The sequence below is a fragment of the Bacillus pacificus genome (assembly GCF_020861345.1).
In the GTDB taxonomy this organism is placed as follows: domain Bacteria; phylum Bacillota; class Bacilli; order Bacillales; family Bacillaceae_G; genus Bacillus_A; species Bacillus_A pacificus.
Genome location: NZ_CP086328.1, coordinates 2,531,088 through 2,588,758 on the forward strand (window position 1 = coordinate 2,531,088; position 57,671 = coordinate 2,588,758).

61 protein-coding genes and 5 pseudogenes (1 of these 66 only partly in view) are annotated in these 57,671 nt (G+C 32.4%); 39 read left to right on the forward strand and 27 right to left on the reverse strand.

All coding sequences use genetic code 11. The features are described 5' to 3' along the window. The 7 genes from sleB to LMD38_RS13330 all read left to right on the forward strand — a co-directional run. Positions 1–389 carry the 3' portion of a spore cortex-lytic enzyme gene (gene sleB, locus LMD38_RS13300; protein WP_001249040.1) on the forward strand. 391 nt of this gene lie to the left of the window's left edge, so 389 of the gene's 780 nt are visible here — the last part of the coding sequence; the start codon falls outside the window, past its left edge; its stop codon occupies positions 387–389. 15 nt (positions 390–404) lie between these two features. After that, positions 405–1,745: a germination protein YpeB gene (gene ypeB / locus LMD38_RS13305; protein ID WP_000943716.1), complete on the forward strand. Its 1,341-nt coding sequence runs from the start codon at positions 405–407 to the stop codon at positions 1,743–1,745. A 26-nt stretch (positions 1,746–1,771) separates the two neighbouring features. Continuing rightward, on the forward strand, positions 1,772–2,368 hold the full coding sequence (locus tag LMD38_RS13310) for a YhcN/YlaJ family sporulation lipoprotein (protein WP_000697993.1): 597 nt from the start codon (positions 1,772–1,774) through the stop codon (positions 2,366–2,368). 112 nt (positions 2,369–2,480) lie between these two features. Beyond that, positions 2,481–2,837, forward strand: coding sequence for a lipoprotein (locus LMD38_RS13315; RefSeq protein WP_000976539.1), 357 nt, complete (start codon positions 2,481–2,483; stop codon positions 2,835–2,837). A 25-nt stretch (positions 2,838–2,862) separates the two neighbouring features. Further along, the gene (locus LMD38_RS13320) at positions 2,863–3,360 is read left to right on the forward strand and encodes a GNAT family N-acetyltransferase (protein WP_016717654.1); all 498 of its coding nucleotides are present in this window, start codon (positions 2,863–2,865) and stop codon (positions 3,358–3,360) included. Positions 3,361–3,457: 97 nt separating this feature from the next. Beyond that, positions 3,458–4,525, forward strand: coding sequence for an aromatic acid exporter family protein (locus LMD38_RS13325; protein WP_062821647.1), 1,068 nt, complete (start codon positions 3,458–3,460; stop codon positions 4,523–4,525). A 16-nt stretch (positions 4,526–4,541) separates the two neighbouring features. Next, a complete protein-coding gene (locus tag LMD38_RS13330; RefSeq protein WP_062821648.1) occupies positions 4,542–5,078 on the forward strand; it encodes a DUF1697 domain-containing protein in 537 nt (178 codons plus the stop codon). Between the two features lie 44 nt (positions 5,079–5,122). Here LMD38_RS13330 and LMD38_RS13335 read toward each other — a convergent pair whose 3' ends face one another. After that, the gene (locus tag LMD38_RS13335; RefSeq protein WP_062821649.1) at positions 5,123–5,527 is read right to left on the reverse strand and encodes a DUF2178 domain-containing protein; all 405 of its coding nucleotides are present in this window, start codon (positions 5,525–5,527) and stop codon (positions 5,123–5,125) included. Positions 5,528–5,737: 210 nt separating this feature from the next. On the opposite strand from LMD38_RS13335, the gene LMD38_RS13340 reads away from it, so the two are divergent. Both LMD38_RS13340 and LMD38_RS13345 read left to right on the forward strand, forming a co-directional pair. After that, positions 5,738–6,907, forward strand: coding sequence for a ParM/StbA family protein (locus LMD38_RS13340; protein ID WP_000025611.1), 1,170 nt, complete (start codon positions 5,738–5,740; stop codon positions 6,905–6,907). A gap of 11 nt (positions 6,908–6,918) precedes the next feature. Continuing rightward, positions 6,919–7,254: a hypothetical protein gene (locus tag LMD38_RS13345; RefSeq protein WP_029438566.1), complete on the forward strand. Its 336-nt coding sequence runs from the start codon at positions 6,919–6,921 to the stop codon at positions 7,252–7,254. Positions 7,255–7,370: 116 nt separating this feature from the next. On the opposite strand, the gene LMD38_RS13350 is transcribed toward LMD38_RS13345, so the two are convergent. Continuing rightward, on the reverse strand, positions 7,371–8,234 hold the full coding sequence (locus LMD38_RS13350) for a BCA family alpha/beta fold macrolide esterase (protein ID WP_016717650.1): 864 nt from the start codon (positions 8,232–8,234) through the stop codon (positions 7,371–7,373). A gap of 183 nt (positions 8,235–8,417) precedes the next feature. Between LMD38_RS13350 and LMD38_RS13355 the strand changes: the two genes are divergently transcribed. Next, a complete protein-coding gene (locus LMD38_RS13355) occupies positions 8,418–9,344 on the forward strand; it encodes an NADP-dependent oxidoreductase (RefSeq protein ID WP_016717649.1) in 927 nt (308 codons plus the stop codon). A gap of 77 nt (positions 9,345–9,421) precedes the next feature. Here LMD38_RS13355 and pdxR read toward each other — a convergent pair whose 3' ends face one another. Beyond that, positions 9,422–10,855 (reverse strand): MocR-like pyridoxine biosynthesis transcription factor PdxR, encoded by a 1,434-nt coding sequence (gene pdxR, locus LMD38_RS13360; RefSeq protein ID WP_016717648.1) that lies wholly within the window; start codon positions 10,853–10,855, stop codon positions 9,422–9,424. A 146-nt stretch (positions 10,856–11,001) separates the two neighbouring features. Between pdxR and LMD38_RS13365 the strand changes: the two genes are divergently transcribed. Together LMD38_RS13365 and LMD38_RS13370 are read left to right on the forward strand one after the other, a co-directional pair. Next, positions 11,002–11,919, forward strand: coding sequence for a DMT family transporter (locus LMD38_RS13365; protein WP_062821650.1), 918 nt, complete (start codon positions 11,002–11,004; stop codon positions 11,917–11,919). A 134-nt stretch (positions 11,920–12,053) separates the two neighbouring features. Continuing rightward, a complete protein-coding gene (locus LMD38_RS13370) occupies positions 12,054–13,085 on the forward strand; it encodes a DnaA N-terminal domain-containing protein (protein WP_016717646.1) in 1,032 nt (343 codons plus the stop codon). Between the two features lie 18 nt (positions 13,086–13,103). Here LMD38_RS13370 and secY read toward each other — a convergent pair whose 3' ends face one another. Both secY and LMD38_RS13380 read right to left on the reverse strand, forming a co-directional pair. Beyond that, positions 13,104–14,408: a preprotein translocase subunit SecY gene (gene secY, locus LMD38_RS13375; protein WP_016717645.1), complete on the reverse strand. Its 1,305-nt coding sequence runs from the start codon at positions 14,406–14,408 to the stop codon at positions 13,104–13,106. A 388-nt stretch (positions 14,409–14,796) separates the two neighbouring features. Further along, positions 14,797–15,015: pseudogene (locus LMD38_RS13380) on the reverse strand (spore coat protein GerQ); the annotation flags it as partial. 322 nt (positions 15,016–15,337) lie between these two features. Between LMD38_RS13380 and LMD38_RS13385 the strand changes: the two are divergent. The 4 genes from LMD38_RS13385 to LMD38_RS13400 all read left to right on the forward strand — a co-directional run bounded on the left by LMD38_RS13385 (position 15,338) and on the right by LMD38_RS13400 (position 21,883). Continuing rightward, positions 15,338–15,838 (forward strand): AraC family transcriptional regulator, encoded by a 501-nt coding sequence (locus LMD38_RS13385; RefSeq protein WP_048554717.1) that lies wholly within the window; start codon positions 15,338–15,340, stop codon positions 15,836–15,838. 382 nt (positions 15,839–16,220) lie between these two features. Further along, positions 16,221–17,924 carry a M4 family metallopeptidase gene (locus LMD38_RS13390; RefSeq protein ID WP_062821651.1) on the forward strand — a complete coding sequence of 568 codons (1,704 nt, stop codon included), beginning with the start codon at positions 16,221–16,223 and terminating at the stop codon, positions 17,922–17,924. 485 nt (positions 17,925–18,409) lie between these two features. Then, on the forward strand, positions 18,410–20,968 hold the full coding sequence (pulA, locus tag LMD38_RS13395) for a type I pullulanase (protein ID WP_062821652.1): 2,559 nt from the start codon (positions 18,410–18,412) through the stop codon (positions 20,966–20,968). A 315-nt stretch (positions 20,969–21,283) separates the two neighbouring features. Continuing rightward, a complete protein-coding gene (locus LMD38_RS13400; RefSeq protein WP_062821653.1) occupies positions 21,284–21,883 on the forward strand; it encodes an undecaprenyl-diphosphatase in 600 nt (199 codons plus the stop codon). Positions 21,884–22,052: 169 nt separating this feature from the next. On the opposite strand, the gene LMD38_RS13405 is transcribed toward LMD38_RS13400, so the two are convergent. Further along, positions 22,053–22,235: a hypothetical protein gene (locus tag LMD38_RS13405; protein ID WP_014893663.1), complete on the reverse strand. Its 183-nt coding sequence runs from the start codon at positions 22,233–22,235 to the stop codon at positions 22,053–22,055. Positions 22,236–22,570: 335 nt separating this feature from the next. On the opposite strand from LMD38_RS13405, the gene LMD38_RS13410 reads away from it, so the two are divergent. Further along, a complete protein-coding gene (locus tag LMD38_RS13410) occupies positions 22,571–23,263 on the forward strand; it encodes an HAD family hydrolase (RefSeq protein WP_029141127.1) in 693 nt (230 codons plus the stop codon). Positions 23,264–23,452: 189 nt separating this feature from the next. On the opposite strand, the gene LMD38_RS13415 is transcribed toward LMD38_RS13410, so the two are convergent. After that, complete coding sequence (locus LMD38_RS13415) at positions 23,453–23,608, reverse strand: hypothetical protein (protein WP_001199986.1); 156 nt, start codon at positions 23,606–23,608, stop codon at positions 23,453–23,455. Between the two features lie 193 nt (positions 23,609–23,801). On the opposite strand from LMD38_RS13415, the gene LMD38_RS13420 reads away from it, so the two are divergent. The 6 genes and pseudogenes from LMD38_RS13420 (at position 23,802) to LMD38_RS13445 (ending at position 28,811) form a co-directional block, all read left to right on the forward strand. After that, the gene (locus LMD38_RS13420; protein ID WP_073531024.1) at positions 23,802–24,326 is read left to right on the forward strand and encodes a MepB family protein; all 525 of its coding nucleotides are present in this window, start codon (positions 23,802–23,804) and stop codon (positions 24,324–24,326) included. Positions 24,327–24,464: 138 nt separating this feature from the next. Beyond that, positions 24,465–25,232, forward strand: a complete 768-nt coding sequence (locus LMD38_RS13425) for an arylamine N-acetyltransferase family protein (protein ID WP_062821654.1) — start codon at positions 24,465–24,467, stop codon at positions 25,230–25,232. A 148-nt stretch (positions 25,233–25,380) separates the two neighbouring features. Beyond that, a complete protein-coding gene (locus tag LMD38_RS13430) occupies positions 25,381–26,034 on the forward strand; it encodes a YdeI/OmpD-associated family protein (RefSeq protein WP_016717636.1) in 654 nt (217 codons plus the stop codon). A 125-nt stretch (positions 26,035–26,159) separates the two neighbouring features. Further along, complete coding sequence (locus tag LMD38_RS13435; RefSeq protein WP_000844363.1) at positions 26,160–27,275, forward strand: NAD(P)/FAD-dependent oxidoreductase; 1,116 nt, start codon at positions 26,160–26,162, stop codon at positions 27,273–27,275. 151 nt (positions 27,276–27,426) lie between these two features. Beyond that, positions 27,427–27,868: pseudogene (locus LMD38_RS13440) on the forward strand (NUDIX hydrolase). Between the two features lie 283 nt (positions 27,869–28,151). Beyond that, positions 28,152–28,811 carry a protein kinase family protein gene (locus LMD38_RS13445; RefSeq protein ID WP_227585341.1) on the forward strand — a complete coding sequence of 220 codons (660 nt, stop codon included), beginning with the start codon at positions 28,152–28,154 and terminating at the stop codon, positions 28,809–28,811. 113 nt (positions 28,812–28,924) lie between these two features. Here the strand turns inward: LMD38_RS13445 and LMD38_RS13450 are convergent, their stop codons facing one another. Beyond that, positions 28,925–29,104, reverse strand: coding sequence for a hypothetical protein (locus tag LMD38_RS13450; protein ID WP_016717634.1), 180 nt, complete (start codon positions 29,102–29,104; stop codon positions 28,925–28,927). 89 nt (positions 29,105–29,193) lie between these two features. Then, positions 29,194–29,451: a hypothetical protein gene (locus LMD38_RS13455; RefSeq protein WP_061182517.1), complete on the reverse strand. Its 258-nt coding sequence runs from the start codon at positions 29,449–29,451 to the stop codon at positions 29,194–29,196. Positions 29,452–29,587: 136 nt separating this feature from the next. Between LMD38_RS13455 and LMD38_RS13460 the strand changes: the two genes are divergently transcribed. From LMD38_RS13460 to LMD38_RS13475, 4 genes are all read left to right on the forward strand, one after another. Then, the gene (locus LMD38_RS13460) at positions 29,588–31,018 is read left to right on the forward strand and encodes a PQQ-dependent sugar dehydrogenase (protein ID WP_016717633.1); all 1,431 of its coding nucleotides are present in this window, start codon (positions 29,588–29,590) and stop codon (positions 31,016–31,018) included. 151 nt (positions 31,019–31,169) lie between these two features. After that, entirely contained in the window at positions 31,170–31,742 is a 573-nt protein-coding gene (locus LMD38_RS13465; protein ID WP_061182518.1) for a YybS family protein, read from the forward strand. A gap of 27 nt (positions 31,743–31,769) precedes the next feature. Next, positions 31,770–32,333: a GNAT family N-acetyltransferase gene (locus tag LMD38_RS13470; protein ID WP_000282922.1), complete on the forward strand. Its 564-nt coding sequence runs from the start codon at positions 31,770–31,772 to the stop codon at positions 32,331–32,333. Positions 32,334–32,410: 77 nt separating this feature from the next. Beyond that, entirely contained in the window at positions 32,411–32,791 is a 381-nt protein-coding gene (locus LMD38_RS13475) for a nucleotide excision repair endonuclease (RefSeq protein WP_016717632.1), read from the forward strand. Between the two features lie 53 nt (positions 32,792–32,844). Here LMD38_RS13475 and LMD38_RS13480 read toward each other — a convergent pair whose 3' ends face one another. After that, on the reverse strand, positions 32,845–33,051 hold the full coding sequence (locus LMD38_RS13480) for a hypothetical protein (protein WP_016717631.1): 207 nt from the start codon (positions 33,049–33,051) through the stop codon (positions 32,845–32,847). 132 nt (positions 33,052–33,183) lie between these two features. Here LMD38_RS13480 and LMD38_RS13485 point away from each other — a divergent pair, with 132 nt between their 5' ends. From LMD38_RS13485 to LMD38_RS13505, 5 genes and pseudogenes are all read left to right on the forward strand, one after another. Further along, positions 33,184–33,963, forward strand: a complete 780-nt coding sequence (locus LMD38_RS13485) for an undecaprenyl-diphosphate phosphatase (RefSeq protein ID WP_061182519.1) — start codon at positions 33,184–33,186, stop codon at positions 33,961–33,963. Positions 33,964–34,045: 82 nt separating this feature from the next. Beyond that, positions 34,046–35,368 carry an FAD-dependent oxidoreductase gene (locus LMD38_RS13490; RefSeq protein ID WP_061182520.1) on the forward strand — a complete coding sequence of 441 codons (1,323 nt, stop codon included), beginning with the start codon at positions 34,046–34,048 and terminating at the stop codon, positions 35,366–35,368. A gap of 63 nt (positions 35,369–35,431) precedes the next feature. Beyond that, positions 35,432–35,959 carry a GNAT family N-acetyltransferase gene (locus tag LMD38_RS13495; protein WP_061182521.1) on the forward strand — a complete coding sequence of 176 codons (528 nt, stop codon included), beginning with the start codon at positions 35,432–35,434 and terminating at the stop codon, positions 35,957–35,959. A 16-nt stretch (positions 35,960–35,975) separates the two neighbouring features. Then, complete coding sequence (locus tag LMD38_RS13500; protein WP_061182522.1) at positions 35,976–36,497, forward strand: YfiT family bacillithiol transferase; 522 nt, start codon at positions 35,976–35,978, stop codon at positions 36,495–36,497. Between the two features lie 4 nt (positions 36,498–36,501). Next, positions 36,502–36,992: pseudogene (locus tag LMD38_RS13505) on the forward strand (GNAT family N-acetyltransferase); the annotation flags it as partial. 120 nt (positions 36,993–37,112) lie between these two features. On the opposite strand, the gene LMD38_RS13510 reads toward LMD38_RS13505, so the two are convergent. Continuing rightward, positions 37,113–37,490 (reverse strand): PH domain-containing protein, encoded by a 378-nt coding sequence (locus tag LMD38_RS13510; protein ID WP_062822576.1) that lies wholly within the window; start codon positions 37,488–37,490, stop codon positions 37,113–37,115. Positions 37,491–37,669: 179 nt separating this feature from the next. Between LMD38_RS13510 and LMD38_RS13515 the strand changes: the two genes are divergently transcribed. The 5 genes and pseudogenes from LMD38_RS13515 to LMD38_RS13540 all read left to right on the forward strand — a co-directional run bounded on the left by LMD38_RS13515 (position 37,670) and on the right by LMD38_RS13540 (position 41,876). Further along, on the forward strand, positions 37,670–38,521 hold the full coding sequence (locus tag LMD38_RS13515; protein WP_016717626.1) for a patatin-like phospholipase family protein: 852 nt from the start codon (positions 37,670–37,672) through the stop codon (positions 38,519–38,521). Between the two features lie 12 nt (positions 38,522–38,533). Continuing rightward, positions 38,534–38,899, forward strand: a complete 366-nt coding sequence (locus LMD38_RS13520) for a YxiJ-like family protein (protein ID WP_016717625.1) — start codon at positions 38,534–38,536, stop codon at positions 38,897–38,899. Between the two features lie 259 nt (positions 38,900–39,158). Next, entirely contained in the window at positions 39,159–39,524 is a 366-nt protein-coding gene (locus LMD38_RS13525; RefSeq protein WP_016717624.1) for a hypothetical protein, read from the forward strand. A gap of 18 nt (positions 39,525–39,542) precedes the next feature. After that, positions 39,543–40,982: pseudogene (locus LMD38_RS13530) on the forward strand (DnaJ family domain-containing protein); the annotation flags it as partial. A gap of 78 nt (positions 40,983–41,060) precedes the next feature. After that, complete coding sequence (locus LMD38_RS13540) at positions 41,061–41,876, forward strand: YwqG family protein (RefSeq protein ID WP_000799817.1); 816 nt, start codon at positions 41,061–41,063, stop codon at positions 41,874–41,876. A 787-nt stretch (positions 41,877–42,663) separates the two neighbouring features. Here LMD38_RS13540 and LMD38_RS13545 read toward each other — a convergent pair. Next, positions 42,664–43,449 carry an LAGLIDADG family homing endonuclease gene (locus tag LMD38_RS13545; protein ID WP_062822574.1) on the reverse strand — a complete coding sequence of 262 codons (786 nt, stop codon included), beginning with the start codon at positions 43,447–43,449 and terminating at the stop codon, positions 42,664–42,666. A 296-nt stretch (positions 43,450–43,745) separates the two neighbouring features. On the opposite strand from LMD38_RS13545, the gene LMD38_RS13550 reads away from it, so the two are divergent. After that, entirely contained in the window at positions 43,746–44,708 is a 963-nt protein-coding gene (locus LMD38_RS13550) for an MBL fold metallo-hydrolase (protein WP_016717620.1), read from the forward strand. A gap of 54 nt (positions 44,709–44,762) precedes the next feature. Here the strand turns inward: LMD38_RS13550 and LMD38_RS13555 are convergent, their stop codons facing one another. The 14 genes and pseudogenes from LMD38_RS13555 to LMD38_RS13620 form a co-directional block, all read right to left on the reverse strand. Beyond that, entirely contained in the window at positions 44,763–45,596 is an 834-nt protein-coding gene (locus LMD38_RS13555) for an alpha/beta fold hydrolase (RefSeq protein WP_062822573.1), read from the reverse strand. Positions 45,597–45,766: 170 nt separating this feature from the next. Continuing rightward, positions 45,767–46,279 (reverse strand): NUDIX hydrolase, encoded by a 513-nt coding sequence (locus tag LMD38_RS13560; protein ID WP_062822572.1) that lies wholly within the window; start codon positions 46,277–46,279, stop codon positions 45,767–45,769. 22 nt (positions 46,280–46,301) lie between these two features. Then, on the reverse strand, positions 46,302–47,432 hold the full coding sequence (gene dnaN / locus LMD38_RS13565) for a DNA polymerase III subunit beta (protein ID WP_062822571.1): 1,131 nt from the start codon (positions 47,430–47,432) through the stop codon (positions 46,302–46,304). Between the two features lie 30 nt (positions 47,433–47,462). Further along, on the reverse strand, positions 47,463–47,906 hold the full coding sequence (locus tag LMD38_RS13570; protein ID WP_062822570.1) for an NUDIX hydrolase: 444 nt from the start codon (positions 47,904–47,906) through the stop codon (positions 47,463–47,465). A 157-nt stretch (positions 47,907–48,063) separates the two neighbouring features. Next, positions 48,064–49,272 (reverse strand): L-lactate MFS transporter, encoded by a 1,209-nt coding sequence (locus LMD38_RS13575; RefSeq protein WP_062822569.1) that lies wholly within the window; start codon positions 49,270–49,272, stop codon positions 48,064–48,066. 284 nt (positions 49,273–49,556) lie between these two features. Further along, positions 49,557–49,700: a hypothetical protein gene (locus LMD38_RS13580; RefSeq protein ID WP_016717614.1), complete on the reverse strand. Its 144-nt coding sequence runs from the start codon at positions 49,698–49,700 to the stop codon at positions 49,557–49,559. A gap of 31 nt (positions 49,701–49,731) precedes the next feature. Further along, the gene (locus tag LMD38_RS13585) at positions 49,732–50,748 is read right to left on the reverse strand and encodes a serine hydrolase domain-containing protein (RefSeq protein WP_016717613.1); all 1,017 of its coding nucleotides are present in this window, start codon (positions 50,746–50,748) and stop codon (positions 49,732–49,734) included. 102 nt (positions 50,749–50,850) lie between these two features. After that, on the reverse strand, positions 50,851–51,096 hold the full coding sequence (locus LMD38_RS13590) for a heterocycloanthracin/sonorensin family bacteriocin (protein WP_001071372.1): 246 nt from the start codon (positions 51,094–51,096) through the stop codon (positions 50,851–50,853). 199 nt (positions 51,097–51,295) lie between these two features. Beyond that, positions 51,296–51,742 carry an NUDIX domain-containing protein gene (locus LMD38_RS13595; protein WP_016717612.1) on the reverse strand — a complete coding sequence of 149 codons (447 nt, stop codon included), beginning with the start codon at positions 51,740–51,742 and terminating at the stop codon, positions 51,296–51,298. 25 nt (positions 51,743–51,767) lie between these two features. Further along, positions 51,768–52,106 (reverse strand): divalent cation tolerance protein CutA, encoded by a 339-nt coding sequence (gene cutA, locus LMD38_RS13600; protein ID WP_016717611.1) that lies wholly within the window; start codon positions 52,104–52,106, stop codon positions 51,768–51,770. Between the two features lie 30 nt (positions 52,107–52,136). Continuing rightward, positions 52,137–52,595, reverse strand: coding sequence for a GNAT family N-acetyltransferase (locus tag LMD38_RS13605; RefSeq protein ID WP_062822568.1), 459 nt, complete (start codon positions 52,593–52,595; stop codon positions 52,137–52,139). Positions 52,596–52,671: 76 nt separating this feature from the next. After that, positions 52,672–53,595 carry a nucleoside hydrolase gene (locus LMD38_RS13610; RefSeq protein WP_073531015.1) on the reverse strand — a complete coding sequence of 308 codons (924 nt, stop codon included), beginning with the start codon at positions 53,593–53,595 and terminating at the stop codon, positions 52,672–52,674. Between the two features lie 163 nt (positions 53,596–53,758). Continuing rightward, positions 53,759–54,361: pseudogene (locus tag LMD38_RS13615) on the reverse strand (glycosyl hydrolase family 8); the annotation flags it as partial. A gap of 137 nt (positions 54,362–54,498) precedes the next feature. Continuing rightward, positions 54,499–55,413: a DMT family transporter gene (locus tag LMD38_RS13620; RefSeq protein WP_062822566.1), complete on the reverse strand. Its 915-nt coding sequence runs from the start codon at positions 55,411–55,413 to the stop codon at positions 54,499–54,501. 152 nt (positions 55,414–55,565) lie between these two features. Between LMD38_RS13620 and norG the strand changes: the two genes are divergently transcribed. Then, a complete protein-coding gene (norG, locus tag LMD38_RS13625; protein ID WP_016717606.1) occupies positions 55,566–56,999 on the forward strand; it encodes an efflux pump transcription regulator NorG in 1,434 nt (477 codons plus the stop codon). 44 nt (positions 57,000–57,043) lie between these two features. On the opposite strand, the gene LMD38_RS13630 is transcribed toward norG, so the two are convergent. Further along, on the reverse strand, positions 57,044–57,574 hold the full coding sequence (locus LMD38_RS13630) for a DUF4269 domain-containing protein (RefSeq protein ID WP_000495174.1): 531 nt from the start codon (positions 57,572–57,574) through the stop codon (positions 57,044–57,046). Positions 57,575–57,671: the final 97 nt, after the last annotated feature.

Sequence of the window (57,671 nt, forward strand, 5' to 3'; positions counted from 1 at the left end):
CTCAAAATAAAGGGACAAATGTTCCAAATGGTTATTCCCAAAATGACATTCAGCTTATGGCAAACGCAGTATATGGAGAATCTCGTGGTGAGCCGTACTTAGGACAAGTTGCAGTCGCTGCAGTTATTTTAAATCGTGTTACAAGTGCATCATTTCCAAATACTGTTTCGGGTGTGATTTTTGAGCCAAGAGCATTTACAGCGGTAGCAGACGGACAAATATATTTAACGCCAAATGAAACAGCGAAGAAAGCTGTATTAGATGCAATTAATGGATGGGATCCAACAGGAAACGCATTGTATTATTTCAATCCAGATACTGCAACAAGTAAATGGATTTGGACTCGTCCACAAATTAAAAAGATCGGGAAACATATTTTCTGTAAATAGAGCGGAGGTGGAACTATGTTACGAGGTATTATAATCGTATTATTAACAGTTGGTGTAGTCGGGACAGGATACTGGGGCTATAAAGAGCATCAAGAGAAGAATGCAGTATTAATTCGGGCAGAAAATAGCTATCAACGTGCGTTTCATGATTTAGCGTATGAGGTTGATTTATTGCACGATAAAATTGGAACAACGCTTGCGATGAATTCGCGCGCATCTTTATCGCCTGCATTAGCAGATGTATGGAGATTAACATCGGAAGCTCGTTCGGATGTAGGACAACTTCCTTTAACATTAATGCCTTTTAATAAAACGGAAGAATTTTTAGCGAATATCGGTGATTTTAGTTACCGTGCAGCCATTCGTGATTTAGAAAAAGAGCCGTTAAATGATCAAGAATACAAAACGTTGCAAACTTTATATTCCAATGCAGGAAATATACAAGATGAACTAAGAAAAGTGCAACATCTTGTTTTGAAAAACAATTTACGCTGGATGGATGTCGAGATGGCACTCGCATCAAATCGTGATCCTGCAGACAATACAATTATTGACGGATTAAAGACAGTAGAAAAAAATGTAACATCGTATTCTTCTACAAACTTCGGACCTACCTTTACAAGTGCACAAAAAAATAAAAAAGGTGGATTTGAAGCAGGAGGAAAAGCAATTTCAAAAGATGAAGCGGCGAAAATTGCAAAATCGTTTTTAAATTTAAAAGGAAATGAAAAGGTAGAAGTCGAGAAAAGCGGAAAAGGTGCGAAAGAATCTTTCTATAGTGTGAAAATTAAAGATGAGGCAACGAATAATGAGTTTTATATGGATATTACCGGGAAAGGCGGATATCCAATTTGGGTTATGAATAATCGAGAAATTAAAGAACAGAAAATTAGTTTAAACGATGCGGGAAGTAAAGGTTTGAAATTTTTAAAGGACCATAAGTTTCATAATATGGAGCTTTATGATAGCTCACAATATGATAATGTTGGTGTATTTACGTATGTAGTAAATGAGAATGGCGTACGAATTTATCCAGAAGCAATTCAAATGAAAATTGCTTTAGATGACGGTTCTATCGTCGGATTTTCGGCGAAAGAATATTTAGCATCACACCAAAAACGAACAATCCCTTCGGCAAAGCTAACTGCAGCAGAAGCAAGAAAGAAAATAAACCCTGATGTAAAGGTAATGGAAGAGCGAAAAGCAATGGTAGTAAACGATTTGCATAACGAAGTACTTTGCTATGAATTTGTAGGTACTTTAGGGAAAGATACGTACCAAATTTTCATTAATGCAAATAGCGGAGCAGAAGAAAAAGTGAAGAAAATGCAAGCTGTTGAAAAAATTTATGATTAAACTTGAATGGTAAAGTGGTGAGAATAATGAAGATTTTAATATACCTATTGATGGTTTGTTTATTAATAACTGGATGCAGTATTGGAAAAAAGGATAATCCAAACGAAAAGCCCGAGCAAAAAAATGTTTCAATGAAAAATGTTAATTATACAAATAAGTCAAATAAGCCAAATGAAAAAGCAGCGGACCATTTAGCATCTTTAGCGGCAAGTGTGCCAGGTGTAAATGATGCGACAGCGGTAGTAGTTGGGAAATATGCTATTGTAGGAATTGATGTAAAAGCGAAACTAGATCGAACACGTGTTGAGTCCATAAAATACTCTGTTGCAGAAAGCTTAAAAAACGATCCTGATGGTGCTAATGCAGTCGTTGTAGCAGATGTTGATACGTATGAAAGACTGAAACAAATTGGAAAGCAAATTAAAAAAGGAAAAACAGGTGAAGGTATACTGGATGAGTTAGCAGCAATTGTTGGCCGAGTAATGCCACAAGTTCCAAATGACATGATTGAAAATCGAGAAACGAATCCAATAAAAGATAATGATAAACAATTACCAAAAGATGAAGAACAAGAACTGAGAAAAGAACAGAATGACCAATCAAATAATCATTTAAATAAATAAATTTAACCGTAACCCTGTACTAAATTGTACAGGGTTTTTCGATATAATATTAAATATTCAGTTTATTTTCAAGGGAATATATGGTTTAATTATTATGGGAGGGACAACTGTTATGATGAAAAAAAGCACATTAATATTATGTAGTTTATGCTTAGGTTTCAGTATGACAGCGTGTGAACAGAAGAAAGAAGTAAAAAAGCAAACAGCGACTTCTTCTACTGTGATGGAAAATCAAAAGAAAGAATCTATCAATATAAATCATTTCTCCAATATAAATGAAGGAATGACTTATAAAGAAGTGAAAGATTTAATTGGTTTTGAGGGGGATTTACTCATAGAAGAAGGGGTGGAACATTCTACACAAATTAAGCAAATCTTTGCTTGGAAGGGAAGCAATCCAACTGCATTAGTTGAAATTACATTTTTAGATGGCAAAGTACATTCTAAAGTGCAGCAAGGTTTAAGTTAATAAGTAAAAAATGGGAGAGTTTATCATGAACATACATACAGGGGAAATTCAATTAGTTCCGTATAAAGAGGAATTTAAGGAAGTTATACAAACATTTACTTTACCAAGTGAACAAGTTCAATTTACATCGGACCCAGTTGAATTATTGAAAAAAGCAAAAAATGATCGTACAAAAAATGTGATTGTTATTTTAGATTACAATGGGGTACCTGTTGGTCTTTTTGCATTGCAAACAGGAGATAGAGTGCAGGAGTTCACAAAAAATGAGAACGCTTTACTTTTAACTTCATTTTCTATAAATCACAATAGACAAAGGAAGGGATACGCTAAAAAATCACTGGCACTATTACAAGAGTTTGTACAATGTTATTTTCCGATGAAAAATGAAGTTGTACTTGCTGTGAATGAAAAAAATATTCCTGCACAAAATTTATATGAAAAAGTTGGCTTCCAAGACAAAGGTTTTAGAAGAATGGGACCAATTGGTCAACAAATCATAATGCATTTACCTATCATAAAATAACGAGAAAAAACTTACTCTTGTACAAAAGTAGTAAGTTTTTTATTTAGAAAGATATATAATATATAAATAATTGAAATAGAAATGAAGGAAATACAAAATGAATCAAGTTAGAAAATGGAATATTATTGGTGGAAGGGTGATAAAAACAGGAATTGCGGTTTTTCTTACAGTTCTAGTTTGTGAATTTTTCAATATTCCAACTATATTTGCTGTTATCACCGCAATTGTAACGATTGAGCCAACTGCAACGGATTCTATAAAAAAAGGACTGATTCGTTTTCCAGCTTCAACAATTGGATCAGCATATGCAATGACTTTCACATTTTTCCTAGGTCATCAGGCGCTTTCTTATGCGTTAGCAGCGATGTTTACAATCGTTACATGTCAAAAACTAAAGTTACATGCGGGAACGTTAGTTGCAACATTAACTGCTGTTGCAATGATCCCAATTACGGCAGATCACTATTTTACTGCATTTTTAATTCGATTAGCTACTACATCTACTGGTATTATAGTGTCTACTTTAGTGAATTTTTTCATCTTACCACCACATTATGTTAAAACAATTTCGGGATGTACAGAGGAGCTATTTGTTAAAACGGCACATATTATGGAGGAATGGCTTAATGCATTAATTGAAGGGAAAGTGATAACCAAAGAGACAGCTCATAATCTATCTAAAGTGAATTTATTATTACATAAAGCGGTACAATTTGTTCAATATGAGCAAAAAGATTGGAAATATCATCGACATACAAAAAAAGAAATGAGAAGTTTTTTACTTGTACAAAAGCAACTTCATTTATTACAGCAAATTATTTATCATATAGATAATTTAGCTCGAACACCAATTGAAACATGTGACTGGTCGCAAAATGAAAAAGAGATTTTACGACGAACAATTCATTCTATAATTTCAATATTAAGAAATAATTGTAATAAAATAGATGAGGAACATTTTAAACTGATTGATGAATTAGACAAGCAATTTTGGAATTATAAAAATGATTTAGCACATTGTAAACCGAATCAATATCATCATCATTTTTCCAGTGAATCTATCATTTTATTTGAGGTATTATCTATACATGATATGTTAGAGGAATTAAAACAAATATTTGAGAAATATGAGGGGGAAAATCAATTCAATTGTTCAGTTCATTAAAATGTGGAGGATTGCTATGACAATTTATATTGCACTACTAAGAGGAATCAATGTAGGCGGTCATAAGATAATTAAAATGGCTGATTTAAAACAAACGTTTGAATCAATAGGGCTAAAACAAGTAAAAACATATATTCAAAGTGGTAATATCGTGTTCGAATCTGAAAGAGATATTGATTTTTTAAACAAACGAATACAATCTGAAATTAAAAACGTTTTTGGTTTTGATGTTCCGGTTATGTTAAGAACACATGAGGAATTTATAAACATTACCAAAAGATGCCCCTATGAAGTCAATTCATTGCGAGAAGGCGAAAGTATACATGTTGCCTTCTTAGCAAATGAACTTTCTGAATTAGAAAAAGATCAGCTACTTATGCAAAAAAATGAGACTGAAGATTGTTATATACATGAAAAAGTTGTGTATTTATTTTTCCAAAATAGCATTCGAAATTCAAAATTAATGAATCAGTTCCAGAAGTTACATACACCAGCTACGATAAGGAATTGGCGGACTGTGAATAAATTAAAAGCGATAGTAGAAGGGATGTAAATATAAAAAGATGAGATTTTCTGTATATAGAAAATCTCATCTTTTTATTTATATTGTTTTGCGACTATAAGTTCGACAACAGGATAAATAAAGAATGAAGAGCACAGTGCAATAAAAAGAGGGAAGTTTTTAACCCCATTTAAATTAGCTCCCATAGAAAACCCTTCAGAGAAGAGTAATATAAGGAACATTACAACTACGAGCGTAAAATATGCAATTTTAGAGCTTTTATATGTAATTTGTTGTCCCATTTCATCCTGACTTTCTTCTGATACACCGTGGGGATCTCCCCATGTAATATGATTGATAAGGTAGCTAATTATTATAGCGCTAGTGAAAATTGTGCCACCTAAAATTTCACCTTCAGTGATGTATTTATAAACTCCATGTATAAGCACTCCAAGTAATGATAAAACGATAATCATGAAAATAAATTTTTTATGATTCAATTTAGAAATAGCACCTCCATAATTGTAAAAAACTCTTTACATATATAGTGTAAAATTGGAAAACCTTCATGTCAAATATTTTTTACATGAAAGGTGTAATAATATAATGTTTTGTTTTTGCGATTAATAAAAAATTACATTACATTTGAATGTAAAAGAATGGGCTCGCATATATTTGGAAGGGATGTCAGATTAATTTAGGGGGTAGTTATGTCTATTCTTTTAAAAGCTGGTGCTGATGCAGGAAATAACGGTTTGAAGTTAATGGTGAAAGGGCAAGATCCTATTTTTATTCCGAGTATATATGCTTTATATATAGGAGAGCCTACAGGATTGTTAGATGAGGGAGATGTTTCATTATCTGAATTAGAAAATCACATTGACGTGACCATTAGTTCTCCATCGTTAATGTTAAATAATGTGCGGTATATCGTTGGAGAAAAAGTCATTCAAGATCAATTAAAAGGTACTGAAGTTGAGAAGAAATCGAATAAGTCAACTGATGAGTTAATGGTTATTACGATTCTATCTGGTTTAGCGGTAAGTGCTATGCGTCAAAGTCCAACTTCTAGTCATATTAACATTCGTTATGATTTATCTGTTGCTCTCCCTATGCAGCTTATTACACAAGAAATAGCTGCGGAAAATGCGAAACGTTATATGGGGAATCATAAGGTTGTGTTCCATTATCCAAACGGACGTGATGTTACAATTAATATTTCCATCGAATATTGTAAATGCCTACCTGAAGGTGCTTCTGGGACGTGGGGCATTGTATATGATGAAGAAGGAAATGTTGTAAAACATAAAATAGAATGTGAACAAAATAAAGTGTCAGAAATTGATTTTGTTGATAAAACATTATTATCTTTTGATATTGGTGCAGGGACAACAGAAGAAGTCGTTTCACTAGGTGTAAACTTTAGACCACAACTAAGTAAGGGTTTATCGTACGGTGTGAAAGAAACGTTACTACAAATTATTACGAGATGGAACCGGAAGTATCCAACAAAGACAATTGATAGTATTACAGAATTCAATCAAATTTATTTAAATGATAAACACCCTAGAAATGCATTATTAGTTGAGGAATCACAACCAGCACTATTAGGTTTAGCAGCGCGTGTTGCAACGGATATTATTAACAAAATTGATGATATGAAAGACGATCCATATGTATTTATTTATGGCGGGGGCGCAGTTATCATAAAAAATAGCCTGAAAATGATTTTAAAACAAAAAGGGCGTTTAACAAATGTAATCTTTGTAGATAATCCATTATTTACAAATGCACGTGGATTATTAGTCTACACTTGTTCGCCAAAATATAGAGAGCATAAGCAAAAAGAGTTAGGATTTACAAACTTAACAATAAGTTAGTTGGTGGAAGTATGCGATCTAGGCGATATAAACGTGGTGACCGAGTAAAAATTAATATTCATAAGTCAGTATCACCTGAAATGCTTGCATGGCTGAATAAACAATCAAATCCAACCAACTTCTTTTTCTTTGCAGCGCAGCAACTTTTTAAACAAGTAGGAGATATTGATGTGTCAAAAGCTATACCAAGTAGCCATGTTTTCTCGTTATACGTGGAGCCATCATCTTTATTAAAAGTAGAAGTTAATCCTTTTAAAAGCGTACCACTAGAAGCAAATAAATCCACCGATAATATAAAAAAAAAATCATGGGAAGCTGTTGACCAATTAGATTGTCCGTTTTTTTAAACATAGAAAATAGAAAAATATAAGCATTGCCCATCACTATACATACGGATACAGTGATGGGCTTTTTTACATGTAAAGATAGGGGGACACAAATTGCGGCGTGCCCCTCCTATTCATTATTTTTCTATTATTTTAGCTGTATGTTCAGTAACAGCATGAATGATGTCTTCCCAGTCATCAGGATGAATCTCATGTCCGGCGCCTTCAAGAGTTAATAGAGCTGAGTTAGGAATCTCGTCGATAAGTGCGAGACCATGTTCAAAAGGGAGTGCGGTATCGTCTGTTCCGTGAATGACTAATGTAGGTGCTTGTATGGAGTGAAGCACCCCTTCATATGCATCATCGCCTTGAAGTAAAGCGTGATTAAACATGCTTAATAAATTGTTAGCTCGTTCAATTTCTTGTTTTACTTGATTATAGACTCTTTTTTCATCAAATGTGCGTTTGGACCCGCATAATAGACGGGACCCTGAAACTAAATATTCTGCTACAACATTTTCATTTGTCCAATCTAAATGCGTGCCATTTGCGTGATGTGTTAAAATTCTTTCATCCATCGGAGGTAAATCGCGCGTGTTATCGTCAGAGCCTATTATACTTGTAGCTAATAATGTTAACGATAAAATTCTTTCGGGATGTTTTACAGCAGCAATTTGAGCGATCATACCCCCTAAAGACATCCCGAATAGATGCGCTTGATCAATATGATAAGCATCAAGTACCCCAATTGCATCTTCAGCCATATCCGTAACGGAATAATTAGAAGTTCCAGGTTCATATGCGACGGAGCGCCCCACATCACGGTTATCAAAACGAATAACAAATGCCCCGCTATTCGCCAACTGTTCACAAAATTCTTCATCCCAATAAACCATTGAACACGTAGCACCCATAATTAATAAAATAGCTGGATTTTTAGGGTTTCCAAAGCTTTCTGTACATATATCAATCCCGTTTATTTTAAATATCTTTTCAGTCATAGAGTTCTCTCCATTTCTTTTGAATGTAATTAAAAACACAATTTTGAATGACTCTAAGGTGTGTGTAAGATTTTCTATGTTTCTTGCATAATTCCCCCCAAAAATAAGTTTATGATAATTTAAGGAAAAAAATTTTGAGAAATATTTGTATGTTATTAAAATAAACAGTAAGGAGGAGAGGAAATGAAAGCAATTGTTATAGATCAATATGGTAGTGTTGAAGAATTAAAAGAAACACAAGTTTTAAAACCAGTTGTTAAGAATAATGAGGTATTAATACGTATTCTCGCAACATCTATTAATCCTGTTGATTGGAAAATAAGAAAAGGAGACTTACAAGAACAGTTGCGTTTTTCATTTCCAATCATTTTAGGGCTAGATGTAGCGGGAGTTATTGAAGAAGTTGGGGAAGAGATAGAATGTTTCAAAATAGGAGATAAGGTGTATACGAAACCTGAAAATATAGGGCAGGGCTCTTATGCTGAATTCATTACAGTAAAATCGGATTTAGTATCCTATATGCCTACAAATCTGAGTTTTGAAGAGGCAGCTTCTATTCCTCTTGCAGGACTTACTGCATGGCAAAGTCTTGTAGATTACGCAAAAATAAAAGAACATGACCGAGTACTTATTCATGCTGGAGCTGGTGGAGTTGGAAGTTTGGCAATCCAAATCGCAAAATCATTTGGAGCTTTTGTTGCGACAACTGCCAGTAGTAAAAATGAAGAGTTTTTAAAGTCTTTAGGGGCAGATCTCGTTATTAATTATAAAAAAGATAAATTTGAAGAATTACTATCAGATTTTGATATTGTATTAGATACAATAGGTGGGGAAGTACAAGAAAAAAGCTTTCAGATTTTAAAACCTGGTGGTGTATTAGTTTCGATTGTCCATGAACCAATTCAAAAAGTAAAAGAGATAAAATCAGGTTTTTTATGGCTAAAACCAAGCGGAAAACAATTAGAAGCATTATCAGATTTAATTGTACATGGAAAAGTAAAACCAATTATAAGTAAAGTTATGCCGTTTAGTGAGGAAGGGATTAGAGAAGCTCATAATTTGAGTGAAGGTCAGCATGTTAGAGGTAAGATTGTAATTAAAATGGAATGATAATGAAAATATTATTTATATGGTGAGTTTTATGTAATAAAAAGCAAATACCCCAAAATATTTTGGGGTATTTGCTTTTATAGCATAAACTTTCGCATTATATCATGTAATCTCTCTAATCCAATTATCATATCTTTTTCATTTAACATCGAATAGCTAACTCTTAAATGATTATTATTTGTTTCGGGATTTAATAGACAAGCTGTACCTGGTAAAAAAGACACATCTACTTCATTTACTTTTTGTAATAAGGTAAAGGGATCTATCGAATCAGGAAGAGTAATCCATAAATTAAAGCCGCCATTTGGTATTTCAAAGTGCATTTCTTTAAGTGGTGATAACATATCAATCGTTATATCACGTCTAATTTGTAAAGCCGTACGTAATTTTTCTAAATGATTTTTCATACGTTCTGCACGTAAAAATGGTAGAAGTGCTTTTTGTGTTAATAAAGGACTACCGATATCCATTGAACCTTTTACAGCATATAACCATTCGAAAATAGGGCCATCGGCAATAAGTGATGCGATACGCAGTCCTGGTGCTAACGTTTTACTAAATCCTTTTATATATATTACGTGACCGTTTGTATCAAAATTTTTAATAGGAGGGGGAACAGTCACGCCCTCAAAATATATTTCACCGAAAGAATCATCTTCAATGATAAAAAACTCATATAGCTCTGCCAATTCTATAAGTTCCATTCTCCGTTCTTTACTCATTACTGTACCTGTTGGGTTCTGAAAAGTTGGATTCGTATACAATAAAACGGGATTTTTACTTTGACAAATATCATCGATTAAGTCGGAGCGAATTCCATAATTATCAAGAGAAACAGGTATAATTCGAGCCCCTTTATTGATGAAAATATCAAGCGCAGCACTATAACAAGGACTTTCCACTAATACAATATCACCAGGTTTTATTAGTGTTTGAGCAATTAAATCAATTCCTTGTTGTGCTCCGCTTGTAATTAATAACTGAGATGGATCTGTCAATAATTTTTGGTGTTCATTTAAGTGATTTGCTATTTCAACTCGCAATTCATAATCTCCTTGAACTGGTCCATAAGTTGCTAGAATCATCTGGTCTTTATTAAGTATTTTATGCATTTCGTCTGCCAAGAATGGATTTGGCAATAAACGAGGATATAAAATCGCTTGTGAAAAATCGTAATATTTCCGGTGCTGATTCATTGCATATTGAGATCGCATAACATTAATCGTTTTCGTTTGTTGCCATTTATACGGAACTGTTTTGAAATTTTTCTTTACATGTTTTTGTATATAAGCCCCTTTACCTTGTTCAATTCGTATATATTCTTTCTTTTCTAGCTGTTTATACGCCTTACGAACAGTTAATAGACTAATCTGTAAATCTTCGGCCATCGAGCGTAAAGATGGAAGTGAGTCACCATGTGAAAGCATGCCGCTTTGTACTCTTTCAACGATTTGCATATATATTTGCTGGTAATACGGTATGTTGGATTCTTTACGAAGGACAATCTTCATGGTTTCACCTTTTTCTTTTTTATTTAATTTAAGCGGAAAATATAAAGAGAATCAACTACGATTTTAGGAAACTGTTATATACATAAATACACTGTTATACACCATACCTTCTATACTCATGTTAAGAGTAAAAAGGAGGAAGAAAAATGGTCATTTTCAATTATATTTTAGTATGTATAATTTTTGGAACAACATTTTTAACAATAAAAATCGGAATTGAAGCAGGTGCACCCCCATTATTTTCGGCAGGAATTCGTTTCTTTCTAGCAGGAGTAATCTTAATGATTATATTTAAGCTAAAACGAAAAGAAATTATGCCACATATATTTTCAAAACGTATTATATATGCTGGTTTTTGCTTAACGTTTATGACATTCGCAAGTTTGTACTGGGCGGAACAATATATTTCTTCAGGGCTAGCTGCTGTGCTATCTGCTACGGGACCGATGATGATTTTGTTATTACAGGCAAAGAGAAATAAGACAAAATTACAAAAGGAGCAACTTCTTGCTTTAATCATTGCGCTAATAGGCGTTGTTTTTGTTTCTTTACCAGGAATGCACCAAGAAGTAAGTTTTATATGGAGTATCGCTTGTTTTGTATTAATAATAGGAGAGTTATTTTACGGAATAGGCTCTATTTACTCAAAAGAAATACTTTCGGATTTACAAAATGTATCGCCATTTCTCATTAATGGTATTCAAATGTTTTACGGAGGCGTTTTACTACTAATCGTGTCTGTCATAGTAGAACAACCGAATGTAACTACACTAGCTTCTTGGGGTGTACAGTGGCCTATTTTATATCTTATCTTTATCGGATCAATTGGTGGACACGGATTATATTATTGGCTCTTATCAAAAACAAATCCTGTATTCCCGTCAACGTGGTTATACGTATCACCGTTAATTGCTATTATAGTAGGATATATTATATTAGGAGAACCTTTAAATGCTACAATGGGAATAGGTGCATGTTTCATTTTGGTTGGTGTATTTTTAGCTAATCGATCCACACTCCGGTCTTATTCCAGAAAAGGGAGATTATTTGAGAAAGAAATGTAATTATATAAAGAAGCAGTCCTGTATATAGCAGGGCTGCTTTCATTTTATTCATGATACGGATTGACTTTATTTATTGGAAAGGCGTAATATTATTAAGCTATATGAAAGAGATCTGCAAGAAGAGGGGAGTTATTATGAAAATAAATTGGACTGAAGTCAAGGAAAAAATTCGACCGCAAATTTCAAAACCATCATATGAAACTTGGTTTACGAATACTACTGTTTATTTAGAGGATGATATATTAACAATTTATTGTCCAAATGAATTTGCACGTGACTGGTTAGAATCTCATTATAAAGAATTAGTATTTAATACATTAAGAGAAATGTTTAATACGACGTTTGAAATTCAGTTTGATCTATGTAATGGCGAACCATCTAAGTTGAAAGATATTCAAAAAGCAAGGCTTAGTAGCTGGGATGAAGTAAAGAAAGCGTTAAGACCAAAATTAGCAGAGAAAACATTTATGACGTGGATTAGAAATACAAATGCTACGATAGAAGATAATAAATTAATAATCTTTTGTGAAGATGCGTTTCATCGTGACTTGCTTGAAGGGGAGTATAAAAATATAATTTCAAGTACCGTACAGAAAATAACCGATGAAAAATATCAAATTTGGTTCGAAATAGAATCAAGCGCTACTTCTAAAGCACAGGTTCATCACGTGCAAAATAATCAACGTACTTCCGGACAAGAGGAATCAAAAACAATTTGGAATAAAATAAAAGATAAAATACAATTAAAAATTTCGAGACCGTCATATGAAACTTGGGTCAAAGAAACGACAGCTAGAATAAATGAAGATTCATTGATCATTTATTTTGAAAACGAATTCCAACAAGAGTGGGTTAAAAAGTCTTATAAAGATTTAATTTCGCAAATAGCTAAAGAGTTAACTGGAAATACATATGAAATTCAATTTGAATTAAAATCAAATACAAATACAACCAGTAATAATGAAAAATCAACAATTGAAGATATCACTTCCGAATTAGGAGAGCAGTTCAAAGTCTCTAATAACAGTTTAAAATATAATGATGTAGATGAGAGCAATAAACGTATTCGAGCGTTAGAAGCAAAAATAATGAACTTGGAAAAGGTCATTGGTACATTAGTAGAAAAATTAGATGCAGTAGAATTAAAAACACAGTTGGAAAAATAACCAACTGTGTTTTTTTACTTAATTCGCTTTTTTTATAAACCCTTTATAATGACGTTTTACAAGCTGACTTTCTAACGTTTTCATTGTTTCAAGTGCCACACCGACAATGATCAGTAAGCTTGTACCACCAATTTGTGCAGAAGGTGGTAATGTAGCAATTTTCGTGAATACGAGCGGTAAAATTGAAATTGCACCTAAGAAAATCGCGCCGATAAATGTTAAACGGTATAAAATTTTCGTTACATATTGTTCTGTTGATTTGCCAGGACGAATACCAGGCACATATCCATTTTGCTTTTTCAAATTCTCAGCCATTTGTTCAGGATTTACTTGAATAAATGCGTAGAAGTATGTGAAAGCAACGATAAGACCGACATAAAGTGTCATTCCAAATGGATGTGCAAAATCAAGATTTGCAACTATCCATTTTGAGACGCTTGAATCAGGGAAGAGCTGCGCAATTGTACGCGGCGTCATTAAAAATGCAGAAGCAAAGATTACTGGAATTACACCAGCACTATTTACTTTAAGAGGTAAATGAGTGTTTTTTGCTCCTTGATATTGATTGTTTCCTGAAACAGCTTTTGCATATTGAATCGGTATTTTACGCACGGCTTGTTGTATGTAAATAACGCCAACAACTATCGCTAAAATTACGAGACCAATTAAGACCATCTTTATGATGTGCATGAATAATTGATCGCCTGCATTTTGAAATTGTTGCAAATAAATTTGGTTCGCAACATTTGGAATCGCTGCTACAAGTCCTGCGAAGATAATCATCGAAATACCATTACCTACTCCATTAGCGGTAATTTGTTCACCTAACCAAAGTAAAAATGCAGTACCTGCAGTTAAAACTGTCGCAATAAATAAGTATGTAGTCCAGCTTTGATCTGTTATTAATTGTCCGCCTGCTATATTATTAAAACCATAAGACATCCCAATGGCTTGTATGAATGCGAGAATGATTGTAAAGTATCGAGTGAATTGAGCTGATTTCTTACGGCCCATCTCACCTTGCTTTGCCCATTCCGAAAATTTAGGTATAACATCCATTTGTAGTAATTGTACTATGATGGAAGCTGTAATATAAGGTGTAATACCTACAGCAAAGATTGAGAAGTGTTGCAGTGCTCCTCCGCCAAATACGTTTAGCATACCTAAAACGTTAGCTTGATCTTGTACTTTTAATACCTCTGCGTTAGTATGAGGAACTGGAATAAACGTGCCAATTCGAAAAACAATTAGCATCGCTAATGTAAAAAGAATTTTGTTTCTTATCTCAGCTACTCTCATGAAATTTGAAATCGTACGAAACATTTTGTCGCCTCCTATATTTTTATCAGTTTAAAACTGATTATTATATCCCGATGAAGTAACCACAAACCTCCTTCCGCATTAAATTCATTTGACAAATGGATTTATATACATTTTGTAGTTTTCACGGATATAAAAATATAAGGTATTTTTAGCGAGCTATAAGTTTTTCGTAATCATTCAATACACATAATATATCGAATAAATTAATAAATGTACATACATACGCATGAAAAATGAATAAATAGGGTCATTTTTTACATTTATTTAATGATAAATTGATAGGACATGTTATTAATTGTTGTTTTTTCTGGGAGGGTAGATTAGATAAAAAAACACCCTTAAAAAGGTGTTTTTTTATCCACAAGTTCATAAAACGTATTTCAAATATTTAACAGCACCATTTCGGTTTATTAATAGTTTGACTGTTTGGAAATTCTATATAATCTAGGTAAATTCGTTGTAATAGATACAATTTACCGCTTGTTGGATCTTCAATGGTAAAATAGTCAGTTCCAGCTGATGTAAGAATCCCGGTGTATGATTGTGTACCAAGTGATGAATCTCTCACATATGTCAAAACCACCGTAACTTGTACACCTATATTGGTACATAAAAAATCTTGAACACTACAATTGCAATCATTATACGAGTTTTTTTGCATCAATATGACCCCTTTAGTTTTTAATATACTATTTAAGTTTCTAGTAATGTGCTTGGACGATGAAAAGAATTCTATCAAGCCATTTAGTATAAAAGAATATTTTTTGTGAAAACATCCAGCTCTTTAAAATCAGTATCTATTCATTCATTGTTCTTATTTGTAGCATATTTCCGCGTGTTTTCATTGGAGTTTTGTACTATTAATGAAGGGATATTTATTAATGAAGTCTAAATAAATGGAGTAGATAGTTATAAAGGGGCTGATATAAATGAAAGTGACTATAAAAAAATTACCACCATTAAAAGTAGCCTATATAAGACGAACTGGTAGTTATTTTGAACCACAAGATCACTGGGGAAGGTTATTACAGTGGGCAAATGAAAATAAACTTTATCCACCGGAGCAATCATTTATCGGAATCTCATTAGATAATCCTGAACTTGTTGCAAGCCATATGTGCCGACATGATGCTTGCGTGACCATACCTGAAAACTTTGAAAAAGAACAACATGAGGATGTGCAATTTAAAAGTGTAGATAGTGGTCTATACGCTCTATACCAATTCTATGATGAACCTCATAAATTAAGTGTAGCGTATCAATACATGTACGCAGAGTGGCTACCAAATAGTGAGTATGATGCAGATTATGATAGAGATAATTTAGAGTTTTGCTTAAATAATGTTGCAGAAGATTTAGAAGGAAAGTTAAAGGTTGATTTATTTGTGCCAATTAAAAAAGTACCAATAAATATGAATGCAAATAAGTAGTATGTTTCTTTCTAGCATTATCTTTACTATATTATTTATTTACTAATCAAACAGTAACGGAGGATACCGGTGTATTGGATGATGTATTTTTAAAAGGTTATTGGGTAGAGAAATCATTAAATAAACAATTAAATGAGACGAGCATATACTAATAAATGACACAATGCATAATTTATAATCGTATTTGAAGAGCACCTTAAAGTGCTCTTTTTTTATTGAAATTCATGCACTTATATAAGTTGTTCTTAATTTGAATCATCGTCCTTACATTATGTAATTTTGCATAATGTTACATAAATTGTGTATTTTCCCTTTTTTTCGACAGAAACAGGAAGTATACTTTGTACAAGCTTTCTATTTCAAAATTATACGAGGTGAAAAAATGAAAAACAAAAAGACGTTAACTAAGGTAGCATTAACAACAGGTTTAGCTTTAACAGCAGTAGCACCGTATGGAGTAGGTCATGCAGAGGAAACAGATCAACTACAAGTTCAAATTCAGGAGGAATCATTCCGTTCAGGTGAACTTACACAACCGTCACAAAAGGCACCAGAGAATGTAGTAAAAGATGCTCTTAAGGAGAAAACAGAACAAGCCCTTTCTTCAAAGCAAGTCAATGGAGAAACTGGAGTAGATTATAAAGTTCTTCAAAAACGTGATTCATATGATGGGACTACACTTGTACGTATACAACAAACATATGAAGGAAAAGAAGTATATGGACATCAATTAACTGCACACGTAGATAATAACGGTGTTATTAAAAGTGTTTCAGGCGATAGCGCGCAAAATTTAAAACAAGAAGAATTGAAAAAGCCTATCAATCTATCAAAAGATGAAGCGAAACAATATATTTATACGAAGTACGGGAACGATATCAATTTTATTTCTGAGCCAGAAGTTAAGGAAGTTATTTTTGTTGATGAAAATAATGGACAGGCTAGCAATGCATACCAGGTTACATTTGAAGCGGCAACACCAAAATATGTTTCCGGAACATATTTAGTAAATGCACAAAATGGTGATATGTTAAAAAATATGGTACAAGAGTCTAACTTGAAAGCAAGTGAAAAACTAGTTGGAGCCTTAAAGAAAAGTAAAAAAAGCAGTCTTACATCATTAACGGGCACTGGAAAAGATGATTTAGGGATCTCTCGTTCATTTGGTATTTCTAAACAAAGTAATGGCAAATATGCTCTGGCTGATTATACAAGAGGGCAAGGAATTGAAACATATGATGTGAATTACAGAGATATTACTAAAGAAGAAAGCTATTATCCTGGTACATTAGCAACTAGTACTTCGACAACATTTAACGATCCAAAAGCAGTAAGTGCTCATTACTTAGCAACAAAAGTTTTTGATTTTTATAAAGATAAATACAACCGTAATAGCTTTGATAATAAGGGACAAAAGGTAGTTTCAGTTGTACATGCTTGGGATTCTGGAGATACGAATGATCCGAAAAATTGGCAGAATGCGTTAAGTGCTAATAATGGTAGTATGCTTGTGTATGGAGATCCTATCGTCAAAGCATATGACGTAGCTGGGCATGAATTTACACATGCTGTTACTTCTAGTGAATCTAATCTTGAATATTACGGTGAATCTGGTGCGATTAATGAGGCACTATCTGATATTATGGGAACATCTATTGAGAAATACGTAAATAATGGAAGCTTTAACTGGACGATGGGAGAACAAACTGGATCTGTCTTCCGTGATATGGAAAACCCAGCTTCTGTTCCATCTTCACTTGGAGTACCTTATCCAGATGATTACAGTGAATTTAATGATTTTAATGGATGGGATCAAGGTGGCGTTCATTTTAATTCAAGCATTATTAATAAAGTTGCGTATCTCATCGCAAAAGGCGGAACTCATAACGGTGTAACTGTTAAAGGAATTGGTGAAGATAAAATGTTTGATATTTTCTATTACGCAAATACAGATGAGTTAAACATGACTTCTAATTTCAAAGAATTAAGATCAGCATGTATTCGAGTGGCAACTAACAAATATGGTGCAAATTCAGCTGAAGTTCAAGCAGTACAAAAGGCGTTTGATGCAGCAAAAATTAAGTAAGTTAGAAATATAGTTCTTATTCATATATTATTACATTATGAAAAAACAGCTAATGTCGTTTTAAGGATATTAGCTGTTTTTTTCATACCAATGTATTTGAAAAATAAACTTACTAAGCAATAATTAGGCACTCTACCTTTAAGAAGTTGCGACAAAGATTTAAGGTTTATAGTATATAAAAACAGAAAATTAATAATATATTGACCTCTTAATGGGAAGTGCTATAAAATGAAAGCGATAACAAACGGTTGCTTTAAAATAATTTCCCTGATCTTTTCGTATTTACAAATATATGAAGACGTAAATAAACTATTTTTTTAACAATTAATGCAAACGTTTTCGTATTGGAAAGATCATTGAAATACATATGTGAAAATAACCAATACGGGGGGGGAAGCAAAAGAGATTTCTAGATTAATTTAAATTGTGTAATGTAGTACGGGCATAATAAATCGTTCGTACTATTTAAAGAAAGGGTGTATGTAGTGCAAATGATAAAAAGATTAATTAACAAATCAGTTTTATTACTTACTATAATTGTTATGTTCGCATCTATTTTCTCTATTCAAAGTGTAAAGGCAGTTTCAAATTCGAAAACAACTGAAGTTATTATTCATTACAAAGAGCAGCTTGGAAATACAAAAGACTGGAATCTTTGGTTATGGGGAGAAAATGCAAATGGTACATCTTATGAATTTACTGGTGAAGATGAATTTGGAAAGTACGCTAAGATTAATATAGATGGTGACTATAATCGTGTAGGATTCATCATTCGTACAAATGAGTGGGAAAAAGATGGTGGGGATCGTTGGATTGAAAATATAAAGGACGGTCGTGCTGAAGTATGGATTCTTTCTGGTGATGAAAAGGTATATAACGCTAAGCCTTCTTCGGATCTATCAATTCAAAAAGCAACTATTGATAGTTTCAATGAAATCACTGTAACGACGAATGTTCCATTTCATATTAAGGAACAGAAAATTGAAATTGAAGGTATTAAAATTAAGAATATTAGTCCTTATGATATAAACAGTGGAAATGTTACGAATAAGGTGAAAGTAATTACGGAGCAGAAAATTGATTTAAAGCAGACATACAAAGTTAAAATTGAAAACTTAGCTGATACAAATACTGAAATCGGTAAAGTCATTCGTAGTGAAGAGTTTGATCATTTATTTTATTATGGTGGTAACGATTTAGGGAATATATATACACCACAACATACAAAGTTCCGTGTATGGGCTCCTACTGCGAGTGAAGCAAAATTAGTTACATATAAAAAATGGAACGATAAAATAGGTACTGAAATAAACATGCAACAAGGTGAAAAGGGCACTTGGAAAGCAGAACTTAAAGGGAACCAAAAAGGTCTCTATTATACATATAAGGTGAAAATTGGTGATAAGTGGACGGAAGCAGTTGATCCGTATGCACGTGCTGCTTCTGTAAATGGAGATAAAGGTGCGGTTGTTGATTTAGAAGAAACAAATCCGAAAAAATGGAACACTAACAAAAAGCCTAAATTGAAAAATCCGGAAGATGCTATTATTTATGAATTGCATGTACGCGATCTTTCCATCCAACCTGAAAGTGGGATTAAGCAGAAAGGGAAATATTTAGGAGTAACAGAAAAAGGAACAAGAGGGCCTGAAGGTGTAAAAACAGGACTTGATTATATGAAAGATCTTGGTGTTACACACGTTCAGCTTTTACCGATATTTGATTATGCTTCAGTAAATGAAGAGAATGTAAACGAACCACAATATAACTGGGGATATGATCCGAAAAATTTCAACGTTCCAGAGGGATCTTATTCTACAAATCCATATGAGCCAACTGTTCGAATAACTGAATTAAAGCAAATGGTTCAAACACTGCACGATAATAACCTTCGCGTTGTTATGGATGTAGTTTATAACCATATGTATAATGCTACTGAATCTAATTTTCATAAGTTAGTTCCAGGTTATTATTATCGTTACAATGAAGACGGAACATTTGCAAATGGCACTGGTGTAGGAAATGATACTGCTTCAGAACGAAAAATGATGAGGAAATTTATGATTGATTCAATAACATACTGGGCAAAAGAATACAATTTAGACGGATTCCGTTTTGATTTAATGGGTATTCATGATTATGAAACAATGAATGAAATACGTAAAGCTGTTAATCAAATTGACCCTTCTATTATACTGCATGGAGAAGGTTGGGATTTAAATACACCTCTTGCAGCAGAGTTGAAAGCAAATCAAAAAAATGCAGAGAAAATGAAAGGGATTGCTCATTTTAACGATAATATACGTGATGGATTAAAAGGTAGTGTATTTGAAGAGAAAGAAAATGGGTTTGTAAATGGAAAGGAACACATGGAAGACCGTATTAAAAAAGGTATTACCGCAGGCATTGACTACGATACAAATTCGTCGACTTACCAAGATCCAGAGCAGGTGCTAACGTATGTGGAAGCGCATGATAATCATACATTATGGGATAAACTTGAGTTGACTAATCCAAGTGACAGTGAAGAAGTGCGAAAACAAATGCATAAATTATCTTCGTCGATTTTATTAACATCACAAGGTATTCCGTTCTTACATGCGGGACAAGAGTTTATGCGCACGAAATATGGTGATCATAACAGTTACAAATCTCCAGATTCAATTAACCAGATGGACTGGTTGCGCCGTGCAACGTTTAATAATGAAGTGGATTATATGAAGGGCTTAATAGAATTACGCAAAAAGTACTCAGCTTTTCGAATGACATCTGCAGAGCAAATAAAAACACATGTATCATTTATTGATGCTCCGAAAAATACTGTAGCTTATACAATAGAGGGGAATAAAAATGAATACTTTACGGTGGCTCACAATGCAAATAGAGAAGCTGTTGAAATAACACTTCCATCGAAAGGTCCTTGGAAAGTACTAGTAGACGGTAAACAGGCAGGTAGTAAAACACTTTACGTTGTCCATGACAATAAAATTAAAGTTCCTGCATTAAGTTCATTTGTTTTAAAAACAGAGAAAACCATTAAATAAATGCCAAAAGCGGACGGAAGATTGTTTTCACTTCGCTTTTAAAGTTAAAATAGTATAATTTCACATACTGTAATTATATTACAATTTAATAAAAAAAGAGAAGAACTTACCAAGGTTCTTCTCTTTTTTATGTGTAATTATCGTTTCCGTAGTTGTAGATATAAGAGTTTGTGAATATAGCAAAAGGCAAGACGATGAACCTATTTACAAAGTGACGAGAAAATGACAAAACTGTAAGAATGCACGAATGTTTGTAAGAAAGTTCGATGTTTTCCTGTTTCTTTTTTTATTAAAGTGAAAAAGGAGGGATTTGAAATGTCTTTTTCTCAATTCAATATTGATATTTTTCGAGCACTTAATGATTTAGGTAAACAATATTCATTCCTAAACCCGGCCATCGTATTTTTGGCAGAATATATGGTATATATTTTTGCTTTAATTATTTTAGCTTATTGGTTTACTGGGTCCAGAAAAAGTAGGATGATGGTTATTCAAGCGATGGTTGCTTTTGTAATTGCTGAGGTAATCGGGAAAATAGCAGGGAAATTCCATCTAAATTATCAACCGTTTGCAGTATTGCCTGATGTTAATAAACTTGTCGACCATGCTGTAGATAATTCATTTCCTAGTGACCATACGATTCTCTTTTTTTCGATTTGCTTTTCGTTTTGGCTTGTTCGTAAAAAAACTGGATGGCTATGGCTTATACTTGCACTTTGTGTAGCGATCTCTCGTATTTGGGTAGGGGTTCATTATCCTTTTGATGTTGCAGTAGGGGCTTTAATAGGATGTATTTCAGGGTTATTTTCGCATTGGTTAGTACCGAAATTATCTTTTATTAGGCAATTACTTACTCAATATGAAAGAGTAGAGAAACAAGTTTTACCATTCAAAAACAAATCAAAGGGGTTGTAAGTACAGTCCTTTATCATCTCCATTACTATTCTCCACAAGTTGAATGGACCAAAACATCCAATACAGCCAAGAAGACGAAAAGAAATAGATAGTACGTCTAGGTAATAAGCTATTTTATTACCTAGACGCATGATCTAAATACTGTCCCGTTCACATTTTAAATGTATCGTTATTGCAGAATTAAACCTACAATCATAATGAAACTAAATAGTATCATCCAACCAAACGCACAATAGCCAAAGAATCTAATCCATTTTGGTAATTGATTCATGTTAACTTTATTTGTGGGAACCCCTTGCATAAAAAACATCATTTTTTGATCTCTATCCCTATTATTTTGTTGTTCATACATAAAATCATCACCTTTCTAGAACCATTGTGTTTATAGTATATCAGTTTGAAAAAAATATGTATAAGGGCTAGTTTGCATACGAATCATCCTTTATATTTAATCTTTAAGTACAGCCTATCACAAAAGATTTTTAAATTAATCTGAAAATCCTAAATTAAAAAATTCATCGATTACCTAAGTTGAAACCGTGTGCTTTCACATCAATTAACAAACAGAAAAAGGATTTTTGATTTAACTCTTAGAATATCATTCTATTAGGAGTTCGTTCATATGAATTGTTTTTTGATTACTTTTGATAATAACTAGGAAATATAGAAAGGTTGTGAATTTATTTGGTGGGTTATAAAGCTATGCTGTTTGATTTAGATGATACGTTACTTAATAGGGATATGGCCGTAGATACATTGTTTTTATTTGTTTTAGAAAAGTGTTATGAGGATGTTAGTGATACAGTCAAAAACAATATGCTACAGAAATTTAAAGAATATGATAAAAGGGAATACGGCATGAGTGATAAAACGATAGTTTTAGAATCATTGTTTGATGAATTTCCGCCGAAGTATAGATTACCACGCAATTACATTGAAGATTTTTGGAATGAAAAATTCCCTAAATGTTTTTCAATAGACAAAAATACTATTCATTTCTTAAATCATATAAAGAAGCACTTTAAAGTTGGAATTATAACAAATGGTTCAAGTCAGAGGCAAAGGGCTAAAATAATTAACACGAATTTAAACAATTACTTTGATACGATCATTATTTCTGAAGAAGTAGGATTTAGTAAACCGGATAAACGTATATTTGAACTAGCATTAAATAAGCTTAATGTGCAACCAGAAGATGTATTATTTGTTGGAGATGACTTAGAAAAGGATATTGCTGGTCCTCAAAATGTAAATATAAAAGGGATATGGTTTAATCCTCATAGAATCACAAATAAGACTGAAATAAAACCGTATTCTGAGATTGACACTTTTGATAGTTTATTAGGTTATATTACTCCGCAATATTTTTATAATAAGTAAAAATATTGCGGAGTAATGAATTTTTATATTCTAAACAAATAATTAAGAAAGATTTCATTTACCGCATTGTAAGTAAAAACAAAGAAACACTTAAAGCTCTACTTAAGGGCAGTGATTTTATAGAAACACTCATTACTGGTAAATGTTTAAGAAATAAACAAACTAAAAATACAAGTAAGGAATGTATTCTTAATCTCGCATTGCCCCCGCCTCTCGAGAAGTCATTGCTCCTTGTCCTGCTCTTACATCATTTTGAATTTCTTGTTTTACTTTTTGCGCATCAGTTGTAGCAAAATCTGATTTCATATTAGAAGCAGACTTTATAGCTTTTTTAGGATATTGCATACAAACCCTCCTCAATTTAATACTTTACAAACTTATTATTTACAAAAATACACTCTTCATCCCACGAATAGTTGAACGCATTTTACTTAAATTAAAGTAATAATTATATCCTGTTATATCCCTTTTCACGTCACTCATGATTATAAACATTCTATACAATATAGAAGAACTGACGTTTGTGTTAAACTAAGAAATGAACAAAGGGGGAGTTTTCTTGAACAATTATAATGATACGATCCGAAATTTAGACAATATATTTTACAAACCTAATAATTTAATGATAACGAATGTAAAAGAAGAAAAGCAAAACGCAGAATATGCAGGATGTATATTTAACTTAAATAACAAAACCATTCGTTTTAGAAAATCAAAAATTACTCCTAATAAAATTGGTCAATTTGTTTCTTTTTGGGAGAAAGATGACAATATGCAAAATCAAGCGTTTTCTTATGACGCTGCTCCTGATTTATTAGTTATCACTTGTATAGATGATAATAAACTAGGACAATTTATTTTCCCTAAAGAGATTCTTCTTAAGGAAAAAATCTTGAGAACAGAAAACCAAAAAGGCAAGATGGCTATGAGGATTTACCCTATATGGGATACTCCTGTTAGCAACCAAGCTAAAAAGAGCCAACTGTGGCAAATTCAATATTTTGTTGATTTAAGCGATCATAATAATTTACCTATAGACGAACTATTAAATTTGTATTCGTAGCTTCTTATCTTAAGTAATCTTGTGAGTTAGACTTTTTGTACCGGTACAGTTAAACGAAATGTACATTGTTTCAGTACCCCATCAAATTTACAATCAACATATACTATTTTAACTTATACATTTTAAGGGGTGCTGACTATGACAAGTCTACAACATAAGCTGTTTACAAGATTGAATCTCGCAAAGCGTACTGAAGTGAAATTTGAGGAATTAAATACAATTCTCTTTGCATTTGCACACACTATACCATTTGAGAATTTAGATGTAATAGCACGTAATACGAATGCAATTACTATGGGAAATTTACAGAATAAAATTTCAAATGGATCCCGTGGCGGACTTTGTTATGAATTAAATACGCTTTTTTATTACTTTTTAAAAGATTGTGGTTATGATGTACAACTCGCATTAGGTACCGTATATAAAAATGATAGAAACGCATGGGCACTTGAGAATGGACATATAACGATTATTCTAAATTATGATAAAGTACGATACGTAATTGATGTAGGTATTGCCTCACTAGTACCTCTAGTCCCTGTACCTTTTACTGGTGAGTCTGTTTCTTCTAAAAATGGTACGTATCGAGTGAGACAAAAAGATACGAGTAAAGGGAATTACGTTCTAGAAAGAAAAGATACGAATGGTGAGTGGAAAGTTTGTCATGCTTTTTATAATCGTATCATTGATGAGGCAGTAGTAAATGATGTTCAAAAAAGAGTAATAGAAGATGAGAAATCTATTTTTAATAAAGGACCGATTGCAGTCAAATTGACGGAATCTGGCCATGTCTCTTTAACAAATACTAGTTTAACTACAATGATTCACGGTGAAAAAACGAAACGTGAAGTTACAGAAGAGCAATATAGAGATCTTTTATATACTTTATTTGCTATTGAGTTATGATAAAACAAATAGCTAGCCGGTTCTTATGAAGAATCGGTTATTTTAATTTAAAACAATTATTAAAGTTTGATTTTCTTAATAGATATAATACACTAGAACAGTATGAAAAAGTATAAACAACGAATTTTGAATGTAAAGGAAGATTTTCATGTCAATTATCGATAAATTGAAACTTAATAAGTATACGAATATGGTTGTTATTAATGAACCAAGTGATTACGAAGTTTTTACAGGAAAAGAAACTGTATTTTCAAAAGAGCACGATGCCATTTTTATTTTTGTAGAAACACTGGATGAAATGGTGAAACAAACGAATTATATTATTAGTAATGAAGAATTATTAATTGAAAAAGGATACGTATTCTTCGCATATCCGAAAAAAGGTAATTCTCGCTACAGTACGTTTATTCACCGTGATGAGATGTTTCCAGCATTAAACGTTGGAGAAGATGGATATGTGGGAGAAAGCGATATTAAATTTGCGCGAATGGTAAGCATGGATGATGTTTTTACTGTTGTAGGTTTAAAGCGTGAGAAGAAAAAAGCGACGAAAACGCCTGCAATGAGCCAATGTGTAGCTGATTATGCAGATCGAATTCAAGATGTTGAATCTTTATTAGCTAATCACCCAAATGAACTTAAGTTTTATCAAAGTTTAACACCTGGATATCAAAAAGATTGGGCACGTAATTTGTTTTCTGTAAAACAAGAAAAAACACGTGAAAAACGTCTTGAGAAAATGATTGAAATTCTTTCGCAAGGATATAAAACGATTGAATTATTTCGTAAAAAGAAAAAGTAAGACTAGGCAATTCACAATGATGCAACAATTAATTGCACTTGGCACATTGAAAAAAGGATTCCTTTCAGTATACTAAAGTATGTTCTTATATTTAAATAATTAGCAAAAGAGAAAAGGTGTTTGAAATGAAATCGTATATTGTAGTTGGAGCGGGTATTTTAGGAGCGTCTACTGCTTACCATCTTGCTAAGGCTGGCGCGAATGTTACTATCGTGGATCGTCAACAAGTAGGTCAAGCAACTGATGCTGCAGCAGGTATTGTCTGTCCATGGCTTTCGCAACGTCGTAATAAAGCATGGTATAAAATCGTTAAAGGCGGTGCACGTTACTATTCTTCGTTAATTCAGCAATTAGAAGATGACGGTGAAACAGACACAGGTTATAACCGTGTAGGTGCAATTAGTTTACATACTGATGAGAAAAAACTTGATCAAATGGAAGAGCGAGCGTATAAACGTCGTGAAGATGCCCCAGAGATTGGTGAAATCACTCGCTTATCAGCTGAAGAAACAAAAAAATTATTCCCAGCATTATCAGAAGAATTTAGTTCTGTTCATATTAGTGGTGCTGCAAGAGTAAATGGAAGATTATTACGTAATGCATTAATAAGCGCTGCGAAAAAACATGGTGCAACTTTTATAAAAGGAGATGCAGTATTAGTCCGTGAAGGTAATCATATTACGGGAGTTATAGTAAACGATGAAACTATTTTAGCAGAAAAGGTTATTGTAACTGCAGGTGCATGGGCGAACGAAATCTTAAACCCTTTAGGAATTAATTTCTTAGTTACGTTCCAAAAAGGACAAATTGTTCACTTGCAAATGGAAAATACAGCAACAGAAAATATGCCAGTTGTTATGCCGCCAAATGATCAATACATTTTAACATTTGACAATGGCCATGTCGTAATTGGTGCAACACATGAGAATGATACTGGTTTCGATCACCGTGTAACGGCTGGTGGTTTAAATGAAGTATTCCATAAAGCATTAACAGTTGCACCTGGCTTAGAAGATGCTACTATGCTTGAGACAAGAGTTGGATTTAGACCGTTTACTCCAGGATTCTTACCTGTTATCGGACCACTTCCTAACTTCGACGGTATTCTTGTTGCGAACGGATTAGGAGCTTCAGGTTTAACTGCTGGTCCATATTTAGGATCAGAACTCGCTAAATTAGCGCTAGGACAACCAATTGAATTAGATTTAAACGATTATGACGTTGCAGGCGCAATTGAATAACACCAGGTTGAAGAATTAGATAGTTTATGAAAAATAAAATTCTTCAAAAATAGAGGGCTGACACCATAAACCTGCATTATTCATGTAGAATTATGATGTCGGCTCTTTATTCATATGTATTTAAAGCCTATTTTCGAGAGGAGGTTAAGCAATGAGAGCACCATATCAAGTATTAATATTTCCTTATATAAAAATTGATGACTCTATTCAATATGCGATTTTCAACCGAAGTGATTATGGTTATTGGCAAGGTATAGCTGGTGGTGGAGAAGACGGTGAGATTCCTATTGAATCAGCAAAACGTGAAGCGTTTGAAGAGGCTGGTATTACAAGAGAATGTTCATATATACAATTAGATTCTGTGTCTTCACTACCAGTAGAGGATGTAGTTGGAGAGTTCCTTTGGGGAAGATGACGTTTATGTAATAAAAGAATTTTCGTTTGGAGTTAAAGTACCTACAAAAAACATCTCATTATCTAAAGAACACTTGAATTATAAATGGCTATGCTTTGAGGAAGCCGTAACGTATTTGAAGTGGGATAGCAATAAAACAGCATTGTGGGAATTAAACAAAAGACTATTAAAACAATAAAAGTGTTAGCTAACAAAGATAGTAGTGGAACAAGAATTGAACAATTTAAAAAAACAAATATAGATTTGGCATGACCAATGAACTGAGAACTTGCACTTAGAAAAGCCTTATACAGTTGCCTCTGAAAAAATAAAAATAGTTAGAAATATTTTTTATTGTATGGTTTTTGGCTCTGAATAGCGGAATACATATTAAGTATTCAACAGTTCAAATAAAATTCGCTTAGTGTATATTTTCGTTAAAATGTGGGTAAGCCCCTTTTAGCAAAACCGGAGTGGAAACGATGAGTATAAATAGTTTTGTGGGATTGATAAAGGATGAATTATTAAAAGAGGTAATCATAAGAAGTGAGGACGAATTCGAGCCTGTAGTAGTTAAAGATATTCCTAGACTTTGGAAGTGTTTAGGGAAAGGTAATTATGCTGCAGTATTCATGCACAGAGAATTCAAAGATTGGGTAGTGAAAGTTTACGCGCGAGAAGGAGAAGGAATTGAAAAAGAGTCAGAAGTATACCGCAAAATCGGAAATCATCCTTCTTATTCAAAGCTTATATATAAAGGAGAAAATTTCATAGTATTGAAACGTTTAAAAGAAATTACCTTATACGATGCTATTCATAAGGGAATTAAAATTCCTAAGCAGGTAATCCTTGATATAAATAAAGCTTTAGAGTATGCAAGGAAACAAGGATTAACTCCTTGTGATGTTCACGGAAAAAATGTGATGATGGAAAAAGGAAGGGGATATGTAGTCGATGTATCTGATTTCTTAAAAACAAAAGAAGATAGTAAGTGGAGAGACCTAGAAAAGGCATATTTTACATTTTATTTGCCTTTCATTTATAAATTGCCTTTCCCTGTTAAAATACCGTATTTTATGTTAAACATTGTTAGACGTTCGTATAGAAAATATAAGAAACTTAAAAAGAAATTCGAATTGTAAAAAGATCACATACTTATAAGTAGACCACTAGTAAACAAAAGGACCGTACATATTAGACATTTCTAAAATGTACGGTCCTAATCTTATATATTTTTTTATTAGTTATTTCACTATCAATTCCAAAACGGGATATTTTGAATAAATGAAACCGTCAAAATAAGTGTTGATGCGGAACCAGCAGTTAATAGCATTACTATTTTTCGTCCATTCTGTTCTTTTGAAGGTTTTATAAGTTCTGTAATCAACACAATCCATATTATTATAGAAATTATAGAAATAATATTTATAGACATATGTAACACATCCCTTCGTGTTTTTACATAAACATTTCTTTTTATAAATTAAAAGCAGTTTAACAATAAAATATGTACAGCATTATAAATCAATATTTCCCTGTTAAACCACCTTTTTTAAATAGAAATACGACTGATAAAATAATAACAACAGCCTTCAAACTGCCCCAATATGGATAAATAGCATAATCTGTTAGATTAGCATGCTGAAAAATGTTCTCTAATCCAAAAATCCCAATAATGACCGCTAAAAGAAAAGCAGCTTTTCCAATAGTTGTATTACGATAGAGGGTAAATAAATATAGCGCAAATATAAGTGGTAAGATGACTTGTAGTAAAAGTGTCATAAGTAGCCCCCTAGTTTATTTATAATTACATTATATACAAAAATGTAATAAAAAGGAATGCTACTTATTTGATACTAATAAGATCACTCTAATCATACTCTTCTATTAAAAAGAATATAAAGGGGGGTAAAGTTAATTGACAAAAGTTAAGGTTCATTTACGACCCATTGTTCATAACATAAATTTACCGACTGTCATAAAAACAGCAATACTTCCAGGTGAATCAGTTGAAAGACTATTTATCGCAACCCAATTAGGAGAGGTTTTTTACATAGGAGATGGAGTCATAAAAACATTTTTAAATATTCGTCAACGTATTATTAAATTAGGTACATCTGAAGAAGGTGTCTCTAGTAGCGGCTATGATGAACGGGGATTGCTTGGACTTGCGTTTCATCCACAATTTTATCAAAACGGTTTATTTTATCTTCATTATTCAGTAGCTGGAACTCAAGGACCCGGTGCACTTTCTGAACAATTTAAACCGAATCCTTGTGACCCAAAAACTTTAAACTTAAAATGGCTAAATAGAGATACGCAATATGATCATATTGATACAATTGAAGAATGGATTTTACAGTCAAACGGGCAACCTCAAAAACGTAGAACATTACTTCATATAAAACGCCCATTTTTTAATCATAATGGAGTAAATACTTTAAACTTTTCTCCAGAGACGGGGAAACTTGTATTTACAAATGGAGATGGTGGGTCGGGGTATGATCCGTTTAATTTAAGCCAAGATGATTTAGAAATAGCAGGTAAAATAATTGAAATCGATGTAAGTAGAGATACATTCATAAATAATCCTCCAGTAGTTACACGCTTTAATGAACTTCCTCTATCGATACAAGAAACACTTACAGTAATTGCGAAAGGCGTCCGTAATATAACCGGTATTTCATTCCAAAGGTTTTATAATCAATATATTAAATATGCAGGTAATGTCGGACAGGATATTGTAGAGTCTATTTTTTCATTTGTTCAATATAAACCAATTCCGGTTACCGAACTTATTAAAATGCATGTAATGAGGTTCACTTCTAATCAAGATGGATTTATTAATTTTGGTTGGAGAGGATGGGAAGGAGAATTACCTACTTCTTTTATACGACACTGTGCTGATCATCCTACTTTAGATGAGAGAACAATGGTTTATTATGATGAAACAATAGAATTATCCGCAAAGCGTATGCAGCCACTCATTAGTTATTTTCATAAAGACCCGAGACCAGATAAGTTTGGAGGAACTTCACTTACAGGCGTTCAGCCATATATGGGAACTGCAATCCCAAATCTATATGGTAGCGTTGTATTTACTGATCTTGCTAAGAAAGAAGAATCTCGGCCGCCAGTTAAAGGTGTTTTAGCATATACTAGAGCCGGTATAGATGGTAAACATACTGACTTTCATGTTATTGAAACCAATTATGATTTTGGTACGCAAGCAGCTTATTATATGAGTTTAGGAACAAATTTGGATCAAACTAGTTTATATTTAGGAGTTTACGGTTCTATGAAAGTAACTGATTTTAATAAAGGTACCATATTTGAAATTATTCCTTAAAAAGATATACACTTATAGTTTATCCCCTAAAGGTCTTCTTTATAAACGTCTATTGTATTGTGGTTGATAATAAGCAGAAAGCAAATCATAAACAACTAGTGTATGAATAATATAGAAAGTGATGAATGAGATATCTTTAGGGGGTATATTGATGCATCGGTTTGTACGTTATTGGTGTCAACTTATGATAGAGAATGATGCGAACTTTGTTCATAAAAGAAAATTGTCCCTAGCAAATAAGCTAGTCATTACAGCTTTAATGAGTGCTTTAGCCACCATGTTTCAAGCAGCGGGGAATTTAATTCCTGGTATAGGGTTATTCATTAGTCCTTTTGCGACATTACCAATTTTTTTGGCTATTTGCTACTCTATTCGTGAGGGAGTACTTTCTTATATCCTTACTATTCTCTTATTATTTATTATTGAGCCAAGTGAACTAATTGTTTTCCCCTTTACTACAGGTTTATTAGGTATAGCTTTAGGGCTTTCCTTTATACAATTCAAGAGGAGAATTTGGGTTGTTTCCTTTTCTGCGATTTGTTTACTTATAGGAATTATGATAGTTCTCGATATTTTCCGTTTTCCCGTGCTTGGTCCTACTATTCATACAACTATGGATATAAAAATTATTTCATCTATATTTATACTGAGCTTTCTATACTGCTGGATCTATGCAGGGCTTTGTAGCATATTGTTGAATAGAGTATATAAAGCATTGTTTTAACAATTGTATAGAATGGAGATTTAAAACATGTATAACGTTGCAATTAGGAGACCAAATTCGGATGATTTAGAGGAACTTCACTTGTTTTTCCGTATAGTTATTACGAATACATATAAAGACGAAGGATTATCACAACAATTGGATGACATAGAAAATGAAATTAACATGAAAAAGCAATATTTGAAAACAGATTTTGATAGTAACGGAGAAAAACGTTACTTTTTATTAGCAATTGACACAAATAACGATAAAATCATTGGAACAATTGAAGTTGGCCCAGCAAGTACATTGATTACTAGTTGTACAAATGGTGTACTTAAGGATTTGTATGAAATAGGAACTGTATTTATACTTCCGGATTATCAAAGAAAGGGTATCGGGAGTTTACTACTACATACAATGTTTCTTACGTTACTTAGCAGAGGAATAACGGAATTCTGTTTAGATAGTGGATACAGAAAAGCGCAAAGTATATGGACGAAGAAGTTTGGAGAGCCTAGTTATGTACTAAAAGATTATTGGGGAGAATCAAGTGATCATATGATTTGGAAGAAGAGTTTACACGATACACCTATAATATTTGAATTATAAAATGAAATATGCCTATGAACGTAGCTTTTCTTACATATGTATGCTATTATTTATCTTTATAATAAAAGAGGACGTGAATGAACTTGATTAAAATTAGTATCCCTGAAGTTGATGTTACAATTACTGAACGTAAACAAGTTATTAGAGGAGACGAGCCAAGAATTACGCCAATCAATGGTTTTATCGATTTCCACTTGTTCCCTAGAGATAAAGGCGGCATTTTTATGTTTTACAATATTAATGACGAACTACTTTTCGTAGGTAAAGCTCGTAAAATTAGACAACGTATTAAGAAGCATTTCGAAGACAATGTTTCACCAATTAAAAATCACCGTGATGAAGTATACCGCATTGATGCATGTATCGTAGAAGATCCAACAGAAAGAGAAATTTATGAAACATATATCATTAATAAATACAAAGCAAAATATAACGTTGATAAAGTATTCTATAAATAAGTAATAAAAAAACAATCCTAGCACATAGAGTGGGATTGTTTTTTTATTTAAAATTAGTCCTCATATTTTTCTACTTTTTTTAAATGATTCGCAACAATAAAACAGCATACTCCTATACATATAAGTACAATTCCAATCGTTTCATGTTTTCCCAAAAAGAAAGGAATATCAGAAATAACATTTGTCATACATAACCCTACAAACACAAGGATCGGTCCTAGCCAAAGTAATACATTGCCGAATTTTGTGTGCTTCCACATAATAACCCTCCTCAATCCTCTTTACATATATATCCATAAAATGAAAGTAAATTCATAGAGAAATATAGTTTTTTTCATATCGAAAATTTAACCTTCATATATTGGTACAAGCAAACAAGAAAGGGGACCATCATGAATTGGTTAGAAGCTTTTATATTAGGGATTATACAAGGTTTAACAGAGTTTTTACCGATAAGTAGTACAGGTCATCTTTATTTAGGAAGACATTTGTTTCAATTAGATGAAGCAGGATTGTTTTTAGATACGATGCTGCATATTGGCACTTTACTTGCAGTGTTTATTTATTACAAAAAAGAATTTATATATTTAATCAAAAATCCATTTTCAAAACTAATGCTATTACTTATTGTCGGGACGATACCTGCGGTTGTAATTGGATTGTTATTTAAAGACTTTTTTGAGGATATTTCAAAAACAGGTATTACGATTGGTTGGGAGTTTTTAGTGACAGGGTTCTTTCTCTACATGGCAGATAAACAAAAGAATGGTCGTAAAAAAATGGACGACATTACATATAAAGATGCATTTATCATCGGTTCATTTCAAGCGGTTGCTATTTTCCCTGCAATTTCTCGTTCTGGTATGACAATCGTCGCTGCATTATGGAGAAAGTTAGACCGCGAAACCGCAGCTTACTTTTCTTTTTTATTATCAACGCCAGCCATTGTCGGAGCAATCATTTTGCAATTTGTAGATGTTTTTCAAGGGAAAGCAGAATCTATTTCTAGTACATCTTTAATTGTTGGAACGTTATCAGCTGCGTTTTTCGGTTACATAGCTGTTTCGTGGATGATTCAGTATTTAAAACGTCACTCCTTAAAAGTATTCGCTTATTACGTCTGGGGATTAGGTATTTTAATTTTAACATTACAATTTACTCATGTGTTTTAATTATAATGATAAAGAAGTTAATGAGTTTAAGATCCTGTTTCATTCATATAAGACAGGATTTCTTTTTATTAAGGGGGAAAACATGTTTAATAAGGCTATCGTTATTGGCGGAAGTATCGCAGGAAAGCTCGCAGCAAAAGCATTATCAACTGCTTTTAAAGAAGTAATCATTATAGAGGCCGGTGAAAAATGGGATGGAAAGTCCTCGAGAAAAAGAGTCCCACAAAGTAATCATCCTCATGTGTTATTAAAAGGTGGAGAAAAAGCCATTGAGGAATTGTTTCCTAATATTACGAATGAATTAATAGAAGCAGGTAGTGTCGTACATAACTTTACTCGTGATTTAAAATGGCATCAATTTGGTTTATGGAAACAGCCATTCATAGGAGAAGTACATATGATTCAACAAAGTCGTCCTTTGCTAGAATGGAATATCCAAAAACGAATACATCAAATTTCAAATGTTACTATTAAATATGAAACATTGGTTAAAGGGTTATTGGTAGATGAAAAGCTTAACAAAGTGTGTGGAGTAAAAGTTAAATATTTAGAGACAGACGCACAAGAAGAAGTTCATGCAGATATTGTAGTTGATGCAAGTGGATTTGGTTCAAAAAGTATAGAGTGGTTACGAGAATACGAAATTGAAGTACAAGAAGAGAAAGCGCGTATTGATTTATTTTACGTAACTAGAATGTTTAAACTTAAAGAAAATGAGAAATTAGACTACTGTAATACGCTAATGTCTCCAAGTTTCCCTGACAATCCGTATGGCGTTCTTATTCAAACGATTGAAGATAATCGTTATTTTGTTACTTTCAGTGGATATGCAAATGAAAAAGCACCACAAACAGATGGAGAATTTTATAATTTTGCTGAAAACTTATCAATCCCTAATGTTACAGATTTTCTTAACAAAGCTGTGGCAATTTCAGATATCAAAACGTATAAAATTCCTTATCAAGTACGTCGGAGATTTGATCTCACCACAAATATGCCAGAAGGATTATTAGTCGTTGGAGATGCACATTGTCGTTTCGACCCTGTTTTCGGTCAAGGTGTTTCAGTTGCCGCTATGGAAGCTCACCAGTTGCAATTACTTCTGCAAGGTAAAAAACAACTTGATAAAACATTTACACAACAATTTTATAAAAAGGCAGCTACTATAATAGAAACACCTTGGGATATGACAACAACGGAAATATCACGTCATCCTCAGCTAAAAAGAGAATTAACGATAAAACAAAAATTTCAGCTATGGTATACGAAACAAATATATCAACTATCTGCAACTGATTCTGACGTTTATATTCGATTAGTAAAGGTGATGAATTTAATTCGTAGCCCATTTCACCTATTTCATCCAAAAGTGCTATTTGCTGTGTTACTGAAGCAAAAAAAATAGCAGGAAAATAGTTGATTAAAAAAGAATATATAACAGTTAGTAGATATAGAAGGGGTAATCGAGATGAAAATATACATAGAACAATTAAAGAAACACGATGCTAAAGATTTATTTACGTTTGAACTTACGAATAAGTCTTTTTTTGAAACAATGGTACCTAATCGTGGCTCGCAATATTTTGATTTTGAATATTTCCAAAAACTACTAGATGATTTATTAATAGAACAGGCGGATAGAGAATCTTATTTTTATTTAATTCGTAACGAAGAAAATGAAATTCTAGGAAGAATAAATTTAGTAGATATAGATTCGGAAACTCGAATCAGTTCGTTAGGTTATCGAGTCGGAGAAAAGTTTACTAAAAAAGGAGTTGCAACAGCAGCTGTAAAATTAATTTTAGACGTAGCGAAAAATAATGAAATTAATGAGGTTCATGCTAAAACAACTACTAATAATCTTGCATCACAAATTGTACTAGAAAAAAGCGGGTTTTCTTCTTATCAAAACGAAGCAGATACAACATCTGTAGTATTAAATGGAGAACATGTGAATTTTGTACATTATATTTGGAGAAATACTTCGCGCTTATAATAAGGGGGACTTATTCATGAATGATTTACGTTATCCAATTGGGCAATTTACATATAAACGTCCTATAACGGAAGAAATGATTGATACATGGATTCAAGAAATTGAAGATTTACCTAATGAACTAACGAAGGCAATTAAAGATTTAGATCAGAAACAGTTAGACACACCGTACCGCGTTGGTGGATGGACAGTTCGTCAAGTAGTCCATCACGTTGTTGATAGCCATATGAATAGTTACATACGCTTTAAATTAGCACTAACAGAAAAGAATCCAACGATTAAACCATATAAAGAAGAAAAGTGGGCAGAATTACCTGATTCTAAATTACCAGTAGATGTTTCACTAGTAATGTTAGATTCATTACATAAAAGATGGGTTAACCTTTTATATTCTTTAGAACTTGAAGATCTAGAAAAGACATTTAACCACCCAGAGACTGGTGAAACAAAACTTGCTGTTGCAATTGGACTATACGCATGGCATGGACGTCATCATACGGCTCATATAACTTCATTAAGAAAGCGACTAAATTGGTAGTAACGTGAAGATTACATTAGAGAAGGCAACAGAAAGTGATGCATCAGTTTTATTTCAAATGCAAATAGACTCATTTAGCCCTTTATTAAATAAATATAAAGACTATGAAACAAACCCAGCAAATGAATCTATTGAAAAAACGATTTTGAGGATAAATAATCCCAGCAGTAACATAATCCCAGCAGTAACTATTATAAAATGATAATAGATTCTAACCTTGTTGGAGCGATATGCATTTCAAAAAAAGAAATACCATATAAATTTTGGATTAGTCCAATGTTCATTCATCCAAACTATCAAGGGAAAGGAATTGCTCAGCAGGTACTTATTTTAATTGAAGAGATGTTTCCAGAAGCACGAAGCTTTGAACTTGCTACGATTTTAGAAGAAGAAAGAAATTGTTTTCTATACGAAAAGATGGGATATAAAAGAACAGAAGTAACTAAGAAATTAAATGATAAAACTACACTTATTTATTACAAAAAAGAAAGGTAAAGCATTTGAAATACGCTTTACCTTTTTCTGTTATTTGAGATTAAATATACAAAAATGATGTATATTCTTCCAAAATACTCGGGTGAGTAATTTTAGAATTGAATAAACATACAAAAAGTATTATTTGGTCGTATATGTTACTAACGCTTTTTGAATGCTTAAAACACTATCGTCACCTTTAAATTCTTTCGTAATTGGTGTACTCAAACTAGATACCCAAATTTTAAGTTCAGCATCTAAATCAAAATGCCCAGCTGTTTCAATGCTGAATTGTGTAATGCTTTTATAAGGGATAGAATGATACTCAGTTTTTTTACCTGATATCCCTTGTTTATCTACTAAAATAAGACGACGATTTGTGAATACGATTAAATCGCGAATTAATTTATAAGCATGTTCAACTTTCTCATCGTCTAACATAATCTTTTCTAAATCACGTTCTACACTTTCTGTATTCGTATTTGATGCATTTCCTAAAATACCGCTGAATAAACCCATAGGAAATTCCTCCTCCATTATTTGTGTAATGTGTTACTTATATTGTACCACGCTCTTGACTAAGAAATAATGACATTACTTTAGTAGTTTCTGGTTATTGTTGCAGCGCACTTATATCACCTTGTCTTAAAGTCTTGTGCTAATATGTAAGTAAGAAAAAAGAAGCAGAGGGATATAGTATGAAGAATATCGGTTTAGTATTAGAAGGCGGAGGAATGAAAGGTTTATATACTGCAGGCGTACTCGAATATTTTATGGAAAAGAACTTATTTTTCCCTTATGTAGTTGGCGTATCCGCTGGAGCCTGTATGGGAGCAACTTATTTATCACGTCAAAAAGGGAGAAATAAGAAAGTAAATACAGAGTTAGTAGCAGATCATCGTTATATATCTTATCGAAATTTAATTCGAAAACGTGAATTATTTGGAATGGATTTTTTATTTGATGAAGTACCTAATAAAATTGTACCATTTGATTTTCAAACTTTCTTAAACTCAAATGAACAGTTTGTTATAGGAACGACTGATTGCGAATCAGGACAAGCTATTTATTATAATAAAGCAGAACACGGAAATGATATTTTAAAAATCATTCGTGCATCTAGCTCAGTGCCGTTTATAGCGCCTGCTGTAGAATATGATAATCGAAAATTACTAGATGGAGGAATTATAGATCCTATACCAGTTTTAAAAGCTCAAACTGATGGTTATGAAAAGAATGTTGTAATTATGACAAAGCCAGAAGGATATGAGAAGCAACGAAATAAATTTTCAGGGCTGGCTAAAATTTTATATAGGAAATATCCGAATATCGCACAATCTTTAGTAGAACATTATCGTTTTTATAATGAGACGATATCTTATATGAATCAAAGAAAACAAAAAGACAACTTTTATGTCATTCAACCAAGTGTACAACTTCCTATAAGCGGTATAGAGAGAAATAAAGAAAAACTCGTTAATTTATATAATCTTGGGTATACAGATGCTCAATATCATTATGAAAACTTATTAAATTGGATAGAAAAATAAAGGGGTGAAAAGTTGAAGTTAGGAAAACAAATTATTTTTAAGGAATTGCAGAACATGCATAGTCCATTGCGCAAGCCGTTTCCTTACCGTGCTACAGCAAAATTGCAGCGAACTTTAAAGAGTAAATTTACCGAAGATGACTGTATAAACGCTGATTTTAATCATTATTGGATGCATACAGCAGCAACTTTAAATTCTGTACTAAATGAACAGAACATTACGTTTCAGCAAATCAAGTGGTTAAAGAAATCTTTTTTTGAGTGGTTTCCACAATATTGTTTTCTAGAAACAGAGATTATGAAGTATCCCATTTTATATAGAGATTTCATGAATTATGAAAAGACCCGGAAGCTATTACTTTATTATCTTACTGAATAAAAATTTAAACGTACAAGTCATGCTGCTTGTACGTTTTTTGTTCATAAAATATACAATATTTACAACTTGTCCATGTAGGTATTTTAACGAGAAAAAAGAAGTACATATAGAATATGTGCGAGGGAGGAGATAGAAGTTTGTTAGCTGTTTTCCTTTCAATTCATGTCCAACTCAAATATTTCGAGTAAAATTCGTTTCTTAATGGTATTATCAAATATCAGGAAAACTAATTTAGAAATGAAGAAGGGACAGGTTTAAAATGGAAAACGTATCAAATGTAGATAAAGTAGAATCAATACAGTCTTTACAGTCAACAATCCGTAAACTTGAAAATGCACTCTCTCAGATGACTCAAAAAGGTGCAAATACTACATTAGTGAAAAAACGACTTAAAGCTGTTTGCATAGGGTTAGTAGTGCTAGAAAACGTTTGGAATCAAGAAAGTCATCAGTATAGCCAAGAAGAGTTAGCAGACGCTCGTAACGTCCTTGCTGGTTTACTTCCATCAATTGAGAGAGCCTATGATAAGTCTAAAGCCGGTAGTCCGCAAAGAACACTTTTAACAAGAAGAATAAAAGCGTTGGAACTTTCTATTCAGGCAATTGATCATTTTTCTAATAAATAACGTCTCTAAACACATAAAACACATAATGTATTCGGCAGTTTTCCCGGTTGGGATCTGTCTGTAAATCAATTAAAACGACTGTTACAGACAGATATTTGGTATGTAACGTTTAGGACAAATGAACATTTTATTTCAACTTACTATTTTTCAGTAAACGATTTTTTTGAAAACGATTGGATAAAGCGTAGTGAACAGTATCAACTAGACCAATTTAATAAAAACACATTTGGAGAAGGTACCAATAAAGCGTCTTTGTTAAATATAGAGATGGAAGTAAAGTATAGCAGTCGTTTTCCTTCAAACCATTATCCATCCGGAAAAATTGAAACATATTCATTTCATAGTACGATTTTAAATAACACACGTAAAATTCATATTTATACGCCTCATGATTATTCTCACACTTCACATCTTCAAGAACTTCTCATTGTATTTGATGGGAATTCATTCATTAATGACCTTTCAATCACAAAAACACTTAATTATTTAATTTACGAAAAAGAAATCTCATCGTGTATTGCTGTTGCTATAGATCCTGTTGATCGATTAGAAGAGCTAACTTATAACGATAAAATGAACGCATTTTTAACGAAGGAATTACTTCTGTGGATTCAGGCTAAGTATCGTGTGCATAAAGAAGCGAAACATACAACAATTGCAGGTTTCAGTCTTGGTGGCCTAGCAGCTTTTTATGCAGCACTTCAAAATCCGCATATTTTCGGGAATGTGTTGTCAATGTCTGGATCTGTACATTGGAAAAAAGATGGTTATGAAAATCAAATTCCTTGGATTGAAAATCAAATTTCATCAATAGATTCTAATACGACTCATCTCTATTCTTACATAGCAGTAGGTGAACTTGAAAACGAACCTCTTTTAACGGCCAATAGACGCCTATATAAAGCTTTAAAAGAAAATAGATACCAAACCACTTATGAAGAGTTCCAAGGCGGACATGACGGTATTTGGTGGCGAGAAAATTTGTTTGACGGGTTGAAAGCTTTAAAACTTACAAAAAACACACTATAAAATAAAAAGGAGAGAGAATCTATGAATCAAGAAGAACTAGATAAGAAACTAAAAAAGCAAGAGATTTTAGTAAAAGATGAGAAAGTTTGGTCCTATACATATGAGGATCATATTAGTTCTATCATTAAAGAAGCAGAAAAGAAAGGGTCTTTTGATAATATGCCTGGTAAAGGGAAACCTCTAAATCTAGATAAAGACCTTTCGTACAATCCTGAAAAGCAACTGTATAGAACGTTAAAGAATAATCATGTTTTACCAAGGTGGATTGAGCTTTCAAAAGAAATTGATGATTTAAAAGAAAAGCTAAAAGAAAATACAAATACTGCAGAAGCAGCGAATTTAATTCGAACTATTAATAAAAAGGTTTTAGAACATAATTTACTTTGTCCACCAAGTGCGCAAAAAACGAGGGTGAAAACGGACTTTTAACAATTTTTCATGAAGCTATCTCTTGCTATATAATTAAGTAAGGCATTTTTAATTCATTATGAAAGGGAGGCAAATGTAATGAAGAATACGTATCAACTTCAAATTCCGAAAGAACTAGAGCAGTATCGTACTATTTTAGAAGAAAGTGTAAAACCGTATATTAAAGTGTCTGGAACATTAGCAGAGACAACGCTTTTTGAGAGTAAGTTTGGTGGATATCCGTATTTACCTATAGATCAAGAGCACCCTAAAGATTCAAATGGACAACCTATGATGTTACTTGCTCAGCTAAACTTTGAAGAAATGCCGCATGTTGAATATATGCCTCAAGAGGGAATGTTACAGTTTTTCGTAAGTGCTGCTGATGAGCTTTACGGAGCAGATTTTGATCAGCCAACAACTCAAAAAGACTTTCGAATTATTTATCATTCTACAATTATAGAAGACTTAAATAAGGTTATTACTGATTTTAGTTATTTAAACACTTTAGAATTAGAGGACTTTATTATACCTGAAGCAGCGAAATTAAAGTTTGAATTGGATTATCAACCCGTAACGTCAGGGGATTATCGATTCGAAAAGATTTTTAGTGAAGATATTGACTGGGAAGAAATTGTTGATGAAGAAAATAATACAGAATTAGGCGAACTGTATGATGATTTATGTAAAGATCAAGGACATAAAATTGGTGGATATCCATTTTTCACACAGACAGATCCGAGAGAATGGGAAGAAAAATACCAACAGCATGACATCTTATTACTGCAAATCGATACAGATGATTCATTAAATATTATGTGGGGAGATTCTGGTGTTGCAAATTTCTTTATAAAAAAAGAAGACTTGTTAAATCTAGATTTTTCCAACGTTATTTACAATTGGGATTGTTATTAAAAATATATAAATAAAATACTAGCAAGTTAAAAAATCTTCCTGAAGGTAAGGGAGATTTTTTTATGTTAAAAATAAACGTTATGTTAACTAGAATACAAAAAATGGGTATAACAAAAGTCAAGTGTAAATAACAGAAATAACAATAAATAATGTGAAGTTGTAAAACGTGTGTAAACAGCAATAAATTCATACAGTAAAACATAAAATATAATTATTAATTTATGTTTTGTTTAGAAATGATTTTTTTGTATAAAAATTTCTCGCTGATCAAAAATGATTTTAATTCGTTTAATCTAAATCGATTATTGATTCAGATTTGCTGCGATTGATTGTATAGCAAAATAAACGGTAAAAACTGTAGAAATCCGTTTAAATAAGATTTTATGTAAATCTCACTAAAAATCTCCGTTTCGTCTCATTAAGTATAGTTTACTTGTTTTTTGATACCTGATATTGCTTTGTTTCTGTAACTGCCTATAATATATATTATGTCTACTAGTAAAAAGTAATAAACTTATTATATATTAGTTCGGTTTGGTATACTTCCCTTTTCCTTATTTATTAGTGAATAGTTCTTTGATGCCGGATTAGTGTAAATTTATACTCTTGTAAATAATCATTAATAAAACATAATAAAAAACAACTTGTTTAAATTTAATAATTAAACAAGTTGTTTTGAAATTGGCTAAACTATATTTATAATTTGTTTGCTTTAACAATTACTTTGATTTCAATTAATAATTCACCGTGAATTTTAATTTTATAATTGAACTTGTTTGTGAATTATTCAATCATCATTACAATTATTCTTTTCTTGAAAAATATTGTATTTACGCTTTAAATGCAAATCTTTATCTTTATAAATCCACTGTGAAAATTTATTAACATTATTTTTACCACTTAGGTAAATACGATATTGTTTTTCTTTGTCAACAAAACTTAATTGGAATTTATTATTCTCAAGGATATCTTTAAAAGAATTCATAAAATTATATGATCCTCCAACAAAGCTAACAAAGTATTTATGAGAGTTAACATGACCATCCCCATCAAAATACCCACGAACAAAGTGATGTAAATATTCTTCAGGCACGAAAGGGAATTTGATATTTAATGATTTACATGGCATGATTCCATGTATATTCATAAGGTCGTCTTTTATTGTTTTACTATTAATGTTTAGCATATATACGCCTGTTTTTTTATTTTGATACAGTGGCTGTTTTGTGTTTAGTTCTTGTTTTATATCTTCTAAAATATAACTTTCTTTTTGTGATACACTAACACATTGATTATCTTTTTGTATGACACCATCTGCTGCTATAAATCCTAATATATAAGCCATATTATTTGACCACGTTTTAAAATAATCTTCTGATATGTCATATTTCCTCTTCCAACTCCCTATAGCACGCCTTGGAACGTTATTGTCTGTTAAAACCATACGAATATACCTAGCGGACACATTGGCAAGCGTAGCTATTTCTGAGGTACTCTTCCCTTCTGTATATAGCTGAGTTATTTCAGATTTTGATAGTTTACATTTTGATTTCTTTTTTCTCTCTATTTGCACTTACATCCTCTCCTTTCTTTTACTAATTAGAGATATATTTTCTTCTTTAACATACAACGAAACGTATGTTCTTTGTTGCTTTTAAGAATGAATTTACTAAATTAAAACAATTTACATTTACTTAATATTGATTTTATCTGCCGCTAAATAACACTCATTATATATATATGATTAATGAATTTGACGAATTTATGAAATGTACTTTATTTAAGATGAAAGATAAAATGATATAGTTTACACTACAAATAACTACAATAACAACATACGTATATTGTTAAACGTAAAAAGGAGAACGAATGAAAAAGAAATATGTAAATCAAATTCATACTGATGTAAGTTTTAAACCGAAAGATATTATAGGTTTAATGACTGATTACTTTAAAATGAAAACAAAGTTGCGTCCTATAAAGAATTTACCTATTGTTTTATCAGATAAAAACAATAAGTCTTTAGAGAGTATTACATGGTTTGGCCATTCTGCTTCTCTTTTAAAAATAGAAGGTAAAACATTGTTATTAGACCCGATGTTTGGAGATGCCTCTTCCCCGTTTCCAGTGTTTAATAGTAAACGTTATAGTGGTTCTTTTTCTTTAGAACGTGAAGAACTGCAAGAAATTGATGCAATTATCATTTCTCATAATCACTATGATCATTTAAATTATAAAAGTATTATGCAATTAAAAGATCGTGTAAAGCATTTCTATGTTCCAACTGGAGTTGCGCAATATTTAATTAAATGGGGTGTTTCACCTAGTAAAATTAGTGAGCATAATTGGTGGGATGAAATTATGCTTGATACTATTAAGTTAGTATGTGCCCCTGCAAGGCATTTCTCTGGACGAGGTATGACAGATAGAGATTGTTCGTTATGGTGTTCATGGGCTATCCTTGGTCAAGAAACTAAAGTTTTCTTTAGTGGCGATAGCGGTTATGCGCCTCACTTTAAGGAGATTGGTAATAAATACGGTCCATTCGATCTTACGTTAATGGAATGCGGGCAATATGATCCAAGGTGGTCTGCTATTCATATGTTGCCTGAAGAAACAGTACAAGCTCATATTGATGTAAAAGGAGAATTACTTCTTCCGATTCATTGGGGTGCTTTTACATTAGCATTACACGAATGGAGTGACCCGATAGAACGTGTTACGAAAGAAGCTAACCGTTTAGGAGTTAAAATTACAACACCTCAAATTGGCGAATCTATTACGTTAAAATCTACAGACTATCCTAGGTATGCTTGGTGGCAAAAAGTCTAATTATAATAAAAAGCGAATCTGTCTTATATAAAAGATTCGCTTTTTACTTATTGATTATAATGTATCGTTGACAAACTGATTAAACTTGTCTATTTCTTCAACGAATGGATTATGATTACTTTCTTCAAATTTAGTTAATGTTGCGTTCGGGATCAAATTTGCTATTTCACGGGAAAATATGTAGGGACATTGTGCATCATGCTTACCACAGTATATAAAACTTGGGATTTTTACGAATTTAAGTTTCTGACGAACATCATAATCTTTATATTCAACTTGTCTAAAATAATTTAGCCGATCGCCAACTGTCTTTCCGCTATTCGGCAGTTTTAATGCCTCTTCAAGCTTTTCTTCAGAATAAAAAGACATAAGTGCCCACTCTCTACTTAATGCTTTTCTTTCTTCTTGTACTGTACTATCATCATTTAATGCATTCATAATTGATACGATTCTATTAAATTTTACATTTTTACTACAGTATATACTATCTTTATGAGATGCATATTCCTTGCTCGCCGCTGCGCCACCAACAATTATTTTCGTTAAACTTTCTTGTGCTTCAGTCGCATATACAAGAGCTAACATCCCTCCTGTCGAATGACCAGCAAACCCCCATTTATTAATATATAAAGCTTCTCGAATCGCTTCTAAATCTTTAATCGTTTCGGTCATACTATATTCAGAATCATTTTTTGCCGAATCTGAATTGCCACACCCCTTTAAGTTAACTAAATATACGCTATAATGGTCAGTAAATGGGTTTGCAAAAGTATTTCCATTATCGTTATACTCGCTATACATATGTGTAACGCATAAAGGCGGACCTTCTCCCTTCATAAAATACTCAAAATTGCCTCTAGTAGTTTTGACAATATTTGTTTTCCACATATTGAATCCCCTGTCTAAAATTTTTTATCTGCTTTTTAGTTTTCTGGTACACTGGGCATTTCATTTTCTTCAATACACTCATCCCCATTTGAATTTTCTCCTTAGCTACTCTTCGAATTATTTGAGTTATAATTATTTTGCTGTGTATTGTAGATTACAATTCCTGCTTTTTACAATTGAATTATATTATTTATAGAACTTTCCTGTTTAGCCAATTTTTCATTCCTATAATCTATTAATTTATGATTAGATAAAACAAAATTGTGCTCTAATATGAATTCATTGTAGAGCACTTCAACTAAAAATTTAGGTATCATCTCTCCTACACCGTAATTATAGTCACTAAGAATCCAAGAAATCTCTTTCCAATCTAAAATTCCTTCTGATACTTTTTTTGGAGTTTGATATGTAAATTCATTCATTAGCTCTATTAAATAAAGATACATACCACCAGAATATGAAGAATCTTTCCACTTAATAATGCCTTTAAATTGAATTTGGTCATACGTAACTTTTATATTAGTCTCTTCCTTTATTTCACGAATCGCATTTTCTAAAGGTGTTTCGCCCTTTTCTATCTTTCCTCCTACACCATTCCATAATCCTTTTACAGGATCATATTCTCTATTTAACATAAGTATCTCTTCATTTCTTTTTATAAAACATAAAGTGTGCTTGTACATAACGTGATTCCTTCCTCCGTTTTTAATAAGCTCTTACTGGAGATATAAGATGGATTGCTGCAGATTGTGTCCCTGCTTCAATTAATATCGGTCTCATAGAACCGCTGAAACTTAAAGTAACCGTTTTTTCTTTTATTGCCCTTAAAGCATCCAACATAAATCGTCCATCGAAAGATATATGTAATTGTTTTTCACCGTGAATTGCATCTACTTGTTGTGTTTCATATATTTTTCCAATCTGAGAAGCATTAGAAGAAACTTTAATTGTAGATTCGTTTACAATTTCTAAGTTAACATTGTTATTTGCCCATTCACTTGCTAATAAGCTTGATCGATCTACACCTTGTAACATTCTTTGTCTATCTATGTTAATGACTGTTTGAAATTTATTTGGAATTAAACTAGATATATTAGGATATTTCCCTTCGATTAGTCTTGAATATAAAGTAGTTGTGCCGAATGTAAAAATAATGTGGCTTTCTGATAGATAAATAGAAACGAATTCTAAATTGCTGTTCATTAATTTTAAAAGTTCATTAATGGTTGCACTTGGTACAATACAATTCGCTTTCACATTAGTAGAAATTAATGTTTCACGTATAGCTAGTCTATGAGAGTCAGTTGCAGCGCATATTAATTTGTTGTGGTCTAACTCGATATGTACTCCGGTAAGAACGGGCCTAGATTCATTTTTCGCTACTGCAAAGACTGTTTGTTTAAACGCATCAATTAATTGTTTTGTTTCTATTTGTATTTCTGCATGATCGTCTATTTGTGGTACGTTAGGAAATTCATTCACTGGAAAACTATTTACGTTTAATGTGATTTCTTCTGATTGTATGGTAATTGTTTGCTCATTCTTACTTTTTATTACTATATTGCTTGGCATTTTCTTTATAATTTCAATGAAGTATTTTGCAGGTACAACAATTGTCCCTGCTTGTAAGGTAGTCGTAATTTGTTCGTCATCCATGGAACTAGGGATGAATTTTTCGATGAAAATATTTGAATTACTTGCGATTAAAGTAATTCCAGATTGATTTGCAGTTATTTTTATACCGGATAGTATAGGAATAAAAGCTTTTGTCGATATGGCTTTACTTACTTCTGAAAGTGCTTGAGTGAAATGTTTATGATTAACGATAAACTCCATTTTTTCCCCGCCTTATATGAAATGATATTTTTATGTTGCTTGATGAATGATTGTTCCATTAAAAATGTAAGGTACTGTTTCTTTCTTTTGTAAAATGTCTAGTAAATGTTCTGGTATACGCAAATACGGTGCTGCTATATGAAGTTCCATCCAAGTAATCTCTTCGATTTCTTTTGTTCTTGATATATATGTCTCTCCGCCGATTATTTCGCCTAAAAAATTAAAGAAAATTGCATGATGTCCTCTCTCTTCAAAAAAAGCTTCGCTAATGTAACAAATACCATTTACAGTTATATGTAGACCGGTTTCTTCTTTCGCTTCCCGAATTACTGCCTCTTCTAACGTTTCTCCAAATTTAACCGCGCCACCTGGTAGTGTGTAATAAGAACCATTCTTCCCTTTGTTTTTTACCATTAAGATTTTTTCGTTTGTTTTATCGTATAAAAGTGCATATGTAACATTTACTTTCTTCATCTAAGTCCACCTCTAATAATGGGAATTTTCTATCTTTGTTACATTCTACCATTTATTCGTTTTAAAATATAAAAAAGTTAATTGAGTATTTCATTTATCTGCTCTTAGCAAAGTTAACGTGAAAAAAGAGCCCTAGTAGGAGGACCCTTTTGTAGAATTAAGCTATTTTTCGATGTAGCTGCTTTATTTCCTTTTTCTTCTCTGCTTTTGGTGGACGAATTAATATCGAAATAACGAAGGAAATAACGCTTAAAATACCGATTATAATAAAGGTCGGCTGAAATCCACCGAATAATGCTCCGATGAATGATCCTGCAAGCGCACCAAATCCGAACCCTTGGTATACAATCCCGTAATTTGTACTATGGTTTTTTAAACCGAAGTAATCCCCAACAATGGCTGGGAATATTGTAATATTACCACCAAAGCAAAAGGCTACGCTGGCTACACAAGCAAAATAAATCCCGTAATTTAATGGAATGAAACTTAATGTAAAGACTGACAATCCAATAATAATAAACGTTGCAGAGACAATTTTCATTCGGCCAATTTTATCTGATAGCGTTCCAAGAATGATTCTACCTACTGTATTAAAGATTGCAATCATTGCGACGGCATTAGCAGCAGTTGCAGCGCTAAGTCCAACGAGCTGTACCCCAATATCTTTTACCATACTGATTAAATATAGACCACCCATACACGACGTAAATAGCATAAAAAACAAAAGATATACTTGTTTCGTTCGCATCATTTCACGAGGCGTATAATCATTGTGTAATGTCTCAGTTACAGTATTACTTACTATTGCTTCATGTAAGAAGAACGATCCGATTAATACTAAAAGTAAAACGATGATACCCCAATATAAAAATGCTTGTGATACACCAAGGCTATCGATCAGACTTCCGTTTATATATCTAAAGATTAAGCTACCCATTCCATATGCAGAAACAGATATACCAGAAATAAGTCCTTTTCGATTTGGAAACCATTTAATTAAATTAGATAATGATGTGATATAAGCAGTTCCATCTGCATAACCAACTACTACACCAGCTAATAAATAAAGTAATGGTAAGGAAGAAACTTGTGAACTAAGTATTAAACCGAGTCCCAGCACAATCCCTGCAGTAGCGATGAGTTTTCGAAGCCCTAATTTTTGCTGTAACTTTCCTGCAAATAATGTTGAAAATGATAAAGAGAAGCTTGTAATGGAGAAAGTTATCGCAACGGCATTAAGGTTCCATCCAAACTTACTAACAAGGGGCTGATTAAATAAACTCCATGTGTAAATTGTTCCAAGGCCAATTTGAACAATGATTGTACCTAGAACAATTAGTAACGGATTTATAGAGGTTTGTTTCATACTAACTGTCCCCTTCTTTTATCGTGACATGAATTTTCACAGTTAGTATAACCATCATAAAAAGCAAGATACTGCATGAAAAATGGAAATTGAATTCATGTACACAAAAAGACACTCCATAATGAAGTGTCTTTCTGCAGGTTATATTAGATTTACTTAAAGAAAGCTTTGTTAAGATAAGACATTTTCAAATGCTTATGTATATAGAGTACCAAAAGTTTTCAATCATGTGATGGGACTTAAGATGTATTTTTGATTCATCATATGGTCGGATAAACGAAAAATTAATATTCAATTTCATCAAAATCCTTCGGCTGCGGTACCGTTTGCATATTAGCTGCATCTTTCGGATCGCTATAAATTGCATTTTGCTCTGTATTTATATCTTTAATGTTTTGCTTTTTGTTTTTATTCATTTTATCTTTCACTTTCTCTCACTCCTTTTCATTATAGGAGTAATTATGCCCTATTACCGTTACGAAATGTATCCGCGACTAAATTGCTGAATTCACGTAAATAATATAAATAATTATCACCGCCGTAGTTATATCTTTTATTATACATTTTTGCAACAACTACATTATATTCAGGTATTACTAATATAGTTGGCCCCGTAATTCCTAATATTTGATATGATCCTTTTGGTACTCGTTCACCAAGTTCACTCAACTGTGCAGATTCATTTTGAACGAACCAAAATAACCCATTTTGTGGTAGTTCATTGTTTGTAAATGTTGGACTCTGTAAACTTGTCGCAATTTCTATAACTTCTTTTGGAACAATTTGTTTCCCGTTTAATACACCTTGATTTAAATGAAGATTTCCCCAATAAGCAAATTCTCTAGCTGAAACAAACAGATTTTTTTCCGTACCGTCATCTACTGTACCAATTGCGCTAATTGCATCTTCATTTGGATCATTAACGACTTCAACTAAATTTTCATCTTGCTGAACTCTCCAACCTGTTTCTTGAAAATTAGCATGTTTAAACACACGCTCTTTTAACAATTCAGGAAAACTTTTGTTATATAGCTGATAAATAAGACGTGTCATCATCCTTACATTAATATCTCTATACGCCCATCCTTGCCCCGGTTCAAATTCACGAAAAATTGTCCCGTCATTCGTTTCTTCTAATCCGTGCGAATGTGTTACTAAATGTCTTATCGTCGTTTTACCAAGCAATACAGGATCAAAGTCTTTAAAATATTTTATCGCTTCATCATCAATAGAGTTTATTTTCCCCTCGTAAAGCGCATACGCTATCATTAATCCTAAATAACTTTTTCTAGCAGAAGCAATGTTAAATTGTGAAGATGCTGTTACTCTCTTGTTTGTAGATGTATTTGTGTGATAACCACTATAATGCTCTAGTACGATTTTATTATCTTTTATAATACAAAGTGCTGCTGCAGAACTATGATTTTTTTCTTTTATATTCTCTACCCAAGAAATCAACTTATCATATGTATACAAATGAATCCCCCTTAACACTAATACAAAATTACAGCATGAAAGAAAAGTGCAAAATAATTTTCACACCTTTCTTTCATGTAAAATAGTTTTGATCTTCTATACCTAAATGATCCACCAGTTCCAGCAATTAAAGCAACCGAAACATCCTGCACAACCTACGCATCCACCACATCTGCCGCCACAACCACCGCAGCGTCCGCCACAACCTCCGCATCCACCGCAACGACGTACATCGCCTTGGATGTAATAATACGGATATTGATTTTGTTGTTGATCCCAATAAACAACATTACCAGTTTGAAAATCATTAAGGTTTAATGATTGTAGTTCTTGTTGAAACTGATTCATTATGAAACCCTCCATTTATTAATGTAAATTCCGTCCAAATATGAAAGTTAATAAATTTTTGTAAATAAAGTAGAAACAAGACTATAGACTAAATGCGTACATCAACAAAATATGAACTTACACTAGGTGATGTACCTTGTTTTTTAGCCTATTTTCTTATTTTCCTTTTGGCGGACAGATTTACTATTGATAGAGGCGTTTAAAAATTGCTAATCCAACAGTTTAGTAGTTCATCACTTAATTTTCTTTCTAGTAACTCTTTAACTGAAGGTACTGGCATGATTTTATAAGTATGTAAAGCATCTTGATTATAATCAATCCAGTGAAACGCTAAATGAGATTCTTTAGATTTTGGTATGAAATCAATATGTAACTCTTGTGAATCTATCTCAAAAATATGATTGATTTCATGGTGAAGAACTTCTTTATCTTGCCATTGGTTTTCTATGACTCCTAAAAATTGTTTTATACTACAATTTACTCCGAGTTCTTCTTGTAGTTCTCTTATTAATGCATTCTCAGCTGATTCGCCAACTTCAACATGACCACCTGGTAAAAAATAATGATGGCCAATATATTCAGCTACTAACAATTTTTCATCCTTAATCATAACAGCTCGTACAATATGATGAAATTTATTTTTCAATTGCTATTCCTCCCATTCATTTACTTTATATTTGATTAAAATAGTCATTTAATATTGGGATAATATAAATCATAGGTGTTTCATATGGATGAATTTTGTTAATGACTTCAAGTGCATCCTTTACAAGATCCCGTTTGCACTTTATTTCAATTTTACATTCTTGCCCTTCACAAATCTGACCAATTTCCCCGTTAAAAGGCGATGCGTCTTTTAACGGTCTCCAGTATCCTTTCACAGAACTATAGGACAGACAATGATCATATTCTCCCGTTTTACAAGCACCAATTTTATTTAACTCATTCCTCAACATTTCAATGTATTCTTCAGGGATAAATACTTCAATTTTCACTTCAGTAAATTGCATAATTCATTTCACACCTTTATTACATAATAATTAAACGAATAAGCGATATACTTGTTCGCCATCATAATCATGTCCCAATGATTGAAAACCATAACGTTCATATAGTTTCTTAGCAGAGATATTATCTTTATGTACTGTTAATCTAATTTCTTTACATGCCTTAAACGTATTTTTTATTAAGTATATACTTTCTTGTAATGCCGCTTTTCCATAACCGTTACCTTGCTGCGATTGATCAATAATAAATCCGTTAATCCAATACATATCCGATGTCTCTCTTACAACAGCATGCATAATAAAACCAACCATATGGTCGCCATCATATATCACAAATGGCATGTACTCTACATTGTCACCATCTGGTTTTATATATACTTTAGCAAGTGAAACTGCTACGGATGGAACAAATTTCAACTGATTTTCTTTAACTTGTAGCTTTAATGCTTCTTCCCAATTTTCTCTCGTAACAACCTTTAACTGGACATTCAATATTGTAAGCTCCCTTATATAGAGGATGTATGTTTATATTCAACGTAGTGAAACAATTCCCTTTGTCGACACCAACTTATAACATGGTTTTTATAAAATCTTGAATGAATTTTTGTTCATCTATTTCTAATGCTATATGGGCTCCTTCAGATATAGAGCTATGGCGAAAATCAGCAAATGTTTGTCCTTTCGTATCTCCGTATGTATCTATATTTACTGTACGATGCACAAATTCAAAAAAACTTGGATTTACTAATCCACTTATTGCAACCACATCATGTAGCAAAGGTCCTTCCATAGATGGATTAAGTTTTTTGTATGCGGATAGATAGTAATCATACATTGGTTTCATTATCATATGAAATGGATTCTTTGTATTAGCTTGAATATAGTTAAATACATTTGGTGTTAACACAGCTTTGTTTGTTACATTTAAAGGGAATATGAATAAATTCTTTGCTTGATGGAAAACAATTTTACTTGCTATAGGATCCCCATACACGTTTGCCTCTGCTAATGGCGTAACGTTTCCTACTTCTAAAAAAACACCACCCATGAAATAGATTCCTTTTACATTTAGCATTAAATCATTCCATAAATTAAAAGCAATTGCTAACGAGGTAGATCTTCCTACATCAACAATCGTTAAATCTTTTCCGTACTTTATAAGAATCGCAGCAATACTGCCGAAATTATATATTGGAATAGATAATATATTTTCTGGAACATGGATGGGCCCTAATCCTTCTGCTCCGTGAATTTCAGGATAGTACGTAGTGATTTCTTCTGTAAGTGGTTTTGTTGCACCACTAATGACAGGAATGTCTTGTCTATTTGCTAACTGTAAAATATACGCTGCATTATGTGCAGCATGTATATGCTCAACATTTCCGTATCCGGTTACAATACCGACAATTTCAATTTCGGGATGCAGTAAACCATACATAATGGCAAATGAGTCATCAATACCTGGGTCTCCGAAAAATAATACTTTTTCCAAGAAATACTCTCCCCTCACAAAAACATAGCGTCATCAATAACTATGTATATGAAAAAAGCAAGTATATCTATGCGAATTTTTGAATGGATAATGTTTTACAAAATATTAAGAAAGGAACTAGCGTATGCTAATTCCTTTCTTAAGTAACCATTCTCAAATTTAATTAATTATCGTATCCTTCATAAATTGCATCATTTATTTGATTTTGTATTTTTTTATCATCAGGTATAGGTTTCCACCAATTTCCTGTAATAAATAACATAGTTAATAAATTATAACTATCACTAAAATAGCTTTCTCTCTTATTCTTCATCCAATCCCAACCGCTATTTACCCACTTTTGATTATTGCTACTCGTTATACTTGCAGCAATAAACGGTGAAACAAATACAGCAGTTGAATAACTACCAATATTAGATCCGTTTAATTGATAACCATCCACAATTTTAGAAGGATTTCCATTCGTTTTATTTTGAATCCATGAAGAGACTTTATCAGAAATGACTTTACTTCTTTTCTCGCCGTACATCGCATAGTCCATTACAATTCTCAATGGTACCCGACTAGCATTGTAATAATATGCATTTGTATATTCTGACTCATCTAAGAAGTCTTTAGGTGCGGGTTGTGGTGGGTTTTTTACAACGAAATCTGAAATAAGTCCTGTATTTGGAGAGTACTTATTACTAAATTGTGTATAAACATCGTACAAATTATTAATAACAGTAAGCCAAGTTTTATCACCTGTAAATTCATAAAATGCTCTATGTTGTCAGCTCCTTTTAAAATGCTTACTACATAAAATACAACATACAATATTTAACTAAAATACAAAATATTATATTTATCAACATAAGAAAGAAACTATATGAAAAAGTATCATAAAATTATAATTGAATTACATTATACGGATTGATCATTTGCTAGATTCCTATGTTTTTCTTTTCTTAATACTGGTATATGAACAATCAAAATTCCAAGTATAGTAATCCCCCCACCAATTATTGAAACAAAAGTCGGTACTTCTCCTAACCATATCCAAGCAACGAAACATGCAGTTACTGGCGTTAAATATAGAGAACTTGTTGCTTCAGCAGCACCAGAATGAGATATGATATAAGCCAATGCGATATATGGGAGTACTGTTGGAAATAAACCTAAATATATAACACTCATATTCACTTCAAGAGGAGCTGCTAGTATTTCTGTATACATTCCCGGGAAGAAAATAAGCATACATACCGTACTAGATAAAATTGTATATATCGTAAATGGTAAGAAGCCGTACTTTTTTAGGTAAGAAGTTTGGAAAACAAAATATAAGCTTTCTGAAGTCGCTGCTAATAATATAAATAATCCCCCACTATTTAATTGAATAGCATCTCCTTGGCTAAATGATATGAGAGCAATTCCTATAAAACTAATTACACCACCGATCCAACCGTTTAATTTCATTTTTTCGTTCAAAAAAATAGAAGCAAGAATTGCCGTTACTATAGGTGTGACGGAAACGATTAAACTTGCCGATCCAGCATTTACTGTTTTTTCACCATAGTTTAATGCGATGTGATAAAAAGTAAATCCTAAAGCACCAAATATAAAAATTGCTGGGATATCCTTTAAATCCGGTATTCGTAACTTGTAAATAAAAGAAAACAACAGAAGTATAAATGAAGCGATTAATAAACGTAGTAAAGTCAGATGCTCAGGTGTATAAGATGAAAGCCCCATACGAATTGCCGGAAAAGCAGATCCCCATATAAGAATCGTAAAAACGTGAGCGCATATAATGCGTAAATCCCATTTTTTATTATGCATGTTGTCTCTCCCTCCCTAATAAACCAACCATTTTCGAATTACCAATTATTTCTTTTCATCATATTTAATAGTTGATACAATGTCTTCAACCAGTTACTTATCGTAAAAACCAACCACTTGGCATTTTTTAAGTGAACGAGGGGAGTTTATTTATGACAAATAGTAAAAAACTGCCTAAGTATCGGCAGATAGTAGATTATATGAAAGAAAAAATTGAAAATGGAGAGTGGCCAATTGGAAGTAAGATCCCTAGTCAAAGGCAGTTAGCAAAATCATTTGAAGTAAATCGTAGCACTGTAATAACTGCACTAGATGAACTTATGGCTGATGGACTGATTCAAGGGAAAATTGGAGCAGGAACAATTGTAACGAATAATACATGGTCATTATTAGCAACGAATCCACCACCTGATTGGAGTGAATATGTAAAGGCCGGTATTCATAAACCAAGCAAGTTAATGGTACGAGAAATAAATGAGGCAGAAGCAAATAACAAACTTATCCATCTTAGTAAAGGCGAACTTGCTCCTCATCTTTTTCCGTTAGAAACGATGCAGTCCATTATGAAAAAAGTAAGTGAGGAATTAGATTATTTTGGATACGAAGAACAAAAAGGGTTTTATCCGTTACGTAAAGCAATAAGTAAATACGTAAAATCATTCGGAATACATACGTCACCGAGTTCTATATTAATCGTCTCTGGTGCATTACAAGCATTGCAATTAATATCAATTGGTCTTTTGCATAGAGAATCAACTGTTTTACTTGAACAACCTTCTTACTTATATACACTTCATGTATTTCAATCAGCAAATATAAATTTATCTGGTATAGCTATGGATCATCACGGTGTTTTACCTAACGAATTATTAAAACGCATTAAATATAGTAAAAAGAAAAACATTTTATATTCTATCCCTAGTTTTCAAAACCCAACAGGGATATTAATGTCTAAAGAGCGAAGAAAAGAAATAATAAAAATATGTGAAAAGGAACAGTTACCTATTATTGAAGATGATATTTATCGCGAGTTATGGATTGATGAACCACCTCCAGTCCCTTTAAAGTCGATAGATAAACATGGACATGTATTATATGTTGGTAGCCTATCTAAAACACTTAGCCCAGGACTTAGAATTGGATGGATTATTGGACCTGAACCAGTTATTGATAGATTGTCAGATATAAAAATGCAAACAGACTATGGATCGAGTTCATTATCTCAAAGGGTTGCTGCCGAATGGATAAATAAAGGTTTTTATGAGGAACATGTTGCAAACGTAAGAATTCAACTAAAAGAACGAAGACAAATCATGATACGGGCTTTAAATAAGTATTGTGCAGATGTTGCAACGTGGGATATTCCTAGTGGTGGATTTTTTATATGGCTAAAGGTAGTACCTAGCATTCCGATGAAGAAATTATTTTCAGAGGCTCTATCAAAAGGGGTTCTATTAAACCCAGGACGTATCTATGAAGAAGAATCAGATCAGTACATACGTTTATCGTATGGATATGCTTCCTCTGAACAAATCACTAACGGGATTAAATTGTTGAGTGAATTAATTCGTAAGCTAATGGCATAACAAAAACTCCTCTTTTTCTATGGAGGAGTTTTTGTATATCTTATTTACCACAATCTCATTTCCTGTCCCAATAAAATAAGTTCGTCATAAGGATCCCCGACAATGTTTAATACTTGAGCAAAAGCAGGCTCTGTTTTTAAACCTTTCTCTTTTAAGCGAATAATTTCTTCCCTTATATGTGGATGCTGCATTAATAACATGTGTTCTACTATCATATGTCTATACGCATTTTGGTTACGCACTGGCTTAGGCTGGGCAAATAATTCAAAATCAAAACCTTCAAATTTAAAATTCACCTTTATCGATTCGGTATTTTTAATTTTTTTCTTTTTTATTTTGAATCCTTCATAAGAACCATATAAAGATCTCATTTCTTGTTCAAAAACATCAAAGTTATGTACTTCCATTACTATATCTAAGTCAGATTGAAGCGTATCAATTCTTATAGGTATAGTCCCGCAAAGAACGGGATTATATAAAGCTAAATCCTCCATGATGTTTAGTTTATTCAAAACATCATAAACCTTTTGTTGCTTGTCATTCCCTGATTGTAAATATGTAATAGATGTAAACATGGAAGTCTCTCCTTCATTTCACGTAATACGTGACTCACTAAATTCAAGAAAATTTGTTCTAAGAGTACCTTTATTTCAATATATTAAGACGAATAAA

Bases quoted from the DNA above. Each gene is read 5' to 3' on its own strand.
- LMD38_RS13485 (WP_061182519.1), top strand. From the start codon at position 33,184: ATGAATTGGTTAGAAGCTTTTATATTAGGGATTATACAAGGTTTAACA.
- LMD38_RS13370 (WP_016717646.1), top strand. From the start codon at position 12,054: ATGAAAATAAATTGGACTGAAGTCAAGGAAAAAATTCGACCGCAAATT.
- LMD38_RS13430 (WP_016717636.1), top strand. From the start codon at position 25,381: ATGTCAATTATCGATAAATTGAAACTTAATAAGTATACGAATATGGTT.
- LMD38_RS13490 (WP_061182520.1), top strand. From the start codon at position 34,046: ATGTTTAATAAGGCTATCGTTATTGGCGGAAGTATCGCAGGAAAGCTC.
- LMD38_RS13325 (WP_062821647.1), top strand. From the start codon at position 3,458: ATGAATCAAGTTAGAAAATGGAATATTATTGGTGGAAGGGTGATAAAA.
- LMD38_RS13365 (WP_062821650.1), top strand. From the start codon at position 11,002: ATGGTCATTTTCAATTATATTTTAGTATGTATAATTTTTGGAACAACA.
- ypeB (WP_000943716.1), top strand. From the start codon at position 405: ATGTTACGAGGTATTATAATCGTATTATTAACAGTTGGTGTAGTCGGG.
- LMD38_RS13425 (WP_062821654.1), top strand. From the start codon at position 24,465: ATGACAAGTCTACAACATAAGCTGTTTACAAGATTGAATCTCGCAAAG.
- LMD38_RS13420 (WP_073531024.1), top strand. From the start codon at position 23,802: ATGAACAAAGGGGGAGTTTTCTTGAACAATTATAATGATACGATCCGA.
- LMD38_RS13400 (WP_062821653.1), top strand. From the start codon at position 21,284: ATGTCTTTTTCTCAATTCAATATTGATATTTTTCGAGCACTTAATGAT.
- LMD38_RS13525 (WP_016717624.1), top strand. From the start codon at position 39,159: ATGGAAAACGTATCAAATGTAGATAAAGTAGAATCAATACAGTCTTTA.
- LMD38_RS13345 (WP_029438566.1), top strand. From the start codon at position 6,919: ATGCGATCTAGGCGATATAAACGTGGTGACCGAGTAAAAATTAATATT.
- LMD38_RS13540 (WP_000799817.1), top strand. From the start codon at position 41,061: ATGAAGAATACGTATCAACTTCAAATTCCGAAAGAACTAGAGCAGTAT.
- cutA (WP_016717611.1), bottom strand. From the start codon at position 52,106: ATGCAATTTACTGAAGTGAAAATTGAAGTATTTATCCCTGAAGAATAC.
- LMD38_RS13340 (WP_000025611.1), top strand. From the start codon at position 5,738: ATGTCTATTCTTTTAAAAGCTGGTGCTGATGCAGGAAATAACGGTTTG.
- LMD38_RS13510 (WP_062822576.1), bottom strand. From the start codon at position 37,490: ATGGGTTTATTCAGCGGTATTTTAGGAAATGCATCAAATACGAATACA.
- LMD38_RS13590 (WP_001071372.1), bottom strand. From the start codon at position 51,096: ATGAATCAGTTTCAACAAGAACTACAATCATTAAACCTTAATGATTTT.
- LMD38_RS13470 (WP_000282922.1), top strand. From the start codon at position 31,770: ATGTATAACGTTGCAATTAGGAGACCAAATTCGGATGATTTAGAGGAA.
- LMD38_RS13515 (WP_016717626.1), top strand. From the start codon at position 37,670: ATGAAGAATATCGGTTTAGTATTAGAAGGCGGAGGAATGAAAGGTTTA.
- LMD38_RS13555 (WP_062822573.1), bottom strand. From the start codon at position 45,596: ATGTGGAAAACAAATATTGTCAAAACTACTAGAGGCAATTTTGAGTAT.
- LMD38_RS13315 (WP_000976539.1), top strand. From the start codon at position 2,481: ATGATGAAAAAAAGCACATTAATATTATGTAGTTTATGCTTAGGTTTC.
- LMD38_RS13630 (WP_000495174.1), bottom strand. From the start codon at position 57,574: ATGTTTACATCTATTACATATTTACAATCAGGGAATGACAAGCAACAA.
- LMD38_RS13550 (WP_016717620.1), top strand. From the start codon at position 43,746: ATGAAAAAGAAATATGTAAATCAAATTCATACTGATGTAAGTTTTAAA.
- LMD38_RS13385 (WP_048554717.1), top strand. From the start codon at position 15,338: ATGAAAGTGACTATAAAAAAATTACCACCATTAAAAGTAGCCTATATA.
- LMD38_RS13435 (WP_000844363.1), top strand. From the start codon at position 26,160: ATGAAATCGTATATTGTAGTTGGAGCGGGTATTTTAGGAGCGTCTACT.
- pdxR (WP_016717648.1), bottom strand. From the start codon at position 10,855: ATGAAGATTGTCCTTCGTAAAGAATCCAACATACCGTATTACCAGCAA.
- LMD38_RS13560 (WP_062822572.1), bottom strand. From the start codon at position 46,279: ATGTACAAGCACACTTTATGTTTTATAAAAAGAAATGAAGAGATACTT.
- LMD38_RS13495 (WP_061182521.1), top strand. From the start codon at position 35,432: ATGAAAATATACATAGAACAATTAAAGAAACACGATGCTAAAGATTTA.
- LMD38_RS13350 (WP_016717650.1), bottom strand. From the start codon at position 8,234: ATGACTGAAAAGATATTTAAAATAAACGGGATTGATATATGTACAGAA.
- LMD38_RS13415 (WP_001199986.1), bottom strand. From the start codon at position 23,608: ATGCAATATCCTAAAAAAGCTATAAAGTCTGCTTCTAATATGAAATCA.
- secY (WP_016717645.1), bottom strand. From the start codon at position 14,408: ATGTTTCGTACGATTTCAAATTTCATGAGAGTAGCTGAGATAAGAAAC.
- norG (WP_016717606.1), top strand. From the start codon at position 55,566: ATGACAAATAGTAAAAAACTGCCTAAGTATCGGCAGATAGTAGATTAT.
- LMD38_RS13465 (WP_061182518.1), top strand. From the start codon at position 31,170: ATGCATCGGTTTGTACGTTATTGGTGTCAACTTATGATAGAGAATGAT.
- LMD38_RS13450 (WP_016717634.1), bottom strand. From the start codon at position 29,104: ATGTCTATAAATATTATTTCTATAATTTCTATAATAATATGGATTGTG.
- LMD38_RS13310 (WP_000697993.1), top strand. From the start codon at position 1,772: ATGAAGATTTTAATATACCTATTGATGGTTTGTTTATTAATAACTGGA.
- LMD38_RS13570 (WP_062822570.1), bottom strand. From the start codon at position 47,906: ATGAAGAAAGTAAATGTTACATATGCACTTTTATACGATAAAACAAAC.
- LMD38_RS13320 (WP_016717654.1), top strand. From the start codon at position 2,863: ATGAACATACATACAGGGGAAATTCAATTAGTTCCGTATAAAGAGGAA.
- dnaN (WP_062822571.1), bottom strand. From the start codon at position 47,432: ATGGAGTTTATCGTTAATCATAAACATTTCACTCAAGCACTTTCAGAA.
- LMD38_RS13355 (WP_016717649.1), top strand. From the start codon at position 8,418: ATGAAAGCAATTGTTATAGATCAATATGGTAGTGTTGAAGAATTAAAA.
- LMD38_RS13330 (WP_062821648.1), top strand. From the start codon at position 4,542: ATGACAATTTATATTGCACTACTAAGAGGAATCAATGTAGGCGGTCAT.
- LMD38_RS13500 (WP_061182522.1), top strand. From the start codon at position 35,976: ATGAATGATTTACGTTATCCAATTGGGCAATTTACATATAAACGTCCT.
- LMD38_RS13405 (WP_014893663.1), bottom strand. From the start codon at position 22,235: ATGTATGAACAACAAAATAATAGGGATAGAGATCAAAAAATGATGTTT.
- LMD38_RS13620 (WP_062822566.1), bottom strand. From the start codon at position 55,413: ATGCATAATAAAAAATGGGATTTACGCATTATATGCGCTCACGTTTTT.
- LMD38_RS13480 (WP_016717631.1), bottom strand. From the start codon at position 33,051: ATGTGGAAGCACACAAAATTCGGCAATGTATTACTTTGGCTAGGACCG.
- LMD38_RS13455 (WP_061182517.1), bottom strand. From the start codon at position 29,451: ATGACACTTTTACTACAAGTCATCTTACCACTTATATTTGCGCTATAT.
- LMD38_RS13390 (WP_062821651.1), top strand. From the start codon at position 16,221: ATGAAAAACAAAAAGACGTTAACTAAGGTAGCATTAACAACAGGTTTA.
- LMD38_RS13475 (WP_016717632.1), top strand. From the start codon at position 32,411: ATGAACTTGATTAAAATTAGTATCCCTGAAGTTGATGTTACAATTACT.
- LMD38_RS13445 (WP_227585341.1), top strand. From the start codon at position 28,152: ATGAGTATAAATAGTTTTGTGGGATTGATAAAGGATGAATTATTAAAA.
- LMD38_RS13575 (WP_062822569.1), bottom strand. From the start codon at position 49,272: ATGAAACAAACCTCTATAAATCCGTTACTAATTGTTCTAGGTACAATC.